General features: G+C 70.6%; 52 protein-coding genes (2 of these 52 only partly in view). 37 read left to right on the plus strand and 15 right to left on the minus strand.

Annotated features, from left to right (window positions below; translation table 11 throughout):
- The 3 genes from HQK15_RS10125 to HQK15_RS10135 all read left to right on the plus strand — a co-directional run.
- On the plus strand, positions 1 to 597 hold the 3' portion of the coding sequence (locus tag HQK15_RS10125) for an MSMEG_0565 family glycosyltransferase (RefSeq protein WP_173491344.1). It extends 486 nt beyond the left edge of the window; the window shows 597 of its 1,083 coding nt (coding positions 487-1,083); its start codon lies off the left edge, out of view; the stop codon is at positions 595 to 597.
- A gap of 5 nt (positions 598 to 602) precedes the next feature.
- Positions 603 to 1,994 (plus strand): AMP-binding protein, encoded by a 1,392-nt coding sequence (locus HQK15_RS10130; RefSeq protein WP_173491345.1) that lies wholly within the window; start codon positions 603 to 605, stop codon positions 1,992 to 1,994.
- Positions 1,995 to 2,252: 258 nt separating this feature from the next.
- Complete coding sequence (locus HQK15_RS10135) at positions 2,253 to 3,500, plus strand: esterase-like activity of phytase family protein (RefSeq protein ID WP_173491346.1); 1,248 nt, start codon at positions 2,253 to 2,255, stop codon at positions 3,498 to 3,500.
- Here the strand turns inward: HQK15_RS10135 and yczR are convergent.
- Positions 3,497 to 4,945, minus strand: a complete 1,449-nt coding sequence (yczR, locus tag HQK15_RS10140) for a MocR-like transcription factor YczR (protein WP_173491347.1) — start codon at positions 4,943 to 4,945, stop codon at positions 3,497 to 3,499. The two genes, HQK15_RS10135 and yczR, sit on opposite strands and share 4 nt — an antisense overlap.
- Positions 4,946 to 5,005: 60 nt before the next feature.
- On the opposite strand from yczR, the gene HQK15_RS10145 reads away from it, so the two are divergent.
- Together HQK15_RS10145 and yczE are read left to right on the plus strand one after the other, a co-directional pair.
- Entirely contained in the window at positions 5,006 to 5,176 is a 171-nt protein-coding gene (locus tag HQK15_RS10145; RefSeq protein WP_173491348.1) for a hypothetical protein, read from the plus strand.
- Positions 5,173 to 5,787: a membrane protein YczE gene (yczE, locus tag HQK15_RS10150; RefSeq protein ID WP_173491349.1), complete on the plus strand. Its 615-nt coding sequence runs from the start codon at positions 5,173 to 5,175 to the stop codon at positions 5,785 to 5,787. The genes HQK15_RS10145 and yczE overlap by 4 nt, the downstream gene beginning before the upstream one ends.
- Positions 5,788 to 5,790: 3 nt before the next feature.
- On the opposite strand, the gene HQK15_RS10155 is transcribed toward yczE, so the two are convergent.
- Both HQK15_RS10155 and HQK15_RS10160 read right to left on the minus strand, forming a co-directional pair.
- The gene (locus HQK15_RS10155; protein ID WP_173491350.1) at positions 5,791 to 8,067 is read right to left on the minus strand and encodes a putative bifunctional diguanylate cyclase/phosphodiesterase; all 2,277 of its coding nucleotides are present in this window, start codon (positions 8,065 to 8,067) and stop codon (positions 5,791 to 5,793) included.
- A gap of 53 nt (positions 8,068 to 8,120) precedes the next feature.
- A complete protein-coding gene (locus tag HQK15_RS10160) occupies positions 8,121 to 8,684 on the minus strand; it encodes an O-methyltransferase (protein ID WP_173491351.1) in 564 nt (187 codons plus the stop codon).
- A gap of 494 nt (positions 8,685 to 9,178) precedes the next feature.
- Between HQK15_RS10160 and HQK15_RS10165 the strand changes: the two genes are divergently transcribed.
- From HQK15_RS10165 to aspA, 3 genes are all read left to right on the plus strand, one after another.
- The gene (locus HQK15_RS10165) at positions 9,179 to 10,237 is read left to right on the plus strand and encodes a 3-isopropylmalate dehydrogenase (RefSeq protein ID WP_173491352.1); all 1,059 of its coding nucleotides are present in this window, start codon (positions 9,179 to 9,181) and stop codon (positions 10,235 to 10,237) included.
- Positions 10,238 to 10,280: 43 nt separating this feature from the next.
- Entirely contained in the window at positions 10,281 to 11,375 is a 1,095-nt protein-coding gene (locus HQK15_RS10170) for a branched-chain amino acid aminotransferase (protein ID WP_173491353.1), read from the plus strand.
- Between the two features lie 124 nt (positions 11,376 to 11,499).
- Positions 11,500 to 12,906 (plus strand): aspartate ammonia-lyase, encoded by a 1,407-nt coding sequence (aspA, locus tag HQK15_RS10175; protein WP_173491354.1) that lies wholly within the window; start codon positions 11,500 to 11,502, stop codon positions 12,904 to 12,906.
- A gap of 13 nt (positions 12,907 to 12,919) precedes the next feature.
- On the opposite strand, the gene HQK15_RS10180 is transcribed toward aspA, so the two are convergent.
- Complete coding sequence (locus tag HQK15_RS10180) at positions 12,920 to 13,615, minus strand: hypothetical protein (RefSeq protein ID WP_173491355.1); 696 nt, start codon at positions 13,613 to 13,615, stop codon at positions 12,920 to 12,922.
- Between the two features lie 221 nt (positions 13,616 to 13,836).
- Here HQK15_RS10180 and cimA point away from each other — a divergent pair, with 221 nt between their 5' ends.
- Both cimA and HQK15_RS10190 read left to right on the plus strand, forming a co-directional pair.
- Positions 13,837 to 15,423, plus strand: a complete 1,587-nt coding sequence (cimA, locus tag HQK15_RS10185) for a citramalate synthase (RefSeq protein WP_367649135.1) — start codon at positions 13,837 to 13,839, stop codon at positions 15,421 to 15,423.
- Positions 15,424 to 15,467: 44 nt separating this feature from the next.
- Positions 15,468 to 16,226, plus strand: a complete 759-nt coding sequence (locus HQK15_RS10190; RefSeq protein WP_173491357.1) for a hypothetical protein — start codon at positions 15,468 to 15,470, stop codon at positions 16,224 to 16,226.
- Here the strand turns inward: HQK15_RS10190 and HQK15_RS10195 are convergent.
- From HQK15_RS10195 to HQK15_RS10215, 5 genes are all read right to left on the minus strand, one after another.
- Positions 16,223 to 16,672 (minus strand): GNAT family N-acetyltransferase, encoded by a 450-nt coding sequence (locus HQK15_RS10195; protein WP_173491358.1) that lies wholly within the window; start codon positions 16,670 to 16,672, stop codon positions 16,223 to 16,225. The genes HQK15_RS10190 and HQK15_RS10195 overlap by 4 nt on opposite strands.
- A 188-nt stretch (positions 16,673 to 16,860) precedes the next feature.
- Positions 16,861 to 17,250, minus strand: coding sequence for a Fur family transcriptional regulator (locus HQK15_RS10200; RefSeq protein ID WP_173491359.1), 390 nt, complete (start codon positions 17,248 to 17,250; stop codon positions 16,861 to 16,863).
- Entirely contained in the window at positions 17,250 to 18,095 is an 846-nt protein-coding gene (locus HQK15_RS10205) for a metal ABC transporter permease (RefSeq protein ID WP_173491772.1), read from the minus strand. Before HQK15_RS10205 ends, HQK15_RS10200 begins: the two co-directional genes overlap by 1 nt.
- Positions 18,095 to 18,862 (minus strand): metal ABC transporter ATP-binding protein, encoded by a 768-nt coding sequence (locus HQK15_RS10210; RefSeq protein WP_173491360.1) that lies wholly within the window; start codon positions 18,860 to 18,862, stop codon positions 18,095 to 18,097. The genes HQK15_RS10205 and HQK15_RS10210 overlap by 1 nt, the downstream gene beginning before the upstream one ends.
- Positions 18,859 to 19,770 (minus strand): metal ABC transporter substrate-binding protein, encoded by a 912-nt coding sequence (locus tag HQK15_RS10215; protein ID WP_173491361.1) that lies wholly within the window; start codon positions 19,768 to 19,770, stop codon positions 18,859 to 18,861. Before HQK15_RS10215 ends, HQK15_RS10210 begins: the two co-directional genes overlap by 4 nt.
- Positions 19,771 to 19,940: 170 nt before the next feature.
- Here HQK15_RS10215 and HQK15_RS10220 point away from each other — a divergent pair, with 170 nt between their 5' ends.
- The 4 genes from HQK15_RS10220 to HQK15_RS10235 all read left to right on the plus strand — a co-directional run bounded on the left by HQK15_RS10220 (position 19,941) and on the right by HQK15_RS10235 (position 25,267).
- Positions 19,941 to 21,326, plus strand: a complete 1,386-nt coding sequence (locus tag HQK15_RS10220; protein ID WP_173491362.1) for a glycine--tRNA ligase — start codon at positions 19,941 to 19,943, stop codon at positions 21,324 to 21,326.
- A gap of 25 nt (positions 21,327 to 21,351) precedes the next feature.
- The gene (locus HQK15_RS10225) at positions 21,352 to 21,951 is read left to right on the plus strand and encodes a hypothetical protein (RefSeq protein WP_173491363.1); all 600 of its coding nucleotides are present in this window, start codon (positions 21,352 to 21,354) and stop codon (positions 21,949 to 21,951) included.
- Positions 21,952 to 22,096: 145 nt separating this feature from the next.
- Entirely contained in the window at positions 22,097 to 23,239 is a 1,143-nt protein-coding gene (dusB, locus tag HQK15_RS10230; RefSeq protein ID WP_173491364.1) for a tRNA dihydrouridine synthase DusB, read from the plus strand.
- A 108-nt stretch (positions 23,240 to 23,347) separates the two neighbouring features.
- On the plus strand, positions 23,348 to 25,267 hold the full coding sequence (locus HQK15_RS10235) for an ELWxxDGT repeat protein (RefSeq protein WP_173491365.1): 1,920 nt from the start codon (positions 23,348 to 23,350) through the stop codon (positions 25,265 to 25,267).
- A gap of 58 nt (positions 25,268 to 25,325) precedes the next feature.
- On the opposite strand, the gene HQK15_RS10240 is transcribed toward HQK15_RS10235, so the two are convergent.
- A complete protein-coding gene (locus HQK15_RS10240) occupies positions 25,326 to 26,657 on the minus strand; it encodes a PH domain-containing protein (RefSeq protein WP_173491366.1) in 1,332 nt (443 codons plus the stop codon).
- A complete protein-coding gene (locus tag HQK15_RS10245) occupies positions 26,641 to 27,141 on the minus strand; it encodes a PH domain-containing protein (protein ID WP_173491367.1) in 501 nt (166 codons plus the stop codon). The genes HQK15_RS10240 and HQK15_RS10245 overlap by 17 nt, the downstream gene beginning before the upstream one ends.
- Before the next feature lie 132 nt (positions 27,142 to 27,273).
- On the opposite strand from HQK15_RS10245, the gene HQK15_RS10250 reads away from it, so the two are divergent.
- From HQK15_RS10250 to HQK15_RS10265, 4 genes are read left to right on the plus strand one after another with little or no spacing between them, the layout of a single operon-like run.
- On the plus strand, positions 27,274 to 27,474 hold the full coding sequence (locus HQK15_RS10250) for a hypothetical protein (RefSeq protein WP_173491368.1): 201 nt from the start codon (positions 27,274 to 27,276) through the stop codon (positions 27,472 to 27,474).
- A gap of 53 nt (positions 27,475 to 27,527) precedes the next feature.
- Entirely contained in the window at positions 27,528 to 31,079 is a 3,552-nt protein-coding gene (gene smc, locus HQK15_RS10255) for a chromosome segregation protein SMC (RefSeq protein ID WP_173491369.1), read from the plus strand.
- The gene (locus HQK15_RS10260) at positions 31,076 to 31,510 is read left to right on the plus strand and encodes an acyl-CoA thioesterase (RefSeq protein ID WP_173491370.1); all 435 of its coding nucleotides are present in this window, start codon (positions 31,076 to 31,078) and stop codon (positions 31,508 to 31,510) included. Before smc ends, HQK15_RS10260 begins: the two co-directional genes overlap by 4 nt.
- A 28-nt stretch (positions 31,511 to 31,538) precedes the next feature.
- Positions 31,539 to 32,096, plus strand: a complete 558-nt coding sequence (locus tag HQK15_RS10265; RefSeq protein WP_173491371.1) for an NYN domain-containing protein — start codon at positions 31,539 to 31,541, stop codon at positions 32,094 to 32,096.
- Between the two features lie 139 nt (positions 32,097 to 32,235).
- Here the strand turns inward: HQK15_RS10265 and HQK15_RS10270 are convergent, their stop codons facing one another.
- Both HQK15_RS10270 and HQK15_RS10275 read right to left on the minus strand, forming a co-directional pair.
- Entirely contained in the window at positions 32,236 to 33,126 is an 891-nt protein-coding gene (locus HQK15_RS10270) for a M56 family metallopeptidase (RefSeq protein WP_173491372.1), read from the minus strand.
- Positions 33,123 to 33,491, minus strand: coding sequence for a BlaI/MecI/CopY family transcriptional regulator (locus tag HQK15_RS10275; RefSeq protein WP_173491373.1), 369 nt, complete (start codon positions 33,489 to 33,491; stop codon positions 33,123 to 33,125). The genes HQK15_RS10270 and HQK15_RS10275 overlap by 4 nt, the downstream gene beginning before the upstream one ends.
- Positions 33,492 to 33,595: 104 nt before the next feature.
- On the opposite strand from HQK15_RS10275, the gene HQK15_RS10280 reads away from it, so the two are divergent.
- From HQK15_RS10280 to HQK15_RS10330, 11 genes are all read left to right on the plus strand, one after another.
- Complete coding sequence (locus HQK15_RS10280; protein WP_173491374.1) at positions 33,596 to 34,996, plus strand: cytochrome ubiquinol oxidase subunit I; 1,401 nt, start codon at positions 33,596 to 33,598, stop codon at positions 34,994 to 34,996.
- Positions 34,997 to 35,008: 12 nt separating this feature from the next.
- Positions 35,009 to 36,004, plus strand: a complete 996-nt coding sequence (cydB, locus tag HQK15_RS10285; protein ID WP_173491375.1) for a cytochrome d ubiquinol oxidase subunit II — start codon at positions 35,009 to 35,011, stop codon at positions 36,002 to 36,004.
- 5 nt (positions 36,005 to 36,009) lie between these two features.
- Positions 36,010 to 37,626: a thiol reductant ABC exporter subunit CydD gene (cydD, locus tag HQK15_RS10290; protein WP_173491376.1), complete on the plus strand. Its 1,617-nt coding sequence runs from the start codon at positions 36,010 to 36,012 to the stop codon at positions 37,624 to 37,626.
- Positions 37,623 to 39,224: a thiol reductant ABC exporter subunit CydC gene (gene cydC / locus HQK15_RS10295; RefSeq protein WP_173491377.1), complete on the plus strand. Its 1,602-nt coding sequence runs from the start codon at positions 37,623 to 37,625 to the stop codon at positions 39,222 to 39,224. The genes cydD and cydC overlap by 4 nt, the downstream gene beginning before the upstream one ends.
- Positions 39,221 to 40,363 (plus strand): signal recognition particle-docking protein FtsY, encoded by a 1,143-nt coding sequence (gene ftsY / locus HQK15_RS10300; protein WP_367649136.1) that lies wholly within the window; start codon positions 39,221 to 39,223, stop codon positions 40,361 to 40,363. Before cydC ends, ftsY begins: the two co-directional genes overlap by 4 nt.
- A gap of 138 nt (positions 40,364 to 40,501) precedes the next feature.
- Positions 40,502 to 41,752, plus strand: a complete 1,251-nt coding sequence (locus HQK15_RS10305; RefSeq protein WP_173491378.1) for an ammonium transporter — start codon at positions 40,502 to 40,504, stop codon at positions 41,750 to 41,752.
- Positions 41,753 to 41,754: 2 nt separating this feature from the next.
- Positions 41,755 to 42,093, plus strand: coding sequence for a P-II family nitrogen regulator (locus HQK15_RS10310; protein ID WP_173491379.1), 339 nt, complete (start codon positions 41,755 to 41,757; stop codon positions 42,091 to 42,093).
- Between the two features lie 101 nt (positions 42,094 to 42,194).
- A complete protein-coding gene (locus tag HQK15_RS10315) occupies positions 42,195 to 44,474 on the plus strand; it encodes a [protein-PII] uridylyltransferase (protein WP_173491380.1) in 2,280 nt (759 codons plus the stop codon).
- A 91-nt stretch (positions 44,475 to 44,565) separates the two neighbouring features.
- Entirely contained in the window at positions 44,566 to 46,101 is a 1,536-nt protein-coding gene (gene ffh / locus HQK15_RS10320) for a signal recognition particle protein (protein WP_173491381.1), read from the plus strand.
- 68 nt (positions 46,102 to 46,169) lie between these two features.
- A complete protein-coding gene (locus tag HQK15_RS10325; protein ID WP_173491382.1) occupies positions 46,170 to 46,685 on the plus strand; it encodes a gluconokinase in 516 nt (171 codons plus the stop codon).
- Positions 46,682 to 48,064, plus strand: a complete 1,383-nt coding sequence (locus tag HQK15_RS10330; protein WP_173491383.1) for a GntT/GntP/DsdX family permease — start codon at positions 46,682 to 46,684, stop codon at positions 48,062 to 48,064. Before HQK15_RS10325 ends, HQK15_RS10330 begins: the two co-directional genes overlap by 4 nt.
- A gap of 46 nt (positions 48,065 to 48,110) precedes the next feature.
- On the opposite strand, the gene HQK15_RS10335 is transcribed toward HQK15_RS10330, so the two are convergent.
- Positions 48,111 to 48,974 carry an alpha/beta hydrolase family protein gene (locus HQK15_RS10335; RefSeq protein WP_217361584.1) on the minus strand — a complete coding sequence of 288 codons (864 nt, stop codon included), beginning with the start codon at positions 48,972 to 48,974 and terminating at the stop codon, positions 48,111 to 48,113.
- A 207-nt stretch (positions 48,975 to 49,181) separates the two neighbouring features.
- On the opposite strand from HQK15_RS10335, the gene HQK15_RS10340 reads away from it, so the two are divergent.
- Both HQK15_RS10340 and HQK15_RS10345 read left to right on the plus strand, forming a co-directional pair.
- On the plus strand, positions 49,182 to 50,918 hold the full coding sequence (locus HQK15_RS10340; RefSeq protein WP_173491384.1) for an ABC transporter ATP-binding protein: 1,737 nt from the start codon (positions 49,182 to 49,184) through the stop codon (positions 50,916 to 50,918).
- Positions 50,915 to 52,840 carry an ABC transporter ATP-binding protein gene (locus tag HQK15_RS10345; RefSeq protein WP_254450917.1) on the plus strand — a complete coding sequence of 642 codons (1,926 nt, stop codon included), beginning with the start codon at positions 50,915 to 50,917 and terminating at the stop codon, positions 52,838 to 52,840. The genes HQK15_RS10340 and HQK15_RS10345 overlap by 4 nt, the downstream gene beginning before the upstream one ends.
- Positions 52,841 to 52,850: 10 nt before the next feature.
- Here HQK15_RS10345 and HQK15_RS10350 read toward each other — a convergent pair whose 3' ends face one another.
- Positions 52,851 to 53,207 (minus strand): ArsC/Spx/MgsR family protein, encoded by a 357-nt coding sequence (locus tag HQK15_RS10350; RefSeq protein ID WP_173491385.1) that lies wholly within the window; start codon positions 53,205 to 53,207, stop codon positions 52,851 to 52,853.
- A gap of 35 nt (positions 53,208 to 53,242) precedes the next feature.
- Here HQK15_RS10350 and HQK15_RS10355 point away from each other — a divergent pair, with 35 nt between their 5' ends.
- From HQK15_RS10355 to HQK15_RS10380, 6 genes are all read left to right on the plus strand, one after another.
- Positions 53,243 to 54,025 (plus strand): crotonase/enoyl-CoA hydratase family protein, encoded by a 783-nt coding sequence (locus tag HQK15_RS10355; RefSeq protein ID WP_173491386.1) that lies wholly within the window; start codon positions 53,243 to 53,245, stop codon positions 54,023 to 54,025.
- Between the two features lie 179 nt (positions 54,026 to 54,204).
- Positions 54,205 to 54,693 carry a 30S ribosomal protein S16 gene (gene rpsP, locus HQK15_RS10360; RefSeq protein ID WP_173491387.1) on the plus strand — a complete coding sequence of 163 codons (489 nt, stop codon included), beginning with the start codon at positions 54,205 to 54,207 and terminating at the stop codon, positions 54,691 to 54,693.
- Positions 54,694 to 54,695: 2 nt separating this feature from the next.
- On the plus strand, positions 54,696 to 54,947 hold the full coding sequence (locus tag HQK15_RS10365; RefSeq protein ID WP_173491388.1) for an RNA-binding protein: 252 nt from the start codon (positions 54,696 to 54,698) through the stop codon (positions 54,945 to 54,947).
- A 2-nt stretch (positions 54,948 to 54,949) separates the two neighbouring features.
- The gene (rimM, locus tag HQK15_RS10370) at positions 54,950 to 55,483 is read left to right on the plus strand and encodes a ribosome maturation factor RimM (RefSeq protein WP_173491389.1); all 534 of its coding nucleotides are present in this window, start codon (positions 54,950 to 54,952) and stop codon (positions 55,481 to 55,483) included.
- Positions 55,484 to 55,487: 4 nt separating this feature from the next.
- Positions 55,488 to 56,168: a tRNA (guanosine(37)-N1)-methyltransferase TrmD gene (trmD, locus tag HQK15_RS10375; protein ID WP_173491390.1), complete on the plus strand. Its 681-nt coding sequence runs from the start codon at positions 55,488 to 55,490 to the stop codon at positions 56,166 to 56,168.
- Positions 56,169 to 56,366: 198 nt separating this feature from the next.
- On the plus strand, positions 56,367 to 56,433 hold the 5' end (the start) of the coding sequence (locus HQK15_RS10380; RefSeq protein ID WP_173491391.1) for an ammonium transporter. 1,220 nt of this gene lie beyond the right edge of the window; 67 of the gene's 1,287 nt are visible here — the first part of the coding sequence; it begins with the start codon at positions 56,367 to 56,369; its stop codon lies beyond the right edge, outside the window.

A 56,433-nucleotide genomic window follows, 5' to 3' on the forward strand; every position in this document is an offset into this window, starting at 1 on the left:
GCCGCTCGCTTCGCCCGCGCGGCGGGGCCTGACGGTGAGGCCGACCGGACGACGTGGCGCGACAAGCTCGGGCCGTACGTGCTCGCGCTCGGCGGCATCGAGCCGCGCAAGGGCAGCATCGACCTGCTCGAGGCGTACGCGCTGATGCGCCGCCGGCGCCCCGACGTGCGCCTGGTCTTCGCCGGGGGAGAGACGTTGTTCGACTACCGCGACTACCGGGCCGCGTTCGAGCGGCGGGCCGCCGAGCTCGGCGTCAACCACGAGATGCTGGGCGTCGTCGACGAGGACGTGCTGCCGGGACTGGTGGCCGGGGCGTCGGCCATGGCGTTCGTGTCGACCAAGGAGGGCTTCGGCCTGGCCGCCATGGAGGCGCTCGCGGCCGGTGTGCCGGTCGTCGCCCGCGACCTGCCGGTGCTGCGCGAGGTGTTCGGCGACGCGGTGCGGTTCGCCGCGGAGCCGATGGCGATGGCGGGCTCGTTGGCGGCGGTGCTGTCGGAGCCGCCCGACCCGCAGGTCGGGCGCGACCTGGCGGCGTCCTACACCTGGGAGGCCGCGGCGGCGGCGCACCTCGACTTCTACGCGGCCCGTCTCGGGTGACGTCGATGCCGATCGGCCGGGCGTTCGCCCACCTGGCCGCCGAGTCACCGGACGCGGTCGCCGTCAGGAGCGGAGACGACGTGCTGACCCGTCGTGAGCTCGACCTGCGGTCGAACCGGGTGGCCCACGCCTGGTCCGACCGGGTGGGCCAGGACGACTTGGTCACGATCGGGCTGCCCAACGGCGTCGACTTCGTGCTCGCCTGCGTCGCGGTGTGGAAGCTGGGCGCGACCCCGCAGCCGTTGTCGCCGCGGATCGGTGCGGGGGAGCGGGCCGCGATCCTCGAGCTGGCCCGGCCCGCGCTGGTGGTCGACGGACCGCTCGATCTCGCGGACGACGCGTCGCCGCTGCCCGCCCGGGTCGCCGCGTCGTGGAAGGCGCCGACGTCGAGCGGCAGCACGGGGCGTCCCAAGATCGTGCGCGCGGCGGCTCCGGCGACGGTCGACCCCGACGGCCGGGTCGCGCCGTTCGTGCCGCGGCACGCCGTGCAGATGGTCGCCGGTCCGCTGTTCCACGCGGCGCCGTTCGTCTATGCGATGCGCGGTCTGATGACCGGGCACGAGCTGGTGCTGCTGCGTCCCCCGCAGGCGGGAGGTGCCCCCGGCTTCGACGCCGCGGAGGCGCTGCGCACGATCCAGACGCACCGCGTGACCTGGACGATGCTGGTGCCGACGATGATGCACCGGATCTGGCGGCTGGACGACCGCGAGTCGTACGACGTGTCGTCGCTCGAGAGCGTCCTGCACATGGGCGCCCGGTGCGCGCCGTGGCTCAAGCGGTCGTGGATCGACTGGCTCGGCCCGGAGCGGGTCGTCGAGGTCTATGCCGGCACGGAGTCCCAGGGGCTCGCGATGATCACCGGTGCACAGTGGCTCGAGCACCCCGGGTCGGTCGGTCGCGGCATCTCGGGCTCGCAGTTCCGCGTCGTCCGACCGGACGGGTCGCCGTGCGCGCCCGGCGAGGTCGGCGAGATCGTCATGCGGCGCGACGGCCCTGCAACCTACTCGTACGTGGGGGCCGAGCCTCGGGTTCGCGACGGCTGGCACACGCTGTGCGACGCGGGGCGCCTGGATGGCGACGGCTTCCTCTACATCGAGGACCGCCTCGACGACGTCATCGTGACCGGGGGAGCCAAGGTGCAGCCGGCCGACGTGGAGGCCGTGCTGGAGGAGCATCCGGCGGTGAGGTCGTCCGTGGCCGTCGCGCGTGAGGACGACGACCTCGGTCATCGGGTCCACGCCGTCGTCGACGTCGCGGAGGCCGAGGTCACCGAGGGCGAGCTGCTCGCGTGGACCCGGGAACGGCTCGACCCGGAGAAGGTGCCGCGCTCGTGGTTGCTGGTCCGTCGGCCCCTGCGCGACGACACCGGCAAGGTCCGTCGCTCCGCCCACCGCTGACCCCCACCGCTGACGAGACCGTTCCCGCCCCCCGACGAGACCGTTCCGGCCCCCCGACGAGAGCGTTCCGGCCCCCCGACGAGAGCGTTCCGGCCCCCCGACGAGAGCGTTCCGGCCCCCCGACGAGAGCGTTCCGGCCCCTCGAGGCCGCGAAGTTCAACCGCTCCTCGCCGGTCGTTGGCCTGCAGGTCGTCCCGGTGGACTTGTCTCGGGGGCGTGGGCGGGGGGACCGCTCCGCGTGATCCCGAGGAGCCCGACATGTCACCTTCGTCCGCCCACCGCCGGTCGCTTCACCGTCGCGTCGCCGCAGGAGCGGCCATCGCGGTCACCGCCGCGGCACTGGCGCCGGCCGTCGCCTCCGCGCGGCCCGACCAGGGCCGCGGCCACGGGCACGACAAGGACCACGGCGCCCGGCTGCTCGCCCGGGCGATCCTGTCGGCCGACTTCCAGGCCCCGGGCCCGCCGTCCGGCGCGAAGGCGACCTCAGCCAACGGGCGTCAGGGTCCGTTCCCGGGGCAGGTCATCCCGGGGTTCTCCGCAGCGATCGACAACCGTGACGGCACCTTCTGGGCGCAGCCCGACAACGGCTTCGGCGCCAAGGGCAACTCCGGCGACTTCCTCCTGCGGCTCTACCTCGTCAAGCCCCAGTGGAAGACGGCGGCCGGCGGGGCGGGCGAGATCACGGTCCTGCGCCACATCACGCTCTCCGACCCCCGCCACAAGATCGACTTCCCGATCGTCAACGAGTCGACCAGCGACCGCCAGCTCACCGGTGACGACCTCGACATCGAGTCGGTGCAGCGCGGCAAGGACGGCACCTTCTGGATCGGCGACGAGTTCGGGCCGTTCGTGGTGCACGTCGACTCGCGCGGGCGGGTGCTCTCCCGGCCGATCGGGTTCCCGCTCGGCCAGTCGCCGCAGAACCCCCGTCTCGGCGCCGACCAGCCCACGACGCAGGCCAGCGGCGGCTTCGAGGCCATGGCGCGGTCGACGAACGGTCGCCACCTCTACCCGATCACCGAGAAGGGGCTCGTCGGTGACGCCGACAAGCGCCGCCGCGTGATCGCCGAGCTCGACACCCGCACCGGCCGCTACACCGGACGCACGTGGACCTACCGGGTCGACGCCGACCTCGTCGCCGATGCGCAGGTCACCTCCCACGGACGACTGCTCGTGCTGGAGCGCGACGACCTCGACGGCGCCAAGGCCGTCACAAAGAAGGTGTACGAGGTGCGGCTCGGCAAGAACGGCAGCACGACGAAGTCGCTGGTCGTCGACCTGCTCGACATCGCGGACCCGCGGGGCATCAGCACCGGGGGAGGCTGGGGCACCGGAGAGCAGTTCTCGTTCGGGTTCCAGTCCGTCGAGACCCTCGTCCCGCTGTCGCACGGACGCCTGCTGATCGCCAACGACAACAACTACCCGGGCAACGCGGCCCGCTACCCCGGGACGCCCGACGACACCGAGATGATCGTCATCGACCCGGGATCGCGGACTCGGCGCTAGGCGATCATCTCGAGCGTGCCCGAACGTCGGGGGGCGCTCGACGGCTCGCTCGACCCGACCACGTCGTCGTAGGCCGCTCGCAACCGCCCGACCGCCTCGGTGAGCACCTCGTGCGACTGGTTGTAGGGGAGGCGGAGGTGGCGCTCGCCCGCACTGCCCGCGCGCGTGAAGAAGCGTGGTCCGGGCGTGAGCAGCAGGCCGTGGCGCGACGCCGCCGACGCGATGCGCGACGACATGCGGTCGGGCAGCGTGACCCACAGGCTCAGGCCGCCGGGCGGGCAGGGCGCCTCGACGTCGGGCAGCTCGCGAGCGAGCTCGGCCAGCAGGTGGTCGCGCGCGGCGCGGAGCCGGGCCCGACCGGCCGCCGCCGTCTGGCCGCCCTCGGTGAGCAGCTCGGCCACGACGAGCTGGTCGAAGGCCGACGTGCCGAGGTCGTCCATCATGCGGGCCTGGACCAGCGGCATCACGGACGCGTGCGGGGCGCGGATCCAGCCGACGCGGAGCCCTCCCCAGAAGGCCTTCGAGGACGATCCGATCAGCAGGGCGCGGGCGTCGTACGCGCTGAACAGCGGCGGCAGGTCGACCCCGTCGAGGTTCAGCTCGCGCAGCGACTCGTCGACGACCGGGACGACGTCGTGGCGCTTGAGCTCGTGGGCCCACGCGACGCGTTCGTCGTCGGTCATGACGCCGGCCGTCGGGTTGTGGAAGTCGGGGATGAGGTAGCTCGCGCGATGGGGTGCGCTCGCGAGGGCCGCGGACATCGCCTCGACGTCCCAGGGGGAACGGTCGACCGGCAGGGCCGTGAGGCGGCCGCCCGCTGCCGTGAACGAGTCGTGGGCGTGCGGATAGCTCAGCCCCTCGACGAGCACACGCTGCCCGGGGCCGACCAGGGTCCTGGCGAGCAGCGAGATCGCGCCCATCGCGCCGCTCGTGACGATGATCTGCTCGGGATCGGTCGGCAGGCCGTCGTCGGTGTAGCGCTGGGCCAGCACTTCGCGCAGCACCGGAAGACCGTCGGGCAGGTAGCCGGTCGTCGCCAGCAGGCCCGGCAGCTGGGTGGCAGCGGACTCGAAGGCGCGGGCCAGCCCGGGCGGGCCCGCAGGTGCGGCGTACGTCATGGCGATCGTGCCGGCGTCGTCGGGCGTCACGATGAGGCTGCTGGCGCTGGAGGAGCCGAGCGGCAGGCGGACGATGCTGCCCGATCCCTGGCGGGAGTGCAGGAGCCCGGAGTCTCGGAGCTCAGCGTAGACGCGGGTCGTCGTCGTCCGGCTCACGCCGAGCGCGCCGGCGAGCTCGCGCTCGGAGGGCAGTCGCGTCCCGTCGGCCACGCGGCCGTCGACCACCAGCAGCCTGATGCGGTCGGCGATCTCGCGGTACGCCGGTCCGCCCTGGTCGAGGGTCCCGAGGAGGTCGGCGAGGCGGCGGGCGGAGACGGTGGGGGCCATGAGGCCACTCTTGCACAATTGGCTATGTTCATGCATGCCAATCCGCGGCAGGCTGGGTCCATGAACCAGATCCTCGCCCTCGTCGGGCTCCTGTCCGTGCCGGCCGCGTCGGTGCACCTGGCTCGCCTGGTCGCGCGCGACGGCTACGGCACCAACCCGGCGCCCCGCAGCCACCGTGAGGAGCTCGGCGGCCGGGTGGCCCAGGAGCTGGGCCGGGGGCCTGGCCGATGAGCGGCCTCCCCGCGCGGCTCGTGCGCCTCAACGTCGGGCTCCTGCTCTACGGCTTCACGATGGCGATGATGGTGGAGTCGACGCTCGGCCTCGATCCGTGGGACGTCTTCCACGAGGGCGTGACGCAGCACGTCGGCCTGACCTTCGGGCAGGTCGTGATCGTGACCGGTGCGGTGGTGCTCCTGCTGTGGATCCCGCTGCGCCAGATGCCCGGGATCGGCACGGTCCTCAACGTCATCGTGATCGGGGTGGCGGCCGATGCCGGCATCGCGGTGATCGCCCAGCCGGACGACCTGTGGCTGCGGTCGCTGCTGCTGGTCGGCGGCATCGTCGGCAACGGCTTCGCGGGTGCGCTCTACATCGGAGCGGCACTCGGCCCGGGGCCGCGCGACGGCCTGTGGCTCGGGCTCGTGCGCCGGACCGGGCGCAGCGTGCGGCTGTGGCGGACCGTCATCGAGGTCACGGTGCTGGCGGTCGGCTTCGCGCTGGGCGGCACCGTCGGGGTGGGCACGGTGCTCTACGCCGTCGCGATCGGCCCGATCGTGCAGGCCTTCCTGCCGCACACCCAGGTGGAGGTACGCCGTCCGCTCGAGGCCGACACCCGGGCCTGACCGTCACTCCTCGGGCAGGTCGGGGACGACACGCAGGTGCGGGCCCCGCGCCGCGCTGCGCAGCACCGTCACGCCGGACTCGGCCGGGTCGCTGGTCGACGAGTGCAGGCCGAGCGCCGAGTCGTAGTGCAGCTCGCGCAGCTCGGCCAGTCGGTCGGCATCGGGCACCCCGTCGGCTACGGCCAGCAGGCCACAGCCGTGGGCGGCGTTGACCAGCAGCGCCAGCAGGTCGTACGACCCGGGGTCGTCGGAGCTGACGAGGCTGCTGTCGATCTTGATCACGTCGGCGGGGAGGTGGCGCAGCTGCCCGATCGACGTGTGGCCGGTGCCGAACTCGTTGACGCTGACGAAGATGCCCCGGTCGCGCAGGGCCGTCATCTGGATGGTGGCCTCGGGGACGTCGACGAGCGCCATCTCGGTCACTCCGATCGTCAGGCGATGGGGAGCGACACCCGACTGCTCGAGGATGTCAGCGACCAGGTCGGGCAGGTCGACCTTGCCCAGCGTCCGCCCCGAGATGGTCACCGAGACGGTCAGGTCGCCGAACTCCGTGGGGTCGCGGCGGGTCCACTCGGCCAGGTGGGCGGCCGCGGTCGCCACGGCCCAGAGGTCGATCCGACAGATGAGGTCGGACATCGCCGCGATCGCGAGGAACTCGGTGGAGTCCTGCCAGCCGTGGCCGGGACGGTTCCAGTGCAGCCGCGCCTCGTAGCCGTCGACGATGTCGCTCTGCACGGCGACGATCGGCTGGTAGTGCACCTCGAGCATCCCGGCGTCGAGAGCCTCGGTCAGGGCGATCTCGACGTCCCGGCGATCGATGAGCTCCTGGCGCAGGGCGTCGCCGAAGATCTCGAACGTCCCCGTGCCGGCGGCCTTGGCGCGGCGCAGCGCGACCTGGGCCTGCTGGAGCAGCTCGTCGGCGTCGGTGCCGCCGTCCATGCTGACGGCCGCGCCGATGGATGCAGCGAGGGTCGCGGTGGTGCCACCCAGGGCGATGGGCAGGTCGATTGCCTGCATGAGGTGGGTCGCGAGGCTGGCAGACTCGTGCTCCGGCCGGGACGAGTCGGTGCAGACAACGAACAGGTCGCCCGCCAGCCGACCCACGTGCTCGGCATCGGGGGCAGCCGCGCGGAGCCGGTCGGCCACGATGCGGATGACCTGGTCGCCGACCAGGTGGCCATAGCGCTGGTTGATCGTCTCGACGTGGTCGAGATCGAGGAGCAGCACCGTCACCGATGTCCCCTCGCGCTGACCGCGCCGCAGCGCCGCACCGATGAGCTGGTGCATGGCGGGGCTGTTGGCGACACCGGTCGGGGGGTCGCGGGACGCCTCGCGGAACAGCTGGGCCTGCAGCTCGTCGCGGTGCATGCGCGTGGCACGGAGCTCCTCGAGGTTGCGGGCCAGGCGGACGATGACCAGCAGCGACAACAGGCTGGCGCCGGTGACGACGACCCAGGTGTCGACGTGGGTGTTGTGCGTCAGCTGCAGCAGGACGAGCGTGGGCGCGACCAGGGCGGCAGCGCACAGGGACAGCAGGCGGCGTGACGTGATCGAGGGCTCGCGGTGGTGCGGGGCCTCGGTCAGGCGCGCCATCGACGGGTGGAGGGCCGCGAGTCCCCACAGGAGGTAGGCGAGCAGCCAGAGCAGGTCGAGGTTGGTGCCGTACTCCGTCGTGACGGAGGCATAGATCGTGTCGGCGACGACCAGCGCCACGGTGGCCGCGGTGATCAGGTAGGCCGCGACCGACCGGGCGCGCGAGGCCGTGATCAGCGCGACCAGCAGCCCCAGCAGCAGGATGTCGCCGGCCGGGTAGGCCACGGCGACTGCGCGGGACGCGACCGTTCGGCTCGTGTCGTCGAGGATCGGGTCGGCGACGAAGACCCACGAGATCAGACCTGCACCGAGCGTCACGATGGCGCTGTCGATGAGGGTGCCGGGATCGGTGGCGGCCCGTCGGTGGCGCACGAGCGACGCGATGCCGGCTGCCAGCAGGGGATAGGCCACCAGGTAGGCGATGTCGGCCCGGGCGGGCGAGGTGGCGGCGGGGTCGTAGAGCGCGTCGCCGGCCAGCCAGCAGGTCTGGCCCGCGGCCATGAGGTACCACGGCGTGCGGTGAGCGGGGCGGTTGATCGCGATGCCGGCGAGGATCGCTGCGGCGCCCATCGCTCCGACAGCCAGGTAGAGGGAGTCGGCGCCCTGGCCGGGTGCGACCAGGCGGAACAGGCCCATCACGGCGAGCCCGATCGCGGCGAACGCACCGACCACGACCTTGCTGCTCATCGCCCCATCATGTCCCCCGACAGGGGGTGCTGTCTCGATCCGGGGCGAAGGGGCTACCGGCGCGTCGCGATGAGCAGCGACGCGTCGACGTCGATCAGCATCTCGACGGCGGCGAACCGCTCGTCGGTGAGCCACTGCTCGCGGACCGTGTCGACACGGCCCTCGACGATGGGCGGCCAGAACGCCGACGGGACGAAGTCGTCGAGGATGACCATGCCGCCGGGCTCCATGAGGTCGGCGAGCACGTCGATGCTCTCCATGACCTCGCGCACGTCGACGAACAGCAGCGAGAAGGGGGCGTACTGCTCGAGCGTCGACCAGTCGCCGGCGATGACGTCGACGTTGGCCGTGTCGGCGAAGATCTTCTGCACGTCGCCGGCGAGAGCGGGGTCGAGCTCGGCGCTGACGACCCGGGCGTCCTTGGGCGCGCCGCTCGACAACCAGGCCGAGCCGACTCCGCAACCGGTGCCGAGCTCGGCGAGCGTGCCGCTGCGGGACGCTGCCAGGGCGGCGAGGAGTCGGCCGGTCTCGTTGCGGATCGACGTGATGAATCCACGCTGGCGGGAGAGGTCGAGGGTGCTCGCGACGAGGTCGGGGACTTCCGCAGGTGCGCTCACGCGGCCAGTCTTTCACGAACCACGCGGCGTCAACCGCCTCGACGTCTCGTCGGCTGAGACACGATGACGAATTGCCGCCCACAGCCCGTCCGGGCGGCGTACGCTGGTCGCATCATGCGGAAGCAGCTCGTACTCATCGCTTGCCGCGGCAGGGCCTCTTAGGGCCACACCCTGCCGCGGTGTTTCGGCGTTGGCCCGCCGTTCCGCAGCAGGGTTGGAGATCACGACCTGATCCCATGCACCTGTTCACTCCCCGGTGATCCCGGACCTCGTGGCGTGCTGGACGGCGGACAACGCCGATCCCGCACCGATCCCGTTCGTCCGAACCGAAGGAGAAGATCATGGAACCGCACCTGATGGAGTGGGGACCGGCACACCTGCGCGACGAGGCGCCCCAGCTCGAGGTCGAGCTGTCCGACCGTCCCGACGACAACTGACCACATGTCGATACGCCGGTTTCACATCCTGAGATCACGCTGCATAGGATGGAGCTCATGACTCGCTCCTTCTCGCTCGCGGTCGTGGCCGGTGACGGCATCGGACCCGAGGTGACCTCCCAGGCCCTCAAGGTCCTCGACGTCGTCGCCCCGTCGCACGGCCTCTCGTTCAGCACGACCGACTACGACCTCGGCGCGCGCCGCTACCACGCGACGGGTGAGACCCTGCCCGACTCCGTGCTGGAGGAGATCCGCGGTCACGACGCGATCCTGCTGGGCGCGATCGGCGACCCGAGCGTGCCGTCAGGCGTCCTCGAGCGCGGTCTGCTGCTCAAGCTCCGCTTCGCGCTCGACCACTACGTCAACCTGCGCCCGTCCAAGCTCTTCCCGGGCGTCCCGACGCCGCTGGGCAACCCCGGCGACATTGACTTCGTCGTGGTCCGCGAGGGCACGGAGGGGCCGTACGTCGGCAACGGCGGTGCCATCCGCGTCGGCACGCCGCACGAGCTCGCGACCGAGGTCAGCATCAACACGGCCTACGGTGTCGAGCGGGTCGTCCGTGACGCGTTCGCCCGCGCCCAGGCCCGCCCCCGCAAGAAGCTGACCCTCGTGCACAAGAACAACGTCCTGGTGCACGCCGGGCACCTCTGGAGCCGCACGGTCGACGCGGTCGCCCCCGAGTTTCCCGACGTCGCGGTCGACTACCTGCACGTCGACGCGGCGACGATCTTCCTGGTCACCGACCCGGCGCGCTTCGACGTCATCGTGACCGACAACCTCTTCGGCGACATCCTCACCGACCTCGCGGCGGCCATCACCGGCGGCATCGGCCTGGCGGCGAGCGGCAACGTCAACCCGGACCGCACGACGCCGAGCATGTTCGAGCCGGTCCACGGGTCTGCGCCCGACATCGCGGGCCAGTCCAAGGCCGATCCCACCGCGGCGATCCTCTCTGGCGGCATGCTGCTGGAGCACCTGGGCTTCCCTGAGGCGGCTGCGCAGATCACGGCGGCCGTCGAGGCCGACATCGCCGAGCGTCCGTCGACACCTCGTTCGACCGAGGAGGTGGGAGAGGCCATCACGTCACGCGTGGCCGGGGCGGTATCGGTCGGTTAACGACCTTTTACCTTCTCACCCTGAAAGCTATACCGTGACCATCATGACCTCCACCCCGTTCGCCGCCACGTTCACGCAGAACGATGGGGCGAAGACGCCCGAGCAGCGGGACGCGATCCTCGCGAACCCCGGTTTCGGCCATCACTTCACCGACCACATGTTCCTGGCCGAGTGGACCCCTGACACCGGCTGGGCCGATGGTCGGGTCGTGCCCTACGGTCCGCTGCAGATCGATCCGGCGACGGCTGTGCTGCACTACGCGCAGGAGATCTTCGAGGGCCTGAAGGCGTACGTCCACGCCGACGGCTCGATCTGGTTGTTCCGTCCTGAGGCCAATGCGGCGCGGATGCAGCGGTCCGCGCACCGTCTGGCGTTGCCGGAGCTGCCGACGGAGTGGTTCCTGGGCTCGATCACCTCGTTGGTCGAGGCCGACCGGGCGTGGGTGCCCGCCGGCGGCGAGAAGAGCCTCTACCTGCGGCCGTTCATGTTCGCCTCCGAGGTGTTCCTCGGCGTCCGCCCGAGCCAGCACGTGACTTATTCGGTCATCGCCTCGCCGGCCGGCGCCTACTTCGCCGGTGGTGTGCAGGCGGTCTCGATCTGGTTGTCGAGCGAGTACTCGCGTGCCGGTGCCGGTGGCACGGGTGCTGCCAAGTGTGGTGGCAACTACGCGGCGTCGTTGCTGCCGCAGCAGGAGGCCGCCGAGCACGGTTGCGCGCAGGTCGCGTTCTTGGATTCCACGGAGCAGAAGTGGATCGAGGAGCTCGGTGGGATGAATCTGTACTTCGTGCAGTCCGACGGGTCGATCGTGACGCCGGCGTTGTCGGGGTCGATCCTGGAGGGCATCACGCGTGACTCGATCATGCAGATCGGCCGCGACCTGGGCCATGAGGTCGTCGAGCGTCGTGTCTCGATCGACGAGTGGCGCACCGGTGCGGCGGACGGCACGATCACCGAGGTGTTCGCGTGTGGCACGGCTGCGGTCGTCACGCCGGTCAGGTCGTTGAAGTGGGACGGCGGCGAGGTCGTCTCCGGTGACGGCGAGCCCGGCAAGGTCACGACCGACATCCGCTCGGCCCTGGTCGACATCCAGTACGGCCGCGCCGACGACCGCCACGACTGGATGACGCGAATCGCCTGATTCCGCGGGAGTCGCGCACTGTACTGGCCGGTACAGTCATCCCCTCCCCGAATCCAGTCCCCGGTTGCTCTATCGTCGGGCAGGTGAGGCCCAACGACGTGCCTCACGCACTGGAGGAATCACCATGTCTGAAGCCACGCGTTCCGAGCACGACCTGATCGGAGACCGTGAGGTCCCGCTCGAGGCTTACTGGGGAGTGCACACGCTCCGCGCCCTCGAGAACTTCCCCATCACCGGCATCCCGATCGGGACGAGCCCCTATCTGGTGGAGGCGCTCGCGAGCGTCAAGCAGGCCGCGGCCGCGGCCAACCACGACCTGGGGCTCCTCGACGACACCCGCCACGCCGCGATCCGCGACGCGTGCGAGGAGATCCGGGCTGGGGCGCTGGTCGACGAGTTCGTCGTCGACGTCATCCAGGGCGGTGCCGGCACCTCGACCAACATGAACGCCAACGAGGTCATCGCCAACCGTGCGCTGGAGATCATGGGGCACAAGAAGGGCGACTACGCGGTCATCCACCCCAACGAGCACGTCAACCTGAGCCAGTCGACCAACGACGTCTACCCGACGGCGGTCAAGATCGCGATCATCCTGGCCGCGCACGACCTGCTCGACGCGATGCAGGTGCTCCAGGACTCGTTCGCGGCCAAGGCCGACGAGTTCCACGACGTCCTCAAGATGGGACGCACGCAGCTGCAGGACGCCGTGCCGATGACGCTCGGCCAGGAGTTCCGCACCTACTCGCTGATGATCGGGGAGGACCGCGCCCGGCTCCACGAGGCGATCATGCTGCTGCACGAGATCAACCTCGGTGCGACCGCGATCGGCACGATGCTCAACGCCCCGTCCGGCTACGTCCAGTCGGCGTGCGGCCACCTCGCCGAGCTGACCGGGCTGCCGCTGGAGACGGCGGTCGACCTGATCGAGGCGACCCAGGACTGCGGCGCGTTCGTGCAGGTGTCGGGCACGCTGAAGCGGGTCGCGGTCAAGCTCTCCAAGATCTGTAACGACCTGCGGCTGCTGTCGTCCGGGCCGCGCGCCGGGTTCAACGAGATCAACCTGCCGGCCGTGCAGGCCGGGTCGAGCATCATGCCCGGCAAGGTCAACCCCGTCATCCCCGAGGTCGTCAACCAGGTCGCGTTCCAGATGATCGGCCACGACATGACCGTCACGATGGCAGCCGAGGCCGGGCAGCTGCAGCTCAACGCCTTCGAGCCGGTCATCTGCTACTCGCTGTCGGCCGGCATCTCGCGGCTGCGCGAGGCGGTGCTGGTGCTCGCGACCCGGTGCGTCGACGGCATCACCGCCAACGTCGAGCTGCTGCGCAGCGAGGTCGAGAACTCGATCGGCCTGGTCACCGCGCTCAACCCGTACATCGGCTATGCCGCGGCGACCGAGGTCGCCAAGGAGGCGCTGGCGTCCGGACGGGGCGTCGCCGAGCTCGTGCTTGAGCGCCGGCTGCTCCCGCCCGAGAAGCTAGAGGCCATCCTGCGACCGGAGACCTTGGCCAACCTCGCCCCCCGCCACTGAGCGGGGTCAGGGGTCAGGGCGCGAAGAGGGCCTGGGCGGGATCGGCCAGCAGGCGGACGACGAGCAGGTCCTGGTCGGCGACGTAGTCGATCTGCACGCCGACCGCGCGGTCCTTGGGTGTCTCCGGCGCCGACGGGTCGCCGAGCCCGTAGGCGATGTCGCGCAGCGTCACGGTGGCCTCGCCGACCGGGTCGTTGGCGGGCCACTCGGCGATCAGCCGGTGCACGAGCCCGGTCAGCACGGCACTGAACATCGCGTGCTGCTCGCGGTCGATGCCGTCGACGACGATCTCGGGCAGGCCGAACGCCGTGAGACCCACGGTGCGCAGCTCGTCGGCCTCGAGGTGTGAGTAGTCGACGACGTACCACTGCGTCGCGTGGGCGAGGGAGACCGCGTCGGACCGGTCCTCGACCGCACGGGGGATGCCGAGATCGATGACGACGCCGTCGTGCTCCTCGGCCAGCCGCAGGGCCTCGACGCGGACGTCGCGCTGGGTGAAGGCCGCCTGCTCGAGGTCGGCCGTCCGCATCAGGAGCAGCTGGTGGTGTCGCGAGCGCAGCCGGCGCAGGGCGACCTCCGTCGTGCCGTAGCGGCGCAACAGCTCGGGGGAGGGCGGAGGGATGAGGTCCTCGGTCTCGAGCGGGGACGCGGTCATGACGGCGTACATGATGCTCGGCTCCGCCGTGAGGGGAACGGGTCTGGCGGTCATAGATCGACCAGTCTAGACTGGCGGCATGCAGAGCATCGTGAGCATTATCGACAGGCGCGCCGGGCACTGAGAAACACGCCCCCGACGCGCTGCCTCCCCGATCCGTGGGAGGTTTTTTTTGTGCCACGGTGCTCATGCCACGGCATCGAGATGACGACGTGCCGACCGGAACGAAGGACGAAGCAGTGAACGCAGACGCAGTGAACGCAGGGCGGCAGCACGTGAGCGACTTCCACGTCTACGACACGACGATGCGCGACGGCGCCCAGCAGGAGGGCCTCAACCTCTCGGTCCAGGACAAGCTGCACATCGCGCGTCACCTCGACGACCTCGGCGTCGGCTACATCGAGGGCGGCTGGCCGGGCTCCAACCCCAAGGACACCGAGTTCTTCCAGCTCGCGGCCAAGGAGCTCGACCTCGCCCACGCGACGCTCGCCGCCTTCGGGGCGACCCGCAAGGCCGGGGTCGCGGCCGCCGACGACGCCCAGATCGCCGCGTTGCGCGAGTCGGGTGCGTCCGTCGTGACCCTCGTCGCCAAGAGCCACGACCGGCACGTCGAGCTCGCCCTGCGGACCACGCTCGAGGAGAACCTCGCGATGGTCCGAGACTCCGTCACCCACCTGCGTGAGGAGGGCCAGCGGGTCTTCGTCGACATGGAGCACTTCTTCGACGGCTACCGCGCCAACCGCGACTATGCGCTCGAGGTCGTCCGGACCGCGGCCGCCGCGGGGGCCGAGGTCGCGGTGCTGTGCGACACCAACGGTGGCATGCTGCCGCACTGGGTCACCGAGATCGTCCAGGACGTCGCCTCGACCGGGGCCCGCCTCGGCATCCACGCCCACAACGACACCGGCTGTGCGGTCGCCAACTCGATGGCGGCCGTGCAGGCCGGAGCGACCCACCTGCAGGGCTGCATCAACGGCTACGGCGAGCGCACCGGCAACGCCGATCTCGTGACGTGCGTGGCCAACCTCGAGCTCAAGCTCGGGATGACGCTGCTGCCGGAGGGTCGCCTGGCCGACGCGACCCGGATCTCGCACGCGATCTCGGAGATCACCAACTACCCGCCCCACGCCCGGCAGCCCTACACGGGCGTCTCGGCGTTCGCGCACAAGGCGGGCCTGCACGCGAGCGCGATCCGTGTCGACGCCGATCTCTATCAGCACATCGATCCCGCGCTGGTCGGCAACGACATGCGCCTGCTGGTCTCGGAGATGGCCGGGCGCGCCACGATCGAGCTCAAGGGCAAGGAGCTCGGCTACGACCTCGCGGGTGACACCGAGCGGCTGGCCCGCGTCACCGACCGGGTCAAGAGCATGGAGCAGGCCGGCTACACCTTCGAGGCAGCCGACGCGTCGTTCGAGCTGCTGCTCGCCGAGGAGATGGACGGCGGGCGTCCCTCATTCTTCGACGTCGAGTCGTGGCGGGTGCTGGCCGAGTCGGCCCGGGGCGACGACGCCGTGGCAGAGGCGACCGTGAAGCTGCGGGCCGGGGGAGTGCGGCTCGCCGTCATCGGCGAGGGCAACGGCCCGGTCAACGCGCTCGACCACGCCTTGCGCCAGGCGATCGAGCAGGTCTACCCCGACGTCGCCCGGTTCCACCTGACCGACTTCCGCGTGCGCATCCTCGACCAGGGGCATGGCACGGACGCGATCACCCGCGTGCTGATCGAGACGTCGGACGGCAAGGACGTCTGGGTCACGGTCGGGGTCGGAGCCAACATCATCGAGGCGTCGTGGGAGGCGCTCGTCGACGCGCTCACGTACGGGCTGCGGCTGCACGGCGTCCGTCCGCGCATCAACGACTGAGCAATGGCGTTGCGGAGGGCGGTCGCCGCTGCGACCGTAGGGGTGTGAACGGACGGGGCCGGCGGCTGGCGATCTTCCTCCCGGTGTTCGTCACGCTCGCGCTCGCGGCCGTCGTCGGCGTGCTGGTCGTGATCCAGAACCAGCAGCAGAGCGACCAGGTCGCCGAGGCCGACGACGTCGCCACGAGCTTCCTGTCGGACGTCGAGACGTTCCGCGCCGAGGTCGTGCGCGAGGTCAGCGGGTCGCGGACGGCCGATCCCGGTGACCTGCGCCGGGTGCTCCGGGCGGCGATCGCCGACCCGCCCGAGCTGGGCGACGCACCGGCGTACGGGGTGGAGAGGTCGTCGGCCTATCGCGAGGCCGAGCAGACGCAGGAGACGTTCCTGGAGCCATACCAGCGGCTCAGCCGGGCGCTGCGGCGCGCGGACGGCGCGCTCGACTTCATCGCCGCGGCGCGCAAGGTGCTCGACCTGCGGGCAACGGACTACGTCGGGTCGGGCCTGCTGAGCAGCAGCACGGCCCTGCGTGGGGAGCTCATCCCGGCCTTCGTGCGGGCGCGCGACGAGTTCGCGGAGGTGCCGGTGCCGAAGGGGCGGGACGAGCTGGCCGCGACGGTGCGCGGCGCGCTGCAGTACGTGATCGACCAGGCGACGATGCTCGCGAGCAGCATCGAGTCCAACCGCAGCTTCTCGTTCACGTACGGCGAGCAGTTCCAGACCGCGATCGACGCGGTGGACGACTACGCCACGGTCGTCAAGGGGGACGTCACCGAGGCGATCAGTGCGGTCACCGACCCGCGCTAGGCCTGCTGCTGGCCGGCTGCGCGCGTCATCGGCACGTGGTCGATGCCGGCCTCCATGAAGTTCTCGCCGGAGCGGACGTAGCCGTAGCGGCCGTACCACTGCTCGAGGTAGGCCTGCGCGTTGAGCACGATGACGTCGTGGCCCCACAGACGCGTGCACTCCTGCACCAGTGCGCCGGACAAGCCCTTGCCGCGCTGGTCGGCGCGTGTGCACACCCGGCCGACGTGACGGACGCCGTCCTCGACGTAGGAGCGCAGGTAGCTGGTGGGACCTCGGTCGTCGGCGAACCACAAGTGGGTCATCTCGGGCAGCAGGTCGCGGTCGTCGACGTCCTCCTCGTCGCACTTCTGCTCGACGGCGAAGACGGCATCGCGGATCTTCCAGATGGCGTAGACGTCCGCGGCGGTCAGGTCGGGCCCGTTGCGCACGAGCGGGTAGTCGGTCACCCCGGAAGCCTAGCTAGTTGGAGCGGCGCGCAACCGATGTGGGGAGTCTGTCCGCGTTCGCCAGCTCCACGTGGCTGCCGGAGCGCAGCTGTTTCGACCCCGATGATCCTGCGGTGCACACCGCGCGCACCAGCCGGGAGGTCGAGTGGTCCGATGCCCGTGCTGACGACGCCTGAGTCGGGTCTCGATCAGGACGGGCAGGAGGCGCAGGTGCCGAAGATCTCGAGGGTGTGGGCGACGTCGCGGAAGCCGTTCTCGGCCGCGATCTTGTCGGCCCAGCGCTCGACGGTCGGGCCCTCGACCTCGACCGTGCGACCGCACGAGCGGCACACCAGGTGATGGTGGTGCCCGGCGCTGCACTGGCGGTAGAGGACCTCGCCGTCGTCGTTGCGCAGGGCGTCGACCTCGGCGGCCTCGGCCAGCACCTGCAGGCTGCGGTAGACCGTCGAGAGGCCGACCGACTCACCGCGCTTCTTGAGGATGTCGTGGATCTCCTGCGCGCTGGCGAACCCGTCGAGATCTTCGAGGATCGCGACGACGGCGCGTCGCTGGCGGGTGTTGCGGGGTGCTTCGACCATCAGTCCTCCTGCACGAAATCTATCCCACGGCGTGTGCGTCGCACTGCGGCGAGAAGCACGCGGCCGAGCACCGCGACGCCGAAGGCGAGGAGTGCCAGCATGACGATCGTGGGCCCCGGCGGTGTGTCGACCTCATAGCTCGCGACGACGCCCAGGACGGCCGCCAGCAGGCCCAGCACCATCGCGACGAGATGCGTCGCGCGGAAGCTGCGGGTGAGCTGTTGTGCGGTGGCGACCGGGACGACCATGAGGGCCGACACCAGCAGCAGGCCGACGGTGCGCATCGCGACGGTGATGGTGACGGCGGCCAGCACCGCGATGAGCAGGCCGTAGAGGCGGACGGGCACACCGCTGACCCGCGCGTGCTCCTCGTCCTGGCAGACCGCGAACAGCTGGGGCGAGAGCCCGATCGTGAGCAGCAGGACGATCGCGCCGAGGATCGCCACGAGCCACAGGTCGGCGACGGAGACGGTCGTGATGGCGCCGAAGAGGTAGCGGTTGAGGGTCGACGCGCTCTCGTCGGCGAGGTTGATCAGCAGGACGCCGCCGGCGATGCCGCCGTAGAACAGCATCGCCAGGGCCACGTCGGCGCTCGTGCGGCCGTACATCCGCAGCAGCTCGATGACGATCGCGCCGGCGCTGGCGATCAGGACGGCCGTGATCAGGGGCGCGATGCCCGTGAGCAGGCCGAGCGCGACGCCGGTGAGGGCGACGTGGCCGATGCCGTCGCCCAGCAGGGCGAGCCGCCGCTGGACGAGGAAGGTGCCGATCGCCGGGGCCGTCAGGCCGGTGAAGACCGCCGCGATCAGGGCGCGCTGCATGAACTCGTAGTTGAGCAGGTCCATCAGCGCCACGGCCCTTCGCCCGACAGGGAGTCGTGCTGCGGAGGCTGGCTGCTGTGCAGGTGCGCGTGGGCCTCGTGGTCGTCGGTGCGCAGGTCGGCGACGGGACCGTCGTGCTCGACCCGACCGGCGCGCATCACGACGGCGCGATCGATCAGCGGGCGCATCGGGCCGAGCTCGTGCGCGACGAGCAGCACCGAGGTGCCTTCGCTGGCGAGGCCGCCGAGCACCGCGGCGAGGATCTCGGTGTTCTCGTGGTCGACGCCGGCCGTCGGCTCGTCCATCACGATGAGGTCGGGCTGGGACGCCAGGGCCCGGGCGATCAGCACACGCTGCTGCTGGCCACCGGACAGCTCGGTCATGGGGGAGTCATGGCGGTGCGCCAGGCCGATGCGCTCGATCGCCTCGTCGACGGCGACCCGGTCGGCGCGGGTGCGGAAGCCGACGACAGGACGGCGGGCGAGCCGGCCGCTGGTGACGACCTCGCGCACCGTGGCCGGCACGCCGGCGACGGCGCTCGACCGCTGCGGCATGTAGCCGACGCGACGCCAGTCGCGGAAGCGAGCCAGGGGCGTCCCGAACAGCTGGATCGACCCCGCGGCGGTCGGCACGAGGCCGACCGTCGCACGGACGAGGGTCGACTTGCCGGATCCGTTGGCGCCCAGGAGGGCGACGAACTCGCCGGGAGCGACGTCGAGGTCGACCTGTCGCAGGACAGGTCGACCCGCGAGGTCGACGTCGATGCCGCGCACGGCGATCGGGGATGTCATGAGCAGTCGTTGGCCTTCTGGAGCTCGGCGAGGTTGTTGCGCATCAGCGTCAGGTAGGTGTCGTTGCTGGTCTCGTCACTGAGCCCCTCGATGGGGTCGAGCGTAGCCGTCGTCACGCCGGTCTCGTCGGCGACCGTCTTGGCGATCGCCGGGCTGACGAGCTCCTCGGTGAAGATCGTCGTGATCCCCTTGGACCGTACGAGCTGGGTGATGTCGGCGAGCTGGCCGGCCGACGGCTCGCTGCTGGGGTCGATGCCGGCGATCGGGATCTGGGTCAGGCCGTACCGCTCGGCGAGGTAGGCGAACGCAGCGTGGCTCGTGACGATGCTGGTGACCTTGCAGCTCGCGAGGCCGGCCTCGAAGTCGCTGTCCAGGGTGGTCAGCTCGTCGGTGAGGGCCTTGGCGTTGGCGGCGTAGTCGGCCTCGTGGGCAGGATCGGCCGCGACGAGCGCCTTCTCGACCTCGGCGGTGATCGTCACCATGTTCTGCGGATCGAGCCACACGTGGGGGTCGACGTCGGCGTGGTCGTGGCCCTCGTCGTCGGCGTGCTCGGCGTCGTCGAGCAGGGTCAGCTCGCTCGTGACGTCGACGGTCGACGCCTTCGGCCGGTCGGCCTGGTCGATCGCCTCGTCGACCGCTGCCTGGAAGTCCTTCTCGTAGACGACGACGTCGGCGTCCTGCACCGCGGCGACCTGCTGGGGCTTGAGCTCGAGGTCGTGGGGCTCCGCGCCCGGCGTGGTGAGGTTGGAGACATCGACGAAGTCTCCGCCGACCTGCTCGACGACGTACTGGAGCGGGTAGAACGACGCCACGACCTGGGGCTTGGAGGAGCCCGAGCCATCGGTGCCGCAGGCGGTCAGAGCAAGGGTGAGCGGCAGGGCCGTGAGCAGGGCGATCGACTTCTTCATGAGAACGATTCTCATGACGCTGAGAATCATTGTCAAATCCGCGGAGTGCTCGACGGGCGCCCGGGAGCGGCGGCCTGGCAGCGGGCTAAAGTGGGCCGGACCCTCGGGCGTGCGTCATCACGATGACGCGCACAGGCCCGCCGACACCCAGCCGGATTGGAAACATCCCCATGGCAACGACCGTCGACCACGTCATCAGCCTCAGCAAGCGCAGGGGATTCGTCTACCAGTGCGGTGAGATCTACGGAGGCACCCGCTCCGCCTGGGACTACGGTCCGCTCGGCGTCGAGCTCAAGGACAACATCAAGCGCCAGTGGTGGCGCTCGATGGTGCAAGGTCGCGACGACGTCGTCGGCCTCGACTCGTCCGTGATCCTGCCCACGCCGGTCTGGAAGGCGTCGGGCCACCTGGCCGCGTTCGTCGACCCGCTGGTCGAGTGCCAGAACTGTCACAAGCGCTACCGCCAGGACCACCTGCAGGAGGCGTACGCGGAGAAGAAGGGCCTCGACGATCCCGACGCGGTCGACATGGCGCTCATCGTCTGCGAGGCCTGCGGAACCCGCGGCCAGTGGACCGAGCCCCGCATGTTCAACGGCCTGCTCAAGACGTTCCTCGGCCCGGTCGAGTCCGAGGAGGGGCTGCACTACCTGCGTCCCGAGACGGCCCAGGGCATCTTCATCAACTTCGCGAACGTCATGGGCACGTCGCGCCGCAAGCCACCGTTCGGCATCGGCCAGATCGGCAAGAGCTTCCGCAACGAGATCACGCCCGGCAACTTCATCTTCCGCACGCGCGAGTTCGAGCAGATGGAGATGGAGTTCTTCGTCGAGCCCGGCACGGACGAGGAGTGGCAGGAGACCTGGATGCAGATCCGGATGGACTGGTACACCGGCCTCGGCATCGCCCCGGAGAACCTGCGCTTCTACGAGCACCCCGCCGAGAAGCTGTCGCACTACTCCAAGCGCACCGTCGACATCGAGTACAAGTTCGAGTTCGCGGGCTCGACATGGGGTGAGCTCGAGGGCATCGCCAACCGCACCGACTTCGACCTCAAGACGCATGCGGAGCACTCCGGCAAGGACCTGCAGTACTTCGACCAGGCCAAGAACGAGCGCTGGACCCCGTACGTCATCGAGCCCGCCGCAGGCGTCAACCGCTCGATGATGGCGTTCCTGATCGACGCCTACACCGAGGAGCAGGTGCCCAACAACCAGGGCGGCACCGACACCCGCACGGTCCTCAAGCTCGACCACCGCCTCGCTCCGGTCAAGGCCGCGGTGCTGCCGCTGTCGCGCAACGAGGACCTGTCGCCCAAGGCCCGCGCCCTGGCGACCGAGCTGCGCGGCTTCTGGAACGTCGACTTCGACGACGCGCAGGCCATCGGCAAGCGCTACCGCCGTCAGGACGAGATCGGCACTCCGTACTGCATCACGGTCGACTTCGAGACGCTCGAGGACGACGCGGTCACGATCCGTGAGCGCGACTCGATGCAGCAGGAGCGCATCGCGCTCGACCAGGTCACGTCCTGGCTCGCGGCGCGCCTTCCGGGCTGCTGAACCGGTCGTGGCAGACAATCGGCGCGTGACGTCAACAAGAATCTGCGCCGCGCGGGTCGCTGCCGCGTCGGTCGCGGCGGCTCTCGTGCTGGTCGGCTGCTCGTCGGGATCGGATGCCAAGAAGACGTCGGACGCCGTCCCCGTGCCGAAGGGCTTCGACGTGCCGGCGGGCGTGAAGCTCACCCCGGGCGGCACGAAGCTCACCGAGGACCAGCCGGCGAGCGTCATCTACCAGGTCGGTGACCGGGCAGCGAGTGCCGTCACCGTCACCGTGGCCCAGGTCAAGAAGGGCTCGATGGACGACTTCCGGTTCTTCTCGCTCGACGCCGAGACCAAGAAGGCGACGCCGTTCTACGTCACGGTCAAGGTCAGGAACGAGGGCCCCGCCGGGCTCGGTGGAGCTGCCCTGCCGATCTACGCCCACGACGACAGCAACACCAACATCCCGGCCAACGACATCGTCGGCACGTTCAAGCCCTGCCCGACCTCGACGCTCCCCAAGAGCTTCCTCCCGGGCTCGTCGGCCGAGCTGTGCCTGGTCTACCTCGTGCCGAGGGGTCGGGCGCTCGTCTCGGTCGACCTGCAGACCGGGTCGACGAAGGACGCCATCACCTGGCAGCCCTGATCATGACCTGCCCTCCCGCGAGTGGCGCAATCTGGAGAAAGTGAGACGGCGCGTCGTCCACAATTGCGCCACTCGGGGAGTGGTTTGCGCCACTCGCGCGACAGGTTGCGGATCGACCTCCCGGGGCGTCAGGGACAATGGAGGCATGTCCATCGCCGCGCTGCCCCGATCCCTGCGGCTCGGTGACCTCGAGGTCGAGACGCCGGTCGTGCTTGCTCCGATGGCAGGCGTCACCAACGCGGCGTTCCGCCAGCTCTGCGCCGAGCAGGGTGCGGGCCTGTATGTCTGCGAGATGATCACGTCGCGCGGCATCGTCGAGGGCGACAAGACCAGCCTGGCGATGCTGACGTTCGCGCCCAACGAGCAGTTCAGGTCGGTGCAGCTGTACGGCATCGACCCCGACACGATCGGGCGCGCGGTCGAGATCCTGTGCGCCGAGCACGGCGTCGACCACGTCGACCTCAACTTCGGCTGCCCCGTGCCGAAGGTGACCCGCAAGGGCGGGGGAGCGGCCCTGCCGTGGAAGGACCTCCTGCTGGGCCAGATCCTGACCTCGGCCGTCGCGGCCGCCGCGCCGTACGGCGTGCCGGTGACGATGAAGACCCGCAAGGGCATCGACGACGACCACCTCACCTATCTCGACGCCGGGCGCATCGCTGAAGACACCGGCTGCGCCGCCATCGCCCTGCACGGCCGCACCGCGGTGCAGCACTACTCGGGCCGTGCCGACTGGGCGTCGATTGCCGAGCTCAAGGCGTCCGTCGGCATTCCCGTGCTGGGCAACGGCGACATCTGGGAGGCCGCCGACGCGATCCGCATGGTCGAGGAGACCGGCTGCGACGGGGTCGTCGTCGGTCGCGGCTGCCTGGGACGTCCGTGGCTGTTCCGTGACCTCGCGGCGGCGTTCGCGGGCGAGACCGTCGTCGAGCTGCCGACCCTCGGCGAGGTCGCTGCCGTGATGCGGCGGCACGCCGAGCTGCTCGGCGGCGTGATGGGCGAGGAGCGGGGCTGCATCGAGTTCCGCAAGCACATCGCCTGGTACCTCAAGGGCTTCGCCGCCGGCAAGGACGTCCGTAGCAGCCTCGGCATGGTGTCGTCGTACGCGCAGCTCGACGACCTGCTGGACCGTCTCGACCCCACGGAGGCCTATCCCGTCGGCGAGCTCGGCACCCCGCGCGGTCGCCAGGGCACGCCCAAGCGGGTCTCGGTGCCCGACGGCTGGCTCGACTCGCGGCTCGTCGACGCCCCGCTCGACCCGCTCGCGGAGGACGGCACCTCCGGGGGCTGACGGCGTCGCCGGAAATAGTCTCTGGAAAAGTGCAAGAACGGGTGGCTCCGGTGATCTGAACCGTAGATGGCACGTGATGGACGTGCCCCACGGCAAAGGATCACGACCATGAGCAACCTCATCGCCAAGACCATCGGGACGGCGGCCGCAGCGGCCGTCGCGTCGACCATCCTGGGCGTCACGCCGGCATCGGCGGCCACCCCCGGCCCCACCTATCTCGCGACCCTCGGCGAGGTCGGGACGATCGCCTCGCTCGAGTCCGTCGACATGAACGGCTACGTCCTGCTCGCCGGCGGTCCCGGCGGCGGCACCGAGCTCTACCGGACCAACGGCAACCTGGGCTCCGTCGCGGCGGTCAAGGACATCAACCCCGGCAACGCCGGCAGTGCTCCCCGCCTGCTGACCCGTGCCGGCAGCACGGCGTTCTTCGTCGCGACGACGGCCGCCCACGGCCGCGAGCTGTGGAGGTCGAACGGCACGGCCGCGGGCACCACCGAGGTCGAGGACCTCGTGGCGGGCGCGGCCGGCGCCGAGATCGACGCGATCGCCGCGCTGGGCAACCAGGTGGTGTTCTCCGCGAACGTCCAGGCCACCGGCGGCGACGAGCCGCACATCTCCGACGGCACCGCCGACGGAACCCAGCAGCTCAAGGACATCAACCCCTCGGGCAGCTCGACGCCGCGGGGCTTCACGACGATCGGCGGCCTGACGTTCTTCTCCGCCGACGACGGCACCCACGGCCGTGAGCTGTGGCGCACCGACGGCACGCCCGAGGGCACGATCATGGTCGAGGACACCAACCCCGGCGCGTCGGGCAGCTCGCCGGACGAGCTGACCGCGGCCGGCAACGTGCTCTACTTCGACGCGGTGACGGCGAACGGCTCGGAGCCCTTCCGCTCCACCGGGTCAGCGGCCAGCACCTACCAGCTCAAGGACATCTTCGCCGGCGGTGGCAGCAGCCAGGCGAGCGGCTTCACCCAGGCCGGCGGCGTCACCTACTTCTCGGCCCGCAGCGAGGCCGGCGGCTTCGAGCTCTGGCGCACCGACGGCACCCCGGCCGGCACCAGCCTGGTCGAGGACATCCTGCCCGGCGCAGGCAGCTCGACGCCGAACGAGATCACGGCCCTCGGGTCGAAGGTCATCTTCCGCGCGGGTGAGACCGACGACAACACCGAGCTGTGGACCAGCGACGGCACTGCAGCCGGCACCGTGCTGCTGAAGGACGTCCGTCCCGGCGCGCTCGGCGGCAGCCCGCAGCGGTTCGTCGTCAACGGTGGCCGGGCCGTCTTCTCCGCCAACGACGGCGTCTCCGGCCAGGAGCTGTGGGTCACCGACGGCACGATCGGCGGCACCGCCGAGGTCAAGGACATCGTGCCCGGCAGCGCGTCGAGCACGCCCACCCCGGTGGGCACCGTCGCAGGAGTCGTCGTGTTCCGCGTCTTCTTCAACGAGACGAGCAGCCTGTGGAGCGTGGCCCCGAGCACCCTGGACGTCGTGACGTCCTCGACGCCCGACATCAACGGTGAGCGTCGCGTGGCCAAGACCCTCAAGGCCGACGCCGGCGCCTGGGAGGCCGGAGCGACGCTGAGCTACCAGTGGCTGCGCGACGGAAGCCCGATCGACGGAGCCACGGCCTCGTCGTACAAGCTGACCACGAGCAACGTGGGCAAGAAGGTCTCGGTGCGCGTCTCGGGTGCCAAGAACGGCAAGGTCACCGGGGTCCGCGTGTCGAGCGCCTCGACGATCAAGGCCGGCATCCAGGTCCACCGCCCCACGCCGTCGATCGTGGGCACCGCCAAGGTCGGCAACACGCTGAAGATCAAGGCCCGCACGTACGACAGCGGCGTCTCGAAGTCGTACCAGTGGCTGCGGGACGGCAAGGCGATCAGCGGCAGCTCGGCACAGAAGTCGAGCTACAAGGTCCGCTCGGCCGACAAGGGTCACCGCATCTCGGTGAAGGTGACTGCGACGAAGACGGCGTACGAGTCGTTCACCCGCACGTCGGCCAAGACGAGCAAGGTCTCGTAGGCGTTCGCGCAGCGGTGGCCGTCCCTCTCGGGGGACGGCCACCGTCGTGCGTCGAGGCTCAGGCGCGGGACGCCCTCGCGCGAGCGAGCTGGGCGAGGAGGGCGTCGCGGGCAGCGCGCTCGTCGAGGTGCCGGCCGTCGGCGTCGACCGGACCCTTGGGCGTGTGCACCTCGACGGTGGCCACACGTCGCCGGCGCTGCAGGGGACCCTGCCGGAGCTCGACCGACTGGGTCTTGCTGTGCGGGACGATGCTCGTGGTGCGCTCGATCCAGCCCTCGTGGGCGACGAAGGTGATCTCGTCGGCGGCGATCCAGCGATAGCGCCACCCGACGGGGGCGAACGGCCACGAGCGTCGGGGGGCGCGGGTCAGGACGAGGTCGCGGGTCGACGCGTGCGGGATGAGCTCGGCGATGACCGCGGCGGCGAGCGCCGGATCGGCGATGGGCAGCAGCGTCGACGAGGAGTTGTCGCCCTGGTCGTCGCCCTGCGCCGCGTAGCCGGCGATGTCGACCTCGAGGCGCTGCCAGCCGAGCCGCCGCCAGACGAAGGGCTCCTTGACCGCGATTCCCTGCACCCGGTTGAACGGGATCGTCTGCGAGGTCCGCGAGAGCAGGCCGCGCTCGATGCGCAGGCCGCGCTCGCCCCGCGAGAGGGTGAAGTCCCACTGCTGCAGCACGCGCAGGGCGATGATCTGGGCAAGCCACGACCCGAGCGGGATGATGCCGCCGAGCGCGACGACGACCTGTCCGAACCAGATCGCCAGCGCGACCAGGACGACCGACCCGACCGCCGCGAGCAGGAAGTCGAGCGACAGCACGGTGCCGATCATGACGCGCTCCGGCGGCACCCGGGTGATCAGCGTGCGGTGCTCGTCCTCGCCGGTGGCGACCTCCTCGCCGTGCGCCCGCGACAGCAGCACCCGGCGCAGGTCGCGGGCGTCGGAGAGCCGGAGGAACCTCAGGGACGTCCGCGAGTCCTTGCCGCCGGCCATCTCGATGCGCAGCTCGGCCAGGCCGAAGAGTCGGGCGACCAGCGGCTCGGCGATGTCGACCGACTGGATGCGCTCGTACGGGATGCGGCGCGAGGACTTGGTGATGACGCCCGAGCCGATGCGCAGCTCGGCGCCGTCGATGACGTAGCGGGTGAAGCGCCAGCTGACGTAGCCGAGGAGCATGCCGAGCAGCAGCCCGCCGACCAGGGCACCTGCGAGGCTGATGAGGGGGCCGAGGTCGCCCCAGCCGTCGCCGGTGAGGATCGACCCGATGAGTCCGGCGGACGCGGCGACCGCCCACAGCGCGCCCTGGACGACGGCCGTGAGCGGGTGGGTGCGCAGACCGACCGCCTCGACGGGTGGGTCGTCGGTGCCCGGCGACTCAGAGCCCGGCGCCATGGGCCTCGCCGAGCTCGGTCAGCCGGTTGCGCAGACGGGTCGCCTCGGCGGCGTCGAGGCCGGGGACCTGGGCCGCGGTCTCGGGGCTGGCCGTGTGGAGCGTGACGGTCGCGATGCCGAACGCGCGCTCGAGGGGGCCGGCCTGGACGTCGACGAACTGCATGCGGCCGTAGGGGATCGCGACGAGCCGCTTGAACATGACGCCGCGGGTGACCAGCAGGTCGTCGGCGTTCTCGGTGTAGCCCCAGCTGCGCTGGTTGCGGCGTGCCCACCGCCAGCCCCAGCCGCCGCCGGCGACCGAGGCCGCCACGAGCACCCAGCCGGACACCTGGATCCAGGCCGCCAGACCGGGCACGAGGGCCAGGACCAGCCCGACCAGGGCGACCCCTGCGGCGAGGGAGACGATGAGGATCCGCCGGACCGTCGCGAGGCGAGGGGAGACCCCTTGCCACGTGCCGTCGACGGGGGCGAAGAGATTGTCCATCCGGCCAGACTAGCCACGTGCGGCGCAGTTGACCCGGTGCCGTCGGCGGTGGGAGACTGAGAGACGCAGATCGTCGATTTCTGCCCTTCCCCCCAGCACCCAATAGGCTTTCGAGCTCGCGGAGACACAGTCATGGCCAAAGCACTTGTCGGATACCTCGGTGGACCCACTCCCGACCAGCTGCGGGAGACCGCCGCACTGCGGCGCCGCATCGCCGATCTCGAGAACGAGGTCCTGCGCCTCAAGGTCGAGAACGACGGACTCCTCGCGACCCTGCGCGAGCGGGTCGACCTGGTGACGGCCGGCGACCTCGCCGAGCCTCTCGCTCGCTGACGTCGCAGCGCACTAGGGTGACTCCAACCCGCCGTTCGCCGTAGGAGCCCCCGTTGTACCTCAAGAGCCTCACACTGCGTGGGTTCAAGTCCTTTGCCTCCTCGACGACCCTGCAGCTCGAGCCCGGCATCACCTGCGTCGTCGGCCCCAACGGCTCCGGCAAGTCCAACGTCGTCGACGCCTTGTCGTGGGTCATGGGCGAGCAGGGCGCCAAGTCCTTGCGCGGCGGCAAGATGGAGGACGTCATCTTTGCCGGCACGTCCGGGCGTCCGCCGCTCGGTCGCGCCGAGGTCGTGCTGACGATCGACAACTCCGACGGCGCCCTGCCGATCGAGTACACCGAGGTCACGATCTCGCGCACGATGTTCCGCAACGGCGGCTCGGAGTACGCGATCAACGGCAACACGTGCCGTCTGCTCGACGTCCAGGAGCTGCTCAGCGACTCCGGCATCGGGCGCGAGATGCACGTCATCGTCGGACAGGGCCAGCTCGACAGCGTCCTGCGGGCGACGCCTGAGGAGCGCCGCGGCTTCATCGAGGAGGCGGCCGGCGTCCTCAAGCACCGCAAGCGCAAGGAGAAGGCGATCCGCAAGCTGGACGCCACGCAGGGCAACCTGACGCGTCTCAACGACGTGCTCACCGAGCTGCGTCGCCAGCTCAAGCCGCTCGGTCGCCAGGCCGAGGTCGCTCGCCGCGCAGCCGTCATCCAGGCTGACGTCCGCGACGCCCGCGCCCGGCTGCTGGCCGACGACATCGTCACGGCGCGCACCACGATCGCCACCGAGCTCGCCGACGAGACGGCGCTCAAGCAGAAGCGCCAGGCTGTCGAGCAGGCCATCGCGGCCGCCCGCGAGCAGGAGACCGAGCTCGAGGACCAGCTGCGGGAGGACTCGCCGCGGCTCTCCGCTGCGCAGGAGACCTGGTACAGCCTCTCGGGCCTGCGTGAACGCATCCGCGGCACCGCGGGCCTGGCCAACGAGCGGGTGCGGCTCGCCGCCGTCGAGGCCGACGACCGCCGGGTCGGTCGCGACCCCGAGGAGCTCGAGGCCGAGGCGCACCGTGCGCAGGAGCAGCACGAGCAGCTGAGCGCGGGCGTCGCCGCGGCGACGACGGCGCTCGAGTCCGTCATCGCCGAGCGCAACGAGGCCGAGACGACCTACACCGCCGAGGAGCGCCGGGTCGCCGGCCTGCTGCGTGCCGCGGCCGACCAGCGCGAGGGCCTGGCTCGTCTGCACGGCCAGGTCAACGCGCTCAAGAGTCGCGCGACCGCCGCCGGCGAGGAGGTCGGACGCCTCACGAGCGCCCGCGAGGGGGCCGAGGCGCGCGCGGTCGAGGCGCAGCGCCAGTTCACGGCGCTCGAGAACGAGATCGCCGGGCTCAACGCCGGTGAGTCCGGGCTCGACGAGGAGCTCGAGGTCGCCGAGGCTGCCCTCGGCGAGGCGGTCACCGTCCTGTCGACGTTGAGCACCCAGATGCAGGACGCCGAGCGCCAGCAGGCGGCGCTCACGGCCCGCAAGGAGGCGCTCGAGCTCGGCCTGGCCCGCAAGGACGGCGCGGGCGCGCTGCTCGCGGCCACCGACGAGATCAGCGGCCTGCTCGGCTCCGTCGCGGCGCTGCTCACCGTCCGTGACGGGTGCGAGACGGCGATCGCCGCGGCTCTCGGGTCGGCGGCCGACGCCGTGGCGGTCGACCACCTCGACACCGCGGTGTCGGCGATGGAGATGCTCAAGTCCGAGGACCTCGGCCGCGCGGGCATGCTGCTCGGCGGGGGAGAGGTCGACGACTCCACGTGGCCGGGGCTGCCCGACCTCGCGACCTACGCGATCGACGTGGTCGACGGGCCGGCGTCGCTGCAGGGCGCGCTGCGCCGGCTGCTGTTCAAGGTCGCCGTGGTCGACACGCTCGAGCACGCGCAGGAGGTCATCCGCCTGGCTCCCGACGTCACGGCGGTCACGCGCGACGGTGACATCCTCGGTGCGCACTTCGCCGCGGGCGGATCGACGTCCAAGCAGAGCCTCATCGAGGTCCAGGCCGCGATCACCAAGGCCGACGACGATCTTGCCGCGGCCGTCCACACCCTCGAGCGGCTGCGCTTCGAGCAGGAGACCGGCGAGACGGTGCGGGCCGCGGCGCAGGAGCGGGTCGACGCCGCGCTCGCCCAGCTGCACGAGTCGGACGCCACGATGGCCGCCGTCGCCGAGAACCTCGGCCACCTCGGTGCCACGTCGCGGGCCGCCCGCGGCGAGGCCGATCGCCTCACGACCGCGATCACGTCCGCCGAGGAGGCCATGGCCGGAGACCTGTCGGGCCTGCAGGAGCTCGAGGAGCGTCTCGCCCAGGCCGAGGCGGCTCCCGAGGAGGAGCCCGACACTGCCCTGCTCGAGGAGCTGGCCGAGAAGGCCTCGGGCTGCCGCCGCGCCGAGACCGAGGCACGTCTGGCGCTGCGCACCAACGAGGAGCGCGCCCGCGCCCTGGCCGGCCAGGTCACGGCGCTGTTCGAGGCCGCCGAGGCCGAGCGCGAGGCCCGGGTCCGCGCCGCCGAGCGTCGCGCCCGCCAGCTGCGCGAGGCCGAGACGGCCAAGGCCGTGATCCTCGCGAGCGACCAGGTCCTCGCCCGGCTCGAGCGGTCGATCGCCGAAGCGTCGACCCTGCGGCACGAGATCGAGACGTCCCGCTCGGGCCGCGAGGAGACGCTGCGCAGCGTCCGCGGCCAGCTGCGCGACCTGTCGACGCAGCTCGACGGGCTGACCGACTCGGTGCACAAGGACGAGATGGCGCGCGCCGAGATGCGCCTGCGCCTCGAGGGGCTCGAGAGCCGCGCGCTGGAGGAGCTCGGCCTGGAGGTCGAGACGCTCGTCGCCGACTACGGGCCCGAGCAGCTCGTCCCGCCGATCACGGTCGAGGGCGAGGACGACTCGCTGCCCACCGAGCCCGTCCCGTACGTCCGCGAGGCCCAGGTCAAGCGGCTGCGCACCGCCGAGCGGTCGATGGCGATGCTCGGCAAGGTCAACCCGCTGGCGCTCGAGGAGTTCACGGCGCTGGAGGAGCGGCACCAGTTCCTCTCCGAGCAGCTCGACGACCTGCGCAAGACCCGTCAGGACCTGCTCGACATCGTCGAGGAGGTCGACGCCAAGGTCGAGCAGGTCTTCACCGAGGCCTGGTACGACGTCGAGAGCGCCTTCCAGCACGTGTTCAGCCGCCTGTTCCCCGGCGGTGAGGGCGCGCTCGTGCTCACCGATCCGCAGAACATGCTGACGACGGGCATCGACGTCGAGGCGCGCCCGGCCGGCAAGAAGGTCAAGCGGCTGTCGCTGCTGTCCGGTGGCGAGCGGTCGCTCGTGGCCGTGGCCTTCCTCGTCGCGCTGTTCAAGGCTCGCCCGAGCCCGTTCTACATCCTCGACGAGGTCGAGGCCGCGCTCGACGACGCCAACCTGGGCCGCCTGCTCGAGCTCTACGAAGAGCTGCGCGCCAACTCCCAGCTCATCGTCATCACGCACCAGAAGCGGACGATGGAGGTCGCCGACGCGCTCTACGGCGTGTCGATGCGCGGCGACGGCGTGTCCGCGGTGATCAGCCAGCGTCTGCGCGACGAGGCGTCGGTGTGAGCGAGGGCCCGACCACGCGCACCGACTTCTCGGTGCTGCGCACCATCACGACGCGGTGGGAGGACGAGGACGTCTACGGCCACGTCAACAACGTCGTCTACTACTCGTTCTTCGACACGGCGGTCAACGGCTTCCTGATCGACGCGACCGGCACCGACATCCGGCGGCTCGATGCCGTGGGGCTCGTCGCCGAGACCCGGTGCACCTTCCTGCGCGAGCTGGGCTTCCCGGGCGACGTGCAGGCAGGTCTCGCGGTCACCCGGCTCGGCACGTCGAGCATCGTCTACCGGATCGGGCTGTTCCAGGGCGACAGCGACGAGCCCGCAGCGATCGGTCACTTCGTGCACGTCTACGTCGATGCGGCCGAACGCACCGTCACGCCGGTCCCCGACGTGATCCGCGCGGCCGTCACGCCACTCGTCGTCGCCTGACCCGATCGCGGGCGTATAGGGTCCGAGCATGACGGATCGCACGACGTACGTCCTGGTCGACGGCGAGAACATCGACGCGACCCTCGGTCAGTCGATCCTGGGGCGACGCCCCAACCCGCACGAGCGCCCCCGCTGGGACCGGCTGCTGCAGTTCGCCGAGGACGCGTGGGACCAGCCCGTCAGCGGGTTGTTCTTCCTCGCCGCCAACGGCGAGCTGCCGATGCCGTTCGTGCAGGCGCTCACGTCGATGGGCTTTCGGGCCGTCCCGTTGTCGGGTCGGTCGGACGAGAAGGTCGTCGACATCGCCATCCAGCGCACGCTGGAGGAGCTCGGCCGGCGCGAGGCCGACGTCATGCTGGCCAGCAACGACGGCGACTTCATCGAGCAGCTCGAACCGCTGGTCGGTCCGGGACGGCGGACGGCCCTGCTGGCGTTCCACGAGTTCCGCAACGCGGGCTACGTCCCGCTGTTCGACCGCGGTCTGGAGTTCCACGACCTCGAGTACGACGTGCAGGCGTTCAACGAGACGCTGCCGCGCATCCGCGTCATCCCGATCGCCGAGTTCGACCCCCGCGACTTCCTCTGACCCCCCGCTGACGAGACCCTTGTTGCCCCTTCGCGAGAGGGTTGCTGCCCCTTCGCGAGACCGTTGCGGCCCCCACGAGGGCGACAACGGTCTCCTCGAGGGGCGAAAAGGGTCTCCGCGAGGGGCGGGAACGCTCTCGTCAGCGTTGGGTGAGGGTGTCGAGGGCGTGGAGCATCCACGGGACGGCGAGCAGGACGGTCGGCGCGACCAGCACGATGGCCGAGATGGCATAGGCCGTCGTCGAGGCGAGGGCGTTGCGGGGGTCGGGGTCCTGCAGGCGCGCCATGCGCGCCCGGGCGGCGCCACCGCTGCCCAGGGCCCCGGCGGGGGTCGGCGCCCCGGCGAGGGTCACGAGCGCCCGCGCGACCGGCGCGTCACCGACGGCCTTGCGTGCCGCGTCGTCGGCCAGCAGCTCGACCATGATCTTGCTCTGCACGAGGGGGGCATCGGTGCGCAGGAAGCGCGGGAACGCCCGGTGTAGCACCGTGAACGCCTCGAGCACGAGGTCGTGCCGGCGCCTGACGTGGGCCCGCTCGTGCTCCAGCACCGCGGCGTACTCGGTGGCCGATAGGGCGGAGATCGTGCCCTGCGAGACGACGATCCGCGGTGAGCCCATGCCAGGCACGCAGTACGCGATGGGCGTCTGCTCCTGCAGGATGCGCAGCGCCGGGGCCATGCCGTCGGCCTCGCCGAGCAGGTCGACGAGGTGGCGTTGACGACGTCGCCGGGCCTGGGTCTCCCGCCAGACGGTCCACGCAGCCCACCAGAAGCGGGCCCACACCAGCACGCCGATGCCCAGGATCACCAGGTGCAGTGCGATGCGCCACCACGTCAGACGGTCATCCGTCACGAGCCACAGAGCCGTCGAGAGGGCGGCCCCGGAGATCGCCAGCACGGCTGCCAGGGCGAACGACTGCCACAGCACGATCCCGGCGCGGGGCACCAGCAGCGGCCACGCGATCCGTGCGAGGAGGGCCGGGACGGGCAGCGCCAGCGCCAGCCCGATCAGGCCGAGTAGGACCGGCGTCATTCCGAGGTCCGGGACTCGATCTCGTCGAGGGCGGCGCGCAGGGCCTGGGCCTCGGCCGGGTCGACGCTGCGGGCGAAGTGCACGAGCGCGGCCGTGCGGTCGCCGCCGGCCTGGTCGAGGGCTGCGTGCAGGAGCTCGGACGTCGCGGCGTCCCGGGCGAGGGCGGGCGCGTAGCGGAACGCCCGACCGTCGCGCTCGCGGACGACCATCTCCTTGGCGCCCAGGCGGTCGAGCACCGTCATGACGGTCGTGTAGGCGAGGGCGCGGTCGTCGAGGCTGTCGAGCACCTCACGCACCGTGAGCGGCTCGGAGGCGTCCCACAGGACGTTCATGACGGAGCGTTCGAGCTCTCCCAGGCGGGGCATGACCTAAGTCTACGACGCTGGGTAGTAGGTCCCTTGCGTGCGGGCCCTTCGGTTACTACAGTCGGTAGAAGTTACTACGACTTGTAGTAGATCAAGGAGATGGCATGGAAGTCCTGGACCTCGCACGCTGGCAGTTCGGGATCACGACGGTCTATCACTTCTTCTTCGTACCGCTGACGATCGGTCTGTCCGTCCTGGTCGCGACGATGCAGACCGTCTGGTGGCGCACCGGCAACGAGCGCTGGCTCCGTCTCACCAAGTTCTTCGGCAAGCTCTTCCTGATCAACTTCGCGATGGGCATCGCCACGGGCATCGTCCAGGAGTTCCAGTTCGGCATGAACTGGAGCGACTACTCGCGGTTCGTCGGCGACATCTTCGGGGCGCCGCTCGCGATCGAGGGCCTGCTCGCGTTCTTCCTCGAGTCGACGTTCCTCGGGCTGTGGATCTTCGGCTGGGACCGCCTGAAGCCCGGCCTGCACCTCGCGTGCATCTGGATCGCCGCTGCAGGAACGGTCTTCTCGGCCTACTTCATCCTCGCGGCCAACTCGTTCATGCAGAACCCGGTCGGCTACACCCTGAACGCCGAGAAGGGTCGCGCCGAGCTGACCGACTTCGGCGCCGTGCTGACCAACAAGGTCCTGCTCGTCACGTTCCCGCACCAGATCGTCGGCTGCTTCATGGTCGCGGGCGCCTTCGTGGCCGGCGTCGCGCTCTGGCACATGATGCGCCACCCCGACCGGGACGCCGACGCCTTCCGTCCGGCCTTCCGCCTGGGCGCCGCGACCCTGCTCATCGCCGGGCTCGGCACCATGATCAGCGGCGACTTCCAGGGCAAGGTCATGACCGAGGTGCAGCCCATGAAGATGGCCGCCGCCGAGGCGCTCTACGAGGATGCGAGCCCGGCACCGTTCTCGATCCTCACCATCGGGACGCTCGACGGCTCCGAGGAGGTCTTCAAGCTCGAGGTGCCGAAGCTGCTGTCGTTCCTCGGCACGGGCAGCTTCGACGGCGAGGTCAGGGGCATCGACTCGCTGCAGGCCGAGTACGAGCAGACGTACGGCCCGGGTGACTACACGCCCAACATCCCCGTGACCTACTGGACGTTCCGCGCGATGATCACCGCCGGCGGGCTCGCGATGGCAGCCGGAGCCCTCATGCTCTGGGCCACCCGACGAGGCCGGACCCCGCAGTCGCGCTGGATGCTGCGGGCCGCGATCGTCCTCCCGCTGCTGCCGATGGCGGCCAACTCGTTCGGCTGGATCTTCACCGAGATGGGTCGTCAGCCATGGGTCGTGTTCGGCCTGATGCCGACGTCGGCCGGTGTCTCGCCGAGCACCAGCGTCGGGGAGGTCGCCACCTCGCTGGCGGCGTTCACGCTGCTCTACGGCGTCCTGGCCCTGATCGAGGTGCGCCTGCTGCTGCGCTACGTCCAGGCCGGCCTGCCCGAACTCGACCCGCCCCGAGACCCCGACGACGTGGACGCGCCGCTCGCGTTCGCCTACTGAGCGGAGACCGCCATGGAACTGACGACCTTCTGGTTCATCCTCATCACCGTCCTGTGGGTCGGCTACCTCGTGCTCGAGGGATTCGACTTCGGCGTCGGCATGCTGCTGGCCGTCCTCGCGCAGGGCGACAAGGAGCGCCGCGTGCTGATCAACACGATCGGGCCGGTCTGGGACGCCAACGAGGTGTGGCTGCTCGTGGCCGGCGGGGCGACGTTCGCCGCGTTCCCCGAGTGGTACGCGACGCTGTTCAGCGGGTTCTACCTCCCGCTGCTCCTGATCCTCATCGCCCTGATCGTCCGGATCATCGGTCTGGAGTTCCGCTCGAAGCGGCCCGACGCATCCTGGCGCCGCAACTGCGACATCGCGATCGTCTTCGGGTCGTTCGTGCCGGCGCTGCTGTGGGGAGTCGCGCTCGCCAACATCGTCCGCGGCGTGCCGATCGACGCCGACAAGGAGTACGTCGGCGGCTTCTTCGACCTGCTCAACCCGTACGCGCTGCTCGGCGGCGCCGTCACGGTGTCGGTCTTCCTGGTCCACGGCGCGTTCTTCGTGGGCCTCAAGACCGTGGGCGACATCCGCGAGCGGGCCATCTCGCTCGGTCTGCGCGTCGGTCTGGTCGCCGGCCTGCTGATGACGGCCTTCGTCGTCTGGACGGGCGTCAACCACTCCGGTCCGGCGGTCTGGCTCATCGGCCTGCTCGCGATCGGCTCGTTCGCCGGTGGCCTGGTCAACGCGGTCGGTCGTCGCGACGGGTGGGCGTTCGCCGGCACCGCGGTCTCGGTCGGCCTGCTCGTCATCACGCTGTTCGTGGCGCTCTTCCCGGACGTCATGCCGTCGTCGATCGACGCAGCGTTCAACCTGACGACGACCAACGCCGCGTCCACGCCCTACACGCTCAAGATCATGTCGTGGGTCGCGGTGGTGTTCACCCCGATCGTCCTGGTCTACCAGGGCTGGTCCTACTGGGTCTTCCGCCGTCGCATCGGCGTCCAGCACATCCCGGGCTGAGCCGCATGCGTCCTCTCGATCCCCGACTGGTCCGCCGATCGCGCGGTGTGCGGCGCCTGCTCGCCGTCAGCGTCGTCCTCGGCCTGGTCACCGCAGTCCTCGTCATCGCAGTGGCCCATGTCGTCGCGCAGGTCGTCGCCCGCCACTTCGACGGCGAGCCCGTTGCTGCGCTGGCCCTCGCCATCGCCGCGGGCCTCGCCGGCCGCGCGCTGGTCGCGTGGCTCCACACCGCCGTCTCCGCCCGGGCGGCAGCGACGGTCAAGGCCGAGCTGCGCCACGAGGTCGTGGACGACCTGCTCGACCCGCGCCGGGTCGGACCGCGACCCAGCAGCTCACGTGTGGTGGCCCTGCTCGGGCCGGGCCTCGACGCCTTCGACGGGTACGTCGGTCGGTTCCTGCCCCAGGTCGTGCTCTCGGCGCTCGTCCCGCCGCTCGTGCTGGTCTCCGTCGCCCGTGCCGACCTGCTCTCGGCGATCGTCCTGGCGGTGACGCTGCCCCTCGTGATCGTCTTCCTGGTGCTCGTCGGCCTCGTGACGAAGGACCGCATCGATCGGCGCTGGCAGGCGCTGGAGCGCCTCGGCCGCCACTTCGCGGACGTCCTCGACGGACTCACGGTGCTGAAGGTGTTCGGCCGTCGCCAGGAGGTCGGTCTGCGCGAGGTCGGAGACCGTCACCGCCGGGAGTCGGTCCGGGCGCTCCGGCTGGCCTTCCTGTCGTCGCTGGTGCTCGAGCTGTTCTCGACGCTGGCGGTCGCCCTCGTCGCGGTGAGCGTCGGCCTGCGCGTCGTCGAGGGGCATCTCGGGCTGGGGCCGGCCCTGTTCGTGCTGCTCCTCGCCCCCGAGGCCTTCGCGCCGCTCAAGCGCCTCGGCGCGATGTTCCACGACAGCACCGCGGGGGCCGAGGCCACGGCCGAGCTGCTGGCCCTGCTCGACCACGACCGTCACGACGGCTCGGCCGCGGCGCCCGACCTGCGCCGCAGCGAGATCGTGCTGGACGGCGTCGTGGTGCGCCACGAGGGACGGTCCGCTCCGGCGCTCGACCTGGCCCACACGCGGATCCGTCCCGGCGAGTTCGTCGCCGTGACGGGTCCGTCGGGCTGCGGCAAGTCGACCCTGCTCTCGCTCCTGATGGCCTTCGAGCGCCCGACTGCCGGAGACATCCTGGTCGACGGCGTGCTGCTGTCGACGATCGATCCGGTCGCGTGGCGTGAGCAGATTGCGTGGGTGCCGCAGGTGCCGGGCCTCGTGCCGGGCACCGTCGAGGACAACGTCCGCCTCGGCGACGTGCTCTCGGCGCGGGCCGACGTCGTGGCTGCCCTGCGCGATGCCGGCGCCGCCGAGCTCGCGCTCGACCGCGTGATCGACGAGTCGGGCGACGACGTGTCGGCCGGCGAGCGCCGCCGCATCGCCGTCGCGCGGGCGGTGCTGCGCGTGAGGCGGGGGAGGGCGAGCCTCGTCCTGCTGGACGAGCCGACGGCCGGCCTCGACGCGTCGCGCGAGGCATCCGTGCTCTCGACGCTGCGCGGCCTCGACGTCACCGTCGTGGTCGTCGCGCACCGACCCGAGACGATCGCCGCCGCCGACCGCGAGCTGCGGCTCGCCACGCGCCTGGTGGACGCATGACGCGCCGCCTGTGGTGGGGGCGCCTGTTCGGCGTCCTGTCCCAGCTGGCCGGCATCGGCCTGCTGCTGGTCTCGGCCTGGCTCATCGTCCGGGCGGCCGAGCGTCCACCGGTGCTCTACCTGATGGTCGCGATCGTGGCGGTCCGCTTCTTCGGCCTCAGCCGGGCGCTGCTGCGGTACGTCGAGCGCCTGCTCACCCACGACGCGGCGTTCAGCCGCGTCACCGAGGCGCGGATCGCCGTCTACCGCGATCTCGACCGCGTCGCCCCGGCCGGGATGCCCGCGCACCGCCGCGGCGACCTGGTCAGCCGGGTCGTGTCGGACGTCGACGCGATCCAGGACCGCGTGCTCCGGCTGCGGGGGCCGTGGATCATCGCGCTCGTGTCGTGCGGCGTCACGATCGCCGTCGTGGGACTCATCGACCCGGTCGCCGGCATCGTCCTCACGGCCTCGACGGTCGTGTCGATGCTGGTCGTGCGCGTCGTCGTCCCGTGGTCGGTCCGGCGGGCCGGCAGCCTCACCGCCCAGTGGCGCGGTGACCTGGCTGCCGACGTGTCGCAGGCCGTGCTGGCCGCTCCCGACCTCGTCGCGTACGGCGCCACCGACGTGCTGCGCGCCGCGACCCATCGGTCCACCGGGGCCCTGGCAGGCGCCCAGCGCCGTGCTGCCGTGATGACCGGGCTGGGCGAGGCGCTGGTGCTCGTGGCGACCGGCGTCGCCATGGCACTGATCGCCGCCGGGGCGGACGGCCTCGCGCCGGTGCTGCTCGGCGTCGTGCTGCTCGCGCCCCTCGCCCTGGTCGAGCCCCTGACGGCACTGACGGACGCCGAGCGGCTTCGCCCTGAGATCGAGGGCGCCGAACGACGCCTCGACGAGCTGAGGTCGGCGGCCGACGCGATCGCCGATCCCGCCCGGCCGATGCCGCTGCCCGCGTCGTACGACCTGGTCGCCCGCGATCTCGCGATCGGGTGGACCTCGACCCTCGTCGACGGGATCGACCTCGACCTGCCGGCCGGCGCCGTCGTCGGGCTCCGGGGCCCGAGCGGGTCGGGCAAGAGCACGCTCGCGCAGACCCTCGTCCGGCTCGTCGAGCCGCGCGGCGGGCAGGTGCTGCTCGGGGGTGTCGACGTCCGCGACCTCGCAGCAGCCGACGTCCGGTCGGTCGTCGGCTACCTGGGCCAGGACGAGATCGTCTTCGACACCACGATCCGGGAGAACCTGCGCATCGCCGACCCGGACGCCACCGAGGCCCAGATGCTCGCCGCCGTGGCGACCGCGGGACTCGGCGACTTCGTTGCGTCGCTGCCCGACGGGCTCGACACAACCGTCGGCGAGCGGGGCAACCGACTCTCCGGCGGCGAGCGCCAGCGCCTGTGCCTCGCCCGGCTCGTGCTCGGGGGGCACCGCGTGCTGGTGGTCGACGAGCCCACGGAGCACCTCGACGCGTCGGCCGGCGAGGCCCTGATGGACGATCTCCTGCGGCTGGCTCCGGGCCGGAGCCTGGTCGTCATCAGCCACTCCCCGTCGGTCCTCGGCCGCCTCGACCACGTCGTGTCCCTCGGCGAGCGGGAGAGGGACGCGCATAGGATCGCGGTGTGACCACGACCGTCCTCATCATCGTCCTTGCCGCCGTCGTCATCCTGGGCGGAGGCATCGGCCTCGTCATGTCCCGTGGCAGGGCAGAGCTGCCTCCACCGGCTGACCTGCAGGAGATCACCGACGAGGTCATCCACCACCCCGAGCGTCCCGAGCCGCACCTCGAGGACGAGGGGGACGACGACGCGCCGTCGGCTGCGGTCGACACCCTCGAGCGTCCCGAGGCTCCGCGGGGACGACTGGTCCGCCTGCGCGCCCGTCTCGCGAAGTCGCAGGGATCGCTCGGCAAGGGCCTGCTCGCGGTGCTCGGGCGCTCGACGCTCGACGACGCCGCGTGGGAGGAGCTCGAGGACACCCTGCTCGCGGCCGACGTGGGCGTCGCCGCGACCGACGAGCTCGTCGAGAACCTCCGTACCAAGCTGCGCGTCGAGGGCATCACCGATCCCGAGGTCGCCAAGACGGCCCTGCGCGACGAGCTCGTGCGGCTCATCGACCCGTCGCTCGACCGCTCGCTGCTGTCGACCGGCGCCGACGGCAAGCCCGGCGTCGTGCTCGTCGTCGGGGTCAACGGGACCGGCAAGACCACGACGGTCGGTCGCCTGGCGCGCGTGCTCGTGGCGGGGGAGCAGAGCGTCGTCCTCGGCGCTGCCGACACGTTCCGCGCCGCCGCCGCCGACCAGCTGCAGACCTGGGGCGAGCGCGTCGGCGTGCCGACCGTCCGCGGCCCCGAGGGCGGCGACCCCGCCAGCGTCGGCTTCGAGGCGGTCCAGCGCGGCATCGCCGACGGCACCGACGTCGTGCTCGTCGACACCGCCGGGCGGCTCCACACCAAGTCCGGCCTCATGGACGAGCTCGGCAAGGTCAAGCGCGTCATCGAGAAGCAGGCGCCCGTCACCGAGGTGCTGCTGGTCATCGACGCGACGACGGGTCAGAACGGCCTCACCCAGGCCCGGGTCTTCGGCGAGGTCGTCGAGGTGACGGGCATCGTGCTGACCAAGCTCGACGGCACGGCCAAGGGCGGCATCGTCATCGCGGTGCAGCGCGAGCTCGGCGTCCCGGTCAAGTTCGTCGGTCTCGGCGAGGGCGCGGACGACCTGGCGCCGTTCGACGCCGACGAGTTCGTTGACGCGCTCCTGGCCTGACGGCGTAACACGCTGTTAACACAACCTCCGATTTCGTGACACGGGCGCAACATCATCGGCCGTGACACGAAATCCTGCGCAATCAGGCTGTGACGAGCGGGTGGCACCTCGCCCGCGGACATCACTTTCGGAGGTTTCATGGATACCGGCGATACCGCGTGGATCCTGGCCAGCTCGGCCTTGGTCCTGCTCATGACGCCAGGACTGGCGTTCTTCTACGGCGGAATGGTCCGCTCGAAGACCGTCCTCAACATGATGATGATGAGCTTCTCGGCTCTGGCCATCGTCCCGGTGCTCTGGGTGCTCTACGGCTACTCGATCGCGTTCAGCCCTGAGGGCAACAAGCTCCTCGGCGGCTTCGAGCGCCTCGGCCTGCAGAACATCTCGGCCGACACCGTCTACGGCACGATCCCCGAGTACGTCTTCGTGGGCTTCCAGCTGATGTTCGCCATCATCACCGTCGCCCTGATCAGCGGCGCGATCGCCGACCGGGCCAAGTTCAGCGCCTGGATCCTGTTCGTCGTCATCTGGGTGACCATCGTCTACTTCCCGGTCGCGCACTGGGTCTTCGACTTCAACGCCGACAGCGGCGGCTGGATCGCCACGAAGCTCGAGGCGGTCGACTTCGCCGGAGGCACGGCGGTCCACATCAACGCCGGTGCGGCCGGCCTGGCCCTCGCGCTCGTCCTGGGCAAGCGCGTCGGATGGCGTCGCGACCCCATGCGTCCGCACAACCTGCCGTTCGTCCTGCTCGGCGCCGGCCTGCTCTGGTTCGGCTGGTTCGGCTTCAACGCCGGCTCCGCCGTCGGCGCCAACGGCCTGGCCGGACTGGCGTTCGTCAACACCGCGGTTGCCACGGGTGCGGCGATCATCGGCTGGATCGCGGTCGAGTACGTCCGCGACAAGAAGGGCACGAGCCTCGGCGCCGCGTCCGGTGCCGTCGCCGGCCTGGTCGCGATCACCCCTGCCGCGGGCGCCGTGTCGCCGGTCGGCTCGATCGCCCTCGGCATCGTCGCCGGCGTGCTGTGCGCGCTGGCCGTGGGCCTGAAGTACAAGCTCGGCTACGACGACTCGCTCGACGTCGTCGGCGTCCACCTCGTCGGTGGACTCGTCGGCACGCTCCTGATCGGCTTCCTCGCTGTCGGCGACGGAATCTTCTACGGTGGCAACCTCGACCTGATCGGCAAGCAGTTCGTGGCGGCGTTCGTCGTCCTCGTCTACTCGTTCGTCCTCACGTACGTGATCGGTAAGTTGATCGATGTGACGATCGGCTTCCGCGTCAGCGAGGAGGACGAGGTGACCGGCATCGACCAGGTCGAGCACCTCGAGACCGCCTACGACTACGCCGGCAGTAGCACGGGCGGATCCAATCTTCTGAAGGAGCTCTGAGCATGAAGCTGGTAACCGCGGTCATCAAGCCGCACAAGTGGGAAGAGGTCCGCGAGGCCCTCGCAGCAGCAGGTGTCGCCGGCATGACGGTGACCGAGGCCAGTGGCTACGGTCAGCAGAAGGGCCACACCGAGGTCTACCGCGGTGCGGAGTACGACGTGTCGCTGGTGCCGAAGATCCGCCTCGAGGTCGTCGTCGACGACGCCGACGTCGAGAGCGTCGTCGCCACGATCACCACGTCGGCGCAGACCGGCAAGATCGGTGACGGCAAGGTCTGGGTCATCCCCGTCGACTCGGTCGTGCGCGTGCGCACGGGCGAGACCAACGAGGCCGCGCTCTAGCCACAGCACCCGCAGGGCGGTGCGCCAGCGTCCACGTCGATCGACGAAGTGGACGCCAGCGCACCGCCTTCGGCATGCCCGGGGTCCTCTAGCCTGTGGGGGTGACCGACAACCCCGAGCTGGCCGCCCGTCGTGCACAGCGGGCCCTCGAGGCCGACCGTCGGCTGCGGCAGCTGTTCGCGGCCGCAGCACCCGACAGCGGCAGCGATCCTCGCGAGGGTCCGGGGATGGCGTTGGTCGCCGTCGGCGGCTACGGACGCTCCGAGCTGTCGCCGTTCAGCGACCTCGACGTCGTGCTGCTGCACGATCCCTCGATCGAGGAGTCCGTCGTCCGGGGTGTCGCCGAGGCGGTCTGGTACCCGCTCTGGGACGAGGGGGTCGCCCTCGACCACTCGGTCCGCGACACGATCCAGATGCGTGAGGCCGCGGCGACCGACCACCGGGCGGCGATGGGGATGCTCGACGCCCGCGCCGTCGCGGGCGACTCCGGGCTGGTCATGGCGCTGCGCTCGCAGGTGCTCGCCGACTGGCGCCGTGACGCGCGGACCCGGGTCGCCGAGGTGCGCGAGGCGCGCCTGACGCGCATCGAGCGGTCCGGCTGGCTCGCCCACGCAGCGGTGCCCGACCTGAAGGAGTCGGGCGGGGGACTGCGCGACAGCGTGACCCTCCGGGCCCTGGTGGCGACGTGGCTGATCGACGTGCCGCACGGCGAGTCCGAGGCGCTGAGGGGCGCGCTGCTCGACGTCCGGGACGCGCTGCACGAGACCGTCGGCCGCCGCGTCGAGCGGCTCGACGCCGAGGTCATCCCCGACGTCGCGCGTCACCTCGGCATGGGGGCCGAGGAGCTCGACCTGCACACGCGGCAGCTCGGCCGGCGCATCGCCCACCTCGCCTCGCTGGCCTGGCGCAAGGTCGACGACGCCCTCGCCCCGCCCCGCAAGGGCACGATCACCGCCACCGGCCCCAAGGTGCTCGTCATCGCCGACGGGGTCGGTGTGCTCGACGGCGAGGTCATCGTCACCAAGGACGCCGATCCGGTGACCGATCCCGAGCTCGCGCTCCGTGCCGCGGCTGCGGCCGCCCGAGAGGGGCTGCCGCTCAGCCCCGGGTCGGCGGCGCGGCTCGCGCGGACGATGGGCGAGCTGCCCGACCCGTGGCCGCCCACGGCCCGGCGCCACCTCGTCGACCTGCTGACGGCGGGTTCGGGCCTCGTCCGGGTGTGGGACGAGCTCGACTTCGCCGGTGTCGTCGACCGCCTGCTGCCGGAGTGGGGACCGATCCGGCTGCGTGGCTCGTCGTCGCCGGTGCACCGGTTCACGGTCGACCGTCACAGCCTCGAGACGTGCGTGCAGGCCGCAGCGGTCAAGCGCGACGTCGCCCGACCCGACCTGCTCGCCGTCGCGGCGCTGCTCCACGACATCGGCAAGGGAGTCGACGGCGACCACTCCGAGGTGGGGGAGCCGATGGCGACCCGCATCGCGACGCGGTGGGGCTTCGACGAGGCCGACGCCGTCGTCGTCGGACGGCTCGTCCGTTGGCACCTGCTGCTGCCGACCATCGCGACCCGGCGCGACATCGAGGACCCGTCGACGGCGGCCAACGTCGCCGAGATCGTCGAGACGGAGGACTTCCTCGACCTGCTGGCCGCCCTCACGGCGTCCGACGCGCAGTCGACGAGCCCCGGCGCGTGGTCGACGTGGCGCAGGGGACTCATCGAGGGGCTGGTCGTCAAGGTGCGACGCGTGCTCGACGACTCGGTCAGGACGCCCGACGCCGACACCTACGAGGGCTGGCCCGTCCACGTGCCCATCCCCGACCGGGGCACGACCGGTCCGGCCGACTTCACCCTCACGGTCGAGGGGCACCAAGGGGGATCGCTGCTGACGATCGTCACCGCCGACCGCCAGGGCGTCATGGCCGACCTCGCCGGGGGACTGGCATTGGCCGGCCTCGCGATCCGCTCTGCCCGCACCGTCACGCACGGCGACGTCGCGGTCTCGCTGTGGGAGGTGTCGCGCCCCGACGTCGACCCCGCACGGCTGTCGGACCGTCTGCGGCCCGCGATGGCCGGCGAGCTCGACCTCGCCGGACGGCTCGAGCTCGCCTCGATCGCCGACGCGGCCGACGCGCGCGTACGCCTGCTCGGGCACGTCTCCGAGACGGCCACCGTGGTCGAGGTCAGGGCTCACGACCGCCGCGGTCTCGTGTGGACCGTGTGCGACCGGATCGCCTCGCTCGGGCTCTCGATCCGCTCGGCGCACATGTCGACGTACGGCGACGAGGTCCGCGACGTCTTCTACGTCGTCGACGACCTGGGGCAGTCGCTCGACGAGGCCACCGCGACCGGCCTGCGCGACGCCCTGGCGACCGCCCTGGCCTGACCCGCTCGCAGGGCGTCCGGGCGAGGGTCCGAGGGCCCTCGGTTAGAGTTGATCAGACCCCCACCATCTTCCTGAGGACGACGACAGCCCCATGTTCGACACCCTGCAAGATCGCCTGCAGTCAGCGTTCAAGAACCTGCGCGGCAAGGGTCGACTGTCACAGGCCGACATCGACACGGTCGCGCGCGAGATCCGGGTCGCCCTGCTCGACGCCGACGTCGCCGTGTCGGTCGTCCGCGAGTTCATTGCGAACGTCAAGGAGCGCGCCCTCGGCGCCGAGGTGAGCCAGGCGCTCAACCCGGCCCAGCAGGTCATCAAGATCGTCAACGACGAGCTCGTGGCGATCCTCGGCGGCGAGACGCGCCGCATCCGCTATGCCAAGAACCCGCCGACCGTCATCATGCTCGCGGGCCTGCAGGGTGCCGGCAAGACGACCCTCGCGGGCAAGCTGGGGCTCTGGCTCAAGGAGCAGGGCAAGTCGCCGATGCTCGTGGCCTGCGACCTGCAGCGCCCCAACGCCGTCACGCAGCTGCAGGTCGTCGGTGAGCAGGCCGGCGTCTCGGTCTTCGCCCCCGAGCCCGGCAACGGTGTCGGCGACCCCGTGCAGGTCGCCACCGCCGGTCTCGCCGAGGCCCGTCGCACGCTGCACGACGTCGTCATCGTCGACACCGCCGGACGTCTCGGCATCGACGCCGAGCTCATGCAGCAGGCCGCCGACATCCGAGCGGCCGTCGACCCCGACGAGGTCCTGTTCGTCATCGACGCGATGATCGGCCAGGACGCGGTCGTCACCGCCGAGGCGTTCCTCGAGGGCGTCGACTTCACCGGTGTCGTCCTCACCAAGCTCGACGGCGACGCCCGCGGAGGTGCCGCGCTCTCGGTGCGCTCCATCACCGGACGCCCGATCATGTTCGCCTCGACCGGTGAGAAGCTCACCGACTTCGATGCGTTCCACCCCGACCGCATGGCCGGCCGCATCCTCGACATGGGCGACATGCTCACCCTGATCGAGCAGGCCGAGAAGGCGTTCGACGCCGACCAGGCCGCCAAGGACGCCGAGCGGATGATGGGCGGCTCGTTCACGATGGACGACCTGCTCAAGCAGCTCGAGGGCATCGCCAAGCTCGGCTCGATGTCGAAGGTCATGGGCATGATCCCGGGCATGGGGCAGTACAAGGAGCAGATCAACAACTTCGACGAGCGCCAGTTCGACAAGATCAAGGCCGTCATCAAGTCGATGACGCCGGCCGAGCGCGACAACCCCAAGATCATCGACGGGTCGCGCCGCCTCAGGATCTCGAAGGGATCCGGCACCGAGGTCAAGGACGTCAACGGCCTGGTCGACCAGTTCTTCGCGATGCAGAAGATGATGCAGCAGATGGCCAAGGGCGGCGGGATGCCCGGCATGCCTGGCATTCCCGGCATGCCGGGGGTCGGCAAGCGGGCGGGCGCCAAGCAGAAGCCCCAGCAGAAGAAGAAGGGCAAGCGCGTCTCCGGCAACCCGGCCAAGCGGGCCGCCGAGGCATCGGGAGCGGCGCCCCAGAGTGACGGCGCAGGAGCGTTCGGCTTCCCCGCCCAGGGCGATCAGCCGTTCGAGCTGCCCAAGGAGCTCAAGGACCTGTTGTAGGCCGTCGGTCCGGCGAGGGGCTCTGACCCCGCCTGCCGCACCAGGCCATGCGGGCATAGTGTCGACGCATGGGCGCAACACCGCTGGTCGTGGTCATGGGCATCTCCGGAGTCGGGAAGTCCTCCGTGGGGCACGAGCTGGCTGACCGGTTCGGGGTCGACTACGCGGACGGCGACGACTTCCACTCCGAGGCCAACATCGCCAAGATGTCGGCCGGCACGCCACTGACCGACGACGACCGCTGGCCCTGGCTCACGGAGATCGGGAAGTGGCTGGCACTCCACGGGGCCGACGGTGGGGTCATCAGCTGCTCCGCGCTGCGCCGCGCCTACCGTGACGTCCTGGTCGACGCCGCACCGCGGGTGATGTTCCTGCACCTGACAGGCGACCACGACCTGATCAAGACGCGCATGGAGCACCGCGACCACTTCATGCCGCCCTCGCTGCTCGAGTCGCAGGAGAAGACGCTCGAGCCGCTGCAGGACGACGAACGGGGCTGGGCGTTCGACATCGAGCCGACCCCGGCCGAGATCGTCGACGCGTTCATCGCCCGGTCCGAGCTGACCGAGGGGGGAGCGGCATGACGCTCACGTCGCTCGTCACGGCCACGCCCGAGCCCGTCGCGGCCGTCGCCGGCACCGGGCAGCTCATCACCGCCGCGTTGGTCGGCATCGCCGTCCTGGTCGTCGCGATCACGTTCTTCAAGCTGCACCCGTTCCTCGCGCTGATCCTCGGCTCGCTGACGGTCGGCGCGATCGCCGGCCGCGCGATGCTCGACGTCGTCGGGAGCTTCAGCACCGGGGTCGGTGACACCGTCTCCGGTGTCGGCGTCCTGATCGCGCTGGGGGCGATGTTCGGCAAGCTGCTGGCCGACTCGGGCGGCGCCGACCAGATCGTCGACACCATCGTCGGGCGGTCCAGCCCGCGGATGCTGCCGTGGTCGATGGCCGCGATCGGCGCGATCATCGGCCTGCCGATGTTCTTCGAGATCGGTCTGGTCCTGCTGATGCCGGTCATCTTCCTGGTGGCCAAGCGCGCCGAGCGGTCGATCATCTCGCTCGGCATCCCCGCCCTCGCCGGTCTGTCGGCGATGCACGGCTTCGTGCCGCCGCACCCGGGTCCGCTCGCGGCGATCGACGCCGTCGACGCCAACCTGGGCCTCACGCTCGGCCTCGGCGTCGTCGTCGCGATCCCGACGATCGTGGTCGCTGGTCCGGTGTTCGCACGGTTCGCCGACCGGTGGGTCCCGGTGCCGGCCGGCGACCTGTTCGATGCGACGCCCGACAAGCGCGAGCGACGTCCGACGTTCGCCGTCACCCTGGCCACGGTGCTCCTGCCCGTCGTGCTGATGATGGGCAAGGCGTTCGGCGACATCCTCGTCGACGACGGCACGACGCTGCGCAGCATCCTCGACTTCATCGGTGAGCCCTTCGTGGCGCTGCTCATCGCGGTGATCGTCGCGATCTTCACCTTCGGCACCTCGACCGGCATGTCCAGGGACGACGTGTCCGACGTGCTCAGCAGCGCCCTGCCGCCCATCGCCGGCATCATCTTGATCGTTGGCGCCGGTGGCGGTTTCAAGCAGACCCTGGTCGACACGGGCATCGCGGAGGTCGTGTCCGACTTCGTGCGCGACAGCAACGTGTCGGTGCTCCTGATCGCCTGGCTGGTCGCGGTGCTGATCCGCGTCGCCACGGGGTCGGCGACGGTGGCCACGATCACGGCGGCCGGCATCATGGCGCCGATCGCCAACGACCTGGCCGGCGGCGAGGTGTCGCTGCTGGTGCTGGCGATCGGAGCGGGCTCGGTGTTCTTCTCCCACGTCAACGACGCCGGCTTCTGGCTGGTCAAGGAGTACTTCGGCCTGAGCGTGGGCCAGACCCTCAAGAGCTGGTCGATCATGGAGACCGTGCTCTCGGTCATGGGGCTCGTGGTGGTGCTCGGCCTCGACGTGGTCGTCTGACGCGACCGGCGCGCGACCCCGCAGGATCGCGCACCGGCCCAGCCCGTCAGTCGATCCGGTAGTCCGACACTGCGGACGTGACACCGGTCGACGGACCCGGCGTCAGGAACTGCTCGTAGCGGCTGTCGTCGTCGACGTACCGCTTGAGCCACGACACGGTGTACTTCGCGATCGTCGTGTTGGAGCTGTTGGGCGCGAAGTGGCTCGCGCCCCGCAGCTCGAGATATGCCTTGCGCTCGGCAGAGCTGAGCGAGCCGTAGAACGGGACCGAGTGCGTGCCGACCGGGGCCACGGTGTCGTCCTGCGCTCCGACCACGAGCGTCGCGGCCTCGACCTCGGGCCACGTCTTGTCGGTGTTCCAGCCCGTCAGCGGCACCGCAGCCTCGAGGGAGCGGCGCGTCTTGGCCGCCTCGAGGGTCCCTCCGCCGCCCATCGAGTGGCCGACGACGGCCTGACGTGACGGATCGATGCGCGAGCCGACGGTGCTGTCGCCGATCGCCTGGTCGAGCGCGGCGAGCAGCTGGGTGCCGCGTGCGGCCGGCTGGTCGTAGACCGTGGTGGTGTTGAACGTGATCACCACGAAGCCGAACGAGGCGAGACGCGAGCCCAGCCACGAGATCGACGACTCGTACGCCGTGAAGCCCGGCGCGATCGCGACGACGCCGAACGTCCCGTCGGCGGTGGAGGTCGGGTAGTGGATCGTTCCCGATCCGAACCCGCGGGTCGAGAGGTCTGACAGTGCCTTGGTGCTCACGGCGTACGGGCCCCGTGTCGCCTCGATGCTCGACGACGTCGGTGCGGGGCCGCGCTCGTACGGGTTGTCGGCCGCGACGACCGGCGACGCGCCCAGGGACCCGACGGTGAGGGCCGAGGCGAGCAGGGCTCCGGCGAGTGATCTCTTCAGCTGCATGGTGCTCGTTCCTTCCAGGAAGTGCGCCGGTCGTCTGGGACGAGCGGTGTCGCGTGTCACGCGACGGCGGAACATCCCCCCGATGTGACTGGGCGCACATAATTGATGCACTCACTGTGCATAAAGTTTCGAGTCGTGTCAATGGTGCGGCGGTTGACAGCGCGGCGCTCGAGACGGGCTGTCGGCGCGCAGGGATAGCCTGAGGCCATGCTGCTGCCGCTGTTGAGGACCTACCTCGCGCCCTACAAGCGGCCCATCGCGATCGTGCTGTTCTTCCAGCTCGTCCAGACGCTGGCCAACCTCTACCTCCCGGGGCTCAACGCCGACATCATCGACCGGGGGGTCGTGCTCGGCGACACGGGCTTCATCGTGCGCACCGGCGTCATCATGCTGCTGATCACGATCCTGCAGGTCGTGTGCACGGTCGTCGCGGTCTACTACGGCGCCCGCACCGCGATGGCGCTCGGCCGTGACCTGCGCGGCGCCGTGTTCGGCACGGTCGAGACGTTCGCCGCGCGCGAGATGGCCGAGCTCGGGGCCCCGACGCTCATCACGCGATCGACCAACGACGTGCAGCAGGTCCAGCTCATCGTCTTCATGGCGCTGACGCTGCTCGTGACGGCACCCATCATGTGCTTCGGCGGCATCTTCATGGCGCTGCGGCAGGACGTCGAGCTGTCGGGTCTGCTCCTGCTGGTCATCCCGGCACTCGTCATCTGCATCGGCCTGGTCATCCGCCAGATGCGTCCGCTGTTCCGTCTGCTGCAGGTCAAGATCGACACGATCAACGGCGTGATGCGCGAGCAGATCATGGGCATCCGGGTCATCCGGGCCTTCGTCAAGGAGGACTACGAGGCCGAGCGCTTCGGTGACGCCAACCGCGACAACATGGAGGTCGCGATCGCCGTCGGCCGCCTGATGGCGATGATGTTCCCGATCGTCATGCTCATCATGAACGTGTCGGTGGTGCTCGCGACGTGGTTCGGCGGCTACCGCATCAGCAGCGGCGACCTCGACGTCGGCACGCTCACGGCGTTCCAGAACTACCTGGTGCAGATCCTCATGTCGGTCATGATGGCGACCTTCATGCTGATGCTCTGGCCGCGTGCCGAGGTGTCGGCCGAGCGCATCACCGAGGTGCTCGACACCGTTCCCAGCGTGCAGGCGCCGGACGACGCGGTGCCCGTGACGCTCTCGCACGGACGCATCGACGTCCGCGGTGCGTCGTTCGCCTTCCCCGGTGCCGAGCAGGACGTCCTGCACGAGATCGACCTGGTGGCCCGCCCCGGCGAGACGACGGCGATCATCGGGTCGACCGGCAGCGGCAAGTCGACGCTGCTGGGCCTGATCCCGCGGCTGTTCGACGCCACCGGCGGCAGCGTCGAGATCGACGGCCACGACGTCCGCACGCTGCACCCCGAGGACGTCTGGGCCGCGATCGGTCTCGTCTCGCAGCGTCCGTTCCTGTTCTTGGGCACGGTGGGCTCCAACCTGCGCTACGGCCGTCCCGACGCGACCGACGCCGAGGTGTGGCAGGCGCTCGAGATCGCCCAGGCCACCGACTTCGTGACCAAGATGCCCGCGCAGCTCGACGCCCCGGTCTCCCAAGGCGGCACCAACGTGTCGGGCGGGCAGCGACAGCGCCTCGCGATCGCGCGCGCGATCATCAAGCGGCCTGCGATCTACCTGTTCGACGACTCGTTCTCGGCCCTCGACTACGGCACCGACGCCGCCCTGCGCGCGGCCCTGCGCCCGGTCACCGCCGGCGCCGCCGTCGTCATCGTGGCGCAGCGGGTCTCCACGATCCGGGGATCCGATCGCATCGTCGTGCTCGACGAGGGCAGGGTCGTCGGCACCGGCACGCACGCAGAGCTGATGGACGGCTGCGAGGTCTATCGCCAGATCGTCCTGTCGCAGCTGACCCTCGAGGAGGCGACCCGATGAGCGGGGGACGACCGGGCGGCCCGGCGCTGGCGGGCATGGGCATGCCGCCGGCGCGCGCGAGGGACTTCACGGGCACCCTGCGGCGTCTCGCCGACCGGGTGCTGGGTCAACGGCTGCTGGTGTGGGGCGTCGTCGCCTTCGGCGTCGTGGCGACCTCGTTGTCGGTCGTCGGACCCAAGGTCCTCGGCCACGCCACCGACATCGTCTTCACGGGCTACCTGTCCGACCAGTTCCCCGACGGTGCCACGAAGACCGAGGTCGTCGCGGGACTGCGGGCCGAGGGCAACGACCAGCTCGCCTCGCTCGTCTCGTCGGTCGACCTGCAGCCCGGATCGGGCATCGACTTCACGAGCCTGTCGTGGGTGCTCGGCGGCGTGCTGGTGCTCTACGTGCTCGCCTCGCTGCTCCAGTGGTTCCAGGGCCGCGTCACGACGATCGTGGTGCAGCGCACGGTCGCAGAGCTGCGCGGCGACGTCGAGGCCAAGATCAACCGTCTGCCGCTGTCCTACTTCGACCGCACCGAGCGTGGCGAGGTGCTGTCGCGCACGACCAACGACATCGACAACATCGCGCAGTCCTTCCAGCAGACCATGAGCCAGCTGCTGACGTCCCTGCTCATGGTCGTCGGCACGCTCGCGATGATGTTCGTCATCTCGCCGCTGCTCGCCCTCGTCGCCCTCGTGACGATCCCCCTGGCGTTCGCCATCACCAAGGCGGTGACCAAGCGCTCGCAGCCGGAGTTCATGAAGCAGTGGGCCAGCACGGGACGCCTCAACGGCCACATCGAGGAGGTCTTCACGGGCCACGAGGTCGTCAAGGTCTTCGGTCGTCAGGCCGAGGCACGCGAGGAGTTCGAGTCGCGCAACGACGCGGTGTTCACGGCGTCGTTCAAGGCGCAGTTCATCTCCGGCGTCGTGCAGCCCGTCATGATGTTCGTCAGCAACATCAACTACGTCCTCGTCGCCGTCATCGGTGGCCTGCGGGTCGCGTCGGGAGCGCTCAGCATCGGTGACGTCCAGGCGTTCATCCAGTACTCGCGCCAGTTCACCCAGCCGCTCACCCAGCTCGCGGCGATGATCCAGGTGCTCCAGTCGGGCGTCGCGTCGGCCGAGCGCGTCTTCGAGCTGCTCGACGAGGAGGAGGAGCGGCCCGACGAGGCCGACGCCCCGTTCCCCGACCCGGTGCGCGGGCGCGTGGTGTTCGAGGACGTGTCGTTCTCCTACGTCGCCGACGAGCCGCTGATCGAGCACCTCGACCTCGTCGCCGAGCCCGGGCAGACGATCGCGATCGTCGGCCCGACCGGCGCCGGCAAGACGACGCTGACCAACCTGGTGCTGCGGTTCTACGACGTCCAGTCGGGTCGCATCACGCTCGACGGCGTCGACATCGCCCGGATGGATCGCGGCCCCCTGCGCGAGAACTTCGGTGTCGTGCTGCAGGACACCTGGCTGTTCAAGGGCACGATCCGCGACAACATCGCCTACGGCGCGCACCGCGCCACCGAGGACGAGATCATCGCGGCGTCCGAGGCCGCCTATGTCGACCACTTCGTCCGCACCCTGCCCGACGGCTACGACACCGTGATCGAGGACCAGGGCACCAACGTCAGCGCGGGCCAGCGCCAGCTGCTGACGATCGCTCGAGCCTTCCTCGCCGACCCGTCGATCCTGGTGCTCGACGAGGCGACGAGCTCGGTCGACACCCGCACGGAGTCGCTCGTGCAGGGTGCGATGGAGCAGCTGCGCTCGGGGCGCACCTCGTTCGTCATCGCGCACCGGCTCTCGACGATCCGCGACGCCGACCACATCGTCGTGATGGAGGACGGGCACATCGTCGAGCAGGGCACCCATGAGTCGCTGGTCGAGGCCGGTGGCGTCTACCAGCGCCTCTACTCGGCGCAGTTCGCGGCGCCGACGGTCTGAGCCGTGCGGCTCAGCCGGCGATGAACGCGGCGACGCGGTCCTTCGGTCGGCCGATGATGGCACGGTCGCCGCGCACCAGCACCGGACGCTGCATCAGGCGGGGGTGCTCGACCAGAAGGTCGGCGACGGCTTCAGGGGTCGTGCACGCGTCGGGGTCCAGGCCGAGTCCCTTGAAGAAGGCGTCCTTGCGGACTAGGTCGGCCGGCGGGTCCTCGAGCTTGCCCATCAGGTCCAGCAGCTCGTCGCGGGTCAGCGGCTTCTTGAGGTACTGCACGACGTCGGCGTCGATGCCGGCCGCCTCGACCTCCTCGACGGCGTGCCGTGAGGTCGAGCAACCGGTGTGGTGGAGCACGGTGAGATCAGGCATGCGCCGATCATAGGAGCGATGAGCACAATGGACCCATGAGCGATCGCAGTGACCACGTCCTGTTCGACGTCGACGACGACATCTGCACGATCACCATGAACCGTCCGGACGTGCGCAACGCCGTCGACGGTCCGATGGCCGCCGCGCTGCGCGAGGCGTTCGGGCGGTTCGACGAGGACGACTCGCTCGCCGTCGCGGTGCTCACGGGAGCCGGAGGAACGTTCTGCGCCGGTGCCGACCTGTCGTCGGTGCAGGACCCCGAGCGGGCACCGCACCTCGACCCCGACGGGCTCGGTGACGGTCCGATGGGTCCGAGCCGGATGCAGCTGTCGAAGCCCGTCATCGCCGCGGTCGCCGGCCACGCGGTCGCCGGTGGCCTGGAGCTCGCCCTGCTGGCCGACCTGCGGGTGGCCGAGGAGGACGCGGTATTCGGCGTCTTCTGCCGGCGGTGGGGCGTCCCGCTCATCGATGGTGGCACCGTGCGCCTGCCCCGGGTGGTGGGCCAGGGCCGGGCGCTCGACATGATCCTCACCGGCCGGGCGGTCGGCGCCCACGAGGCGCTGCAGATGGGGCTGGCCAACCGCGTCGTGCCGGTGGGGGCGTCGCTCACGGTCGCCCACGAGCTCGCCGAGCAGATCGCAGCCTTCCCGGCGGAGTGCATGCGGGTCGACCGCGCCTCGGCCTACCGCCAGTGGGACCTGCCGCTCGACGCGGCACTGCGCTCGGAGGGGGCCCACGGCGTGCCGATCGTCGCGGCCGAGGGCGTCGCAGGGGCTGGCCGGTTCGTCGCGGGCGAGGGGCGCGGGGGAGCGTTCTGAGCCGATCCCGGGCCGAATTGGAGCAGGGGGGTGAGTTCTGGCAGAATGAGCCCTTGCGTCCGGTTCGCGCAGGGACCCTCTCATCTCTGTGCCGTCCGGCTCACCGATCTCGTCGGCCGTGTCCCCACGCGACACCGACAGCTCAACCACTTACATACATCTGAGGAGACACCACACTCGTGGCAGTCAAGATTCGCCTGAAGCGCATGGGCAAGATTCGTACGCCGTTCTACCGCATCGTCATCGCCGACTCGCGCACCAAGCGCGACGGTCGCGTGATCGAGGAGATCGGCACGTACAACCCCAAGGCCGAGCCCTCGATCATCACGGTCGACGGCGAGCGCGCGCAGTACTGGCTCGGAGTCGGCGCGCAGCCGACCGAGGCCGTCGCCGCCCTGCTCAAGATCACCGGCGACATCGGTGGCAAGAACACCATGAAGTTCGCCGAGGAGAAGCGCTCGAAGGAAGACATCTTCCAGGACGCGCTCAAGGACCTCCACAGCGAGCCCAAGACCGACGCCGTGACCAAGAAGGCTGCAGCCAAGAAGGCTGAGCCCAAGGCCGACGAGGCTCCCGCCGAGGAGGCCAAGGCTGAAGAGCCCGCCGCCGAGGCTGCTGCTGACGAGGCTCCCGCCGAGGCTGCAGCGTCCGACGAGGCCAAGGCCTGATCGTGGCCGCACCCCTCATCGAGGTCATCGAGCACCTCGTCTCCGGCATCGTCGACAGTCCTGACGACGTCGACGTGCGCGCCAAGCAGACGCGCGGCGGCGAGCTGTTCGAGGTCCGGGTCAACCCGGACGACCTCGGCAAGGTCATCGGCCGACAGGGCCGAACGGCCACGGCCATCCGCAAGGTCGCTGGCGCGATCGCCGGTCGCGGCGGCGCGCGCATCGACTTCGTGGACGTCGATCGCCGCAGCTGACCATGCTGGTCGTCATCGGCCGCATCGGCCGAGCTCACGGCATTCGCGGTGAGCTCAACGTCGACATCCGCACAGACGAGCCCGAGCGGCGTTTCGCCCCGGGCTCGTCTGTCGTCTGCGGCAAGCGCACGCTGACCGTCGCCAAGGCGCGTCACCACGGCGGTCGGCTCGTGGTCTCCTTCACCGAGATCCCCGATCGCAACGCCGCCGAGGCCCTGCACGGCACCGTGCTGGAGGCCGAGATCGATCCCGACGACACCCCGGACGATCCCGACGAGTTCTACGACCACCAGCTGGTCGGGCTCGAGGTCCGCGCCGGCGACGCCGTCGTCGGAACTGTCACGGGGCTGGTCCACCTGCCCCACCAGGACACGCTCGCCGTCGAGGTCGACGGCCGCGAGGTGCTGATCCCGTTCGTCACCGAGCTCGTGCCGGTGGTCGACGTCCGCGGCGGCTTCGTCACGGTCGAGGACGTGGAGGGCCTGCTCGACCCGGCTCGAGCCATCAACGCCGCGTCCGACCTCGTCGAGGACTGACGCCGTGCGCATCGACGTCGTCTCGATCTTCCCGGCCTATCTCGACGCCCTGCAGCTGTCGCTGGCCGGCAAGGCCCAGTCGTCAGGCCTGCTGACGATCCAGACGCACGACCTGCGCGAGTTCACCCGCGACAAGCACCGCAGCGTCGACGACACCCCCTACGGCGGGGGCGCCGGCATGGTCATGAAGGCCGAGCCGTGGGGTGAGGCGCTCGACACCCTGGCGACCGACGAGGCCGTCATCGTCGTGCCGACCCCGTCCGGCACGCCCTTCACCCAGCGCGCCGCGGAGAGCCTGAGCACCGAGGGCCACCTGCTGTTCGCCTGCGGACGCTACGAGGGCATCGACCAGCGCGTCATCGACGAGGCCTCGGCCCGGTGGCGGGTCCAGGAGATCTCCCTCGGCGACTTCGTGCTCAACGGGGGAGAGGTGGCCGCGCTCGCGATGATCGAGGCCGTCGTCCGCCTCGTGCCCGGCTTCATGGGCAACCCGGCGTCGCTGGTCGAGGAGTCCCACGGCGAGGACGGGCTGCTGGAGTACCCCGTCTACACCAAGCCGGCGAGCTGGCGCGGACGTGACGTCCCCGAGATCCTGCTGTCGGGCAACCACGCCGCGATCGCGGCCTGGCGACGTGAGCAGGCGCTCGATCGCACGCGCCGTCGGCGCCCCGACCTGCTGGGCTGAGCTTCGCCCGCGGCTCGCGTTCCAGGCGTGACGTCCGTCGGCGCGACACGGAATTAACACGATCGTGGCTCCCGTAACACTGCCGAAATGCTCAGGCAAGCCTCAGAAAACCTCCCACCGACACAGTGGCACCTGCGTCGAGCGCAGCAACGTCGCTGGCCCGCTCGAACGGCTTGCCCCCCACGAGAGGTATTTCGCATGGATCTGTCTTCAGCCTGGCTGCTGCTCACCGCAGCCCTGGTGCTCTTCATGACGCCCGGACTGG

Source organism: Aeromicrobium stalagmiti (assembly GCF_013283745.1).
Lineage (GTDB): Bacteria > Actinomycetota > Actinomycetes > Propionibacteriales > Nocardioidaceae > Aeromicrobium > Aeromicrobium stalagmiti.

Excerpts from the sequence above, each read along its gene's own strand:
- aspA (WP_173491354.1), top strand. The coding sequence starts at position 11,500 with ATGTCTGAAGCCACGCGTTCCGAGCACGACCTGATCGGAGACCGTGAG.
- HQK15_RS10130 (WP_173491345.1), top strand. The coding sequence starts at position 603 with ATGCCGATCGGCCGGGCGTTCGCCCACCTGGCCGCCGAGTCACCGGAC.
- HQK15_RS10325 (WP_173491382.1), top strand. The coding sequence starts at position 46,170 with ATGGGCGCAACACCGCTGGTCGTGGTCATGGGCATCTCCGGAGTCGGG.
- HQK15_RS10235 (WP_173491365.1), top strand. The coding sequence starts at position 23,348 with ATGAGCAACCTCATCGCCAAGACCATCGGGACGGCGGCCGCAGCGGCC.
- dusB (WP_173491364.1), top strand. The coding sequence starts at position 22,097 with ATGTCCATCGCCGCGCTGCCCCGATCCCTGCGGCTCGGTGACCTCGAG.
- HQK15_RS10200 (WP_173491359.1), bottom strand. The coding sequence starts at position 17,250 with ATGGTCGAAGCACCCCGCAACACCCGCCAGCGACGCGCCGTCGTCGCG.
- ffh (WP_173491381.1), top strand. The coding sequence starts at position 44,566 with ATGTTCGACACCCTGCAAGATCGCCTGCAGTCAGCGTTCAAGAACCTG.
- rimM (WP_173491389.1), top strand. The coding sequence starts at position 54,950 with ATGCTGGTCGTCATCGGCCGCATCGGCCGAGCTCACGGCATTCGCGGT.
- HQK15_RS10205 (WP_173491772.1), bottom strand. The coding sequence starts at position 18,095 with ATGGACCTGCTCAACTACGAGTTCATGCAGCGCGCCCTGATCGCGGCG.
- yczE (WP_173491349.1), top strand. The coding sequence starts at position 5,173 with ATGAGCGGCCTCCCCGCGCGGCTCGTGCGCCTCAACGTCGGGCTCCTG.
- HQK15_RS10345 (WP_254450917.1), top strand. The coding sequence starts at position 50,915 with ATGAGCGGGGGACGACCGGGCGGCCCGGCGCTGGCGGGCATGGGCATG.
- HQK15_RS10340 (WP_173491384.1), top strand. The coding sequence starts at position 49,182 with ATGCTGCTGCCGCTGTTGAGGACCTACCTCGCGCCCTACAAGCGGCCC.
- HQK15_RS10245 (WP_173491367.1), bottom strand. The coding sequence starts at position 27,141 with ATGGACAATCTCTTCGCCCCCGTCGACGGCACGTGGCAAGGGGTCTCC.
- cydB (WP_173491375.1), top strand. The coding sequence starts at position 35,009 with ATGGAACTGACGACCTTCTGGTTCATCCTCATCACCGTCCTGTGGGTC.
- HQK15_RS10210 (WP_173491360.1), bottom strand. The coding sequence starts at position 18,862 with ATGACATCCCCGATCGCCGTGCGCGGCATCGACGTCGACCTCGCGGGT.
- HQK15_RS10170 (WP_173491353.1), top strand. The coding sequence starts at position 10,281 with ATGACCTCCACCCCGTTCGCCGCCACGTTCACGCAGAACGATGGGGCG.
- yczR (WP_173491347.1), bottom strand. The coding sequence starts at position 4,945 with ATGGCCCCCACCGTCTCCGCCCGCCGCCTCGCCGACCTCCTCGGGACC.
- cydC (WP_173491377.1), top strand. The coding sequence starts at position 37,623 with ATGACGCGCCGCCTGTGGTGGGGGCGCCTGTTCGGCGTCCTGTCCCAG.
- HQK15_RS10155 (WP_173491350.1), bottom strand. The coding sequence starts at position 8,067 with ATGAGCAGCAAGGTCGTGGTCGGTGCGTTCGCCGCGATCGGGCTCGCC.
- HQK15_RS10310 (WP_173491379.1), top strand. The coding sequence starts at position 41,755 with ATGAAGCTGGTAACCGCGGTCATCAAGCCGCACAAGTGGGAAGAGGTC.
- HQK15_RS10135 (WP_173491346.1), top strand. The coding sequence starts at position 2,253 with ATGTCACCTTCGTCCGCCCACCGCCGGTCGCTTCACCGTCGCGTCGCC.
- HQK15_RS10270 (WP_173491372.1), bottom strand. The coding sequence starts at position 33,126 with ATGACGCCGGTCCTACTCGGCCTGATCGGGCTGGCGCTGGCGCTGCCC.
- HQK15_RS10145 (WP_173491348.1), top strand. The coding sequence starts at position 5,006 with ATGAACCAGATCCTCGCCCTCGTCGGGCTCCTGTCCGTGCCGGCCGCG.
- HQK15_RS10220 (WP_173491362.1), top strand. The coding sequence starts at position 19,941 with ATGGCAACGACCGTCGACCACGTCATCAGCCTCAGCAAGCGCAGGGGA.
- HQK15_RS10275 (WP_173491373.1), bottom strand. The coding sequence starts at position 33,491 with ATGCCCCGCCTGGGAGAGCTCGAACGCTCCGTCATGAACGTCCTGTGG.
- HQK15_RS10240 (WP_173491366.1), bottom strand. The coding sequence starts at position 26,657 with ATGGCGCCGGGCTCTGAGTCGCCGGGCACCGACGACCCACCCGTCGAG.
- cydD (WP_173491376.1), top strand. The coding sequence starts at position 36,010 with ATGCGTCCTCTCGATCCCCGACTGGTCCGCCGATCGCGCGGTGTGCGG.
- HQK15_RS10265 (WP_173491371.1), top strand. The coding sequence starts at position 31,539 with ATGACGGATCGCACGACGTACGTCCTGGTCGACGGCGAGAACATCGAC.
- HQK15_RS10305 (WP_173491378.1), top strand. The coding sequence starts at position 40,502 with ATGGATACCGGCGATACCGCGTGGATCCTGGCCAGCTCGGCCTTGGTC.
- HQK15_RS10250 (WP_173491368.1), top strand. The coding sequence starts at position 27,274 with ATGGCCAAAGCACTTGTCGGATACCTCGGTGGACCCACTCCCGACCAG.
- HQK15_RS10280 (WP_173491374.1), top strand. The coding sequence starts at position 33,596 with ATGGAAGTCCTGGACCTCGCACGCTGGCAGTTCGGGATCACGACGGTC.
- HQK15_RS10350 (WP_173491385.1), bottom strand. The coding sequence starts at position 53,207 with ATGCCTGATCTCACCGTGCTCCACCACACCGGTTGCTCGACCTCACGG.
- HQK15_RS10165 (WP_173491352.1), top strand. The coding sequence starts at position 9,179 with ATGACTCGCTCCTTCTCGCTCGCGGTCGTGGCCGGTGACGGCATCGGA.
- HQK15_RS10330 (WP_173491383.1), top strand. The coding sequence starts at position 46,682 with ATGACGCTCACGTCGCTCGTCACGGCCACGCCCGAGCCCGTCGCGGCC.
- HQK15_RS10180 (WP_173491355.1), bottom strand. The coding sequence starts at position 13,615 with ATGACCGCCAGACCCGTTCCCCTCACGGCGGAGCCGAGCATCATGTAC.
- HQK15_RS10215 (WP_173491361.1), bottom strand. The coding sequence starts at position 19,770 with ATGAAGAAGTCGATCGCCCTGCTCACGGCCCTGCCGCTCACCCTTGCT.
- HQK15_RS10355 (WP_173491386.1), top strand. The coding sequence starts at position 53,243 with ATGAGCGATCGCAGTGACCACGTCCTGTTCGACGTCGACGACGACATC.
- HQK15_RS10335 (WP_217361584.1), bottom strand. The coding sequence starts at position 48,974 with ATGCAGCTGAAGAGATCACTCGCCGGAGCCCTGCTCGCCTCGGCCCTC.